Source organism: Candidatus Rokuibacteriota bacterium (assembly GCA_030647435.1).
In the GTDB taxonomy this organism is placed as follows: Bacteria; Methylomirabilota; Methylomirabilia; order Rokubacteriales; family CSP1-6; genus AR37.
In genome coordinates this window covers 1-55595 of record JAUSJX010000076.1, presented here as the reverse complement: position 1 = coordinate 55595, position 55595 = coordinate 1, and the positions used below count along the sequence as shown (strand labels likewise).

60 protein-coding genes, 2 pseudogenes and 1 riboswitch (1 of these 63 running past the window's edge) are annotated in these 55595 nt (G+C 68.7%); of the genes and pseudogenes, 30 read left to right on the top strand and 32 right to left on the bottom strand.

What is annotated here, in order from left to right; translation table 11 throughout:
- The 7 genes from Q7W02_13750 to Q7W02_13720 all read left to right on the top strand — a co-directional run.
- Window positions 1-362, top strand: partial view of a GNAT family N-acetyltransferase gene (locus Q7W02_13750; GenBank protein MDO8477232.1) — the 3' portion only. Its footprint begins 193 nt before the window's first position; 362 of the gene's 555 nt are visible here — the last part of the coding sequence; its start codon lies off the left edge, out of view; the stop codon is at window positions 360-362.
- On the top strand, window positions 359-1978 hold the full coding sequence (locus Q7W02_13745) for a hydantoinase B/oxoprolinase family protein (GenBank protein ID MDO8477231.1): 1620 nt from the start codon (window positions 359-361) through the stop codon (window positions 1976-1978). Before Q7W02_13750 ends, Q7W02_13745 begins: the two co-directional genes overlap by 4 nt.
- Window positions 1975-2187, top strand: coding sequence for a hypothetical protein (locus Q7W02_13740; GenBank protein MDO8477230.1), 213 nt, complete (start codon window positions 1975-1977; stop codon window positions 2185-2187). The genes Q7W02_13745 and Q7W02_13740 overlap by 4 nt, the downstream gene beginning before the upstream one ends.
- Window positions 2184-3575 carry an amidase gene (locus Q7W02_13735; protein MDO8477229.1) on the top strand — a complete coding sequence of 464 codons (1392 nt, stop codon included), beginning with the start codon at window positions 2184-2186 and terminating at the stop codon, window positions 3573-3575. The genes Q7W02_13740 and Q7W02_13735 overlap by 4 nt, the downstream gene beginning before the upstream one ends.
- A gap of 199 nt (window positions 3576-3774) precedes the next feature.
- The gene (locus tag Q7W02_13730) at window positions 3775-4125 is read left to right on the top strand and encodes a hypothetical protein (GenBank protein ID MDO8477228.1); all 351 of its coding nucleotides are present in this window, start codon (window positions 3775-3777) and stop codon (window positions 4123-4125) included.
- Window positions 4122-4682, top strand: a complete 561-nt coding sequence (locus tag Q7W02_13725; GenBank protein MDO8477227.1) for a glycine zipper family protein — start codon at window positions 4122-4124, stop codon at window positions 4680-4682. The genes Q7W02_13730 and Q7W02_13725 overlap by 4 nt, the downstream gene beginning before the upstream one ends.
- 238 nt (window positions 4683-4920) lie before the next feature.
- Entirely contained in the window at window positions 4921-5178 is a 258-nt protein-coding gene (locus Q7W02_13720) for a hypothetical protein (protein MDO8477226.1), read from the top strand.
- 24 nt (window positions 5179-5202) lie between these two features.
- Here the strand turns inward: Q7W02_13720 and Q7W02_13715 are convergent, their stop codons facing one another.
- Genes Q7W02_13715 through Q7W02_13700 form a run of 4 tightly spaced genes read right to left on the bottom strand, consistent with a single transcriptional unit; the run spans window position 5203 to window position 11176 of the window.
- A complete protein-coding gene (locus tag Q7W02_13715) occupies window positions 5203-7362 on the bottom strand; it encodes a xanthine dehydrogenase family protein molybdopterin-binding subunit (protein ID MDO8477225.1) in 2160 nt (719 codons plus the stop codon).
- The gene (locus Q7W02_13710) at window positions 7359-7829 is read right to left on the bottom strand and encodes a (2Fe-2S)-binding protein (protein MDO8477224.1); all 471 of its coding nucleotides are present in this window, start codon (window positions 7827-7829) and stop codon (window positions 7359-7361) included. Before Q7W02_13710 ends, Q7W02_13715 begins: the two co-directional genes overlap by 4 nt.
- Before the next feature lies 1 nt (window position 7830).
- Window positions 7831-8754, bottom strand: coding sequence for a dihydrodipicolinate synthase family protein (locus Q7W02_13705; protein MDO8477223.1), 924 nt, complete (start codon window positions 8752-8754; stop codon window positions 7831-7833).
- A 43-nt stretch (window positions 8755-8797) separates the two neighbouring features.
- Window positions 8798-11176, bottom strand: a complete 2379-nt coding sequence (locus tag Q7W02_13700; GenBank protein MDO8477222.1) for a fused MFS/spermidine synthase — start codon at window positions 11174-11176, stop codon at window positions 8798-8800.
- A 165-nt stretch (window positions 11177-11341) separates the two neighbouring features.
- Between Q7W02_13700 and Q7W02_13695 the strand changes: the two genes are divergently transcribed.
- From Q7W02_13695 to Q7W02_13685, 3 genes are read left to right on the top strand one after another with little or no spacing between them, the layout of a single operon-like run.
- On the top strand, window positions 11342-11629 hold the full coding sequence (locus Q7W02_13695; GenBank protein ID MDO8477221.1) for a hypothetical protein: 288 nt from the start codon (window positions 11342-11344) through the stop codon (window positions 11627-11629).
- A 36-nt stretch (window positions 11630-11665) separates the two neighbouring features.
- Window positions 11666-11872, top strand: a complete 207-nt coding sequence (locus tag Q7W02_13690) for a hypothetical protein (GenBank protein ID MDO8477220.1) — start codon at window positions 11666-11668, stop codon at window positions 11870-11872.
- Window positions 11869-12960 (top strand): hypothetical protein, encoded by a 1092-nt coding sequence (locus tag Q7W02_13685; GenBank protein MDO8477219.1) that lies wholly within the window; start codon window positions 11869-11871, stop codon window positions 12958-12960. The genes Q7W02_13690 and Q7W02_13685 overlap by 4 nt, the downstream gene beginning before the upstream one ends.
- A 39-nt stretch (window positions 12961-12999) precedes the next feature.
- On the opposite strand, the gene Q7W02_13680 is transcribed toward Q7W02_13685, so the two are convergent.
- Complete coding sequence (locus tag Q7W02_13680) at window positions 13000-13584, bottom strand: hypothetical protein (protein ID MDO8477218.1); 585 nt, start codon at window positions 13582-13584, stop codon at window positions 13000-13002.
- A gap of 172 nt (window positions 13585-13756) precedes the next feature.
- Window positions 13757-14632 (bottom strand): hypothetical protein, encoded by an 876-nt coding sequence (locus Q7W02_13675; protein ID MDO8477217.1) that lies wholly within the window; start codon window positions 14630-14632, stop codon window positions 13757-13759.
- Between the two features lie 244 nt (window positions 14633-14876).
- Between Q7W02_13675 and Q7W02_13670 the strand changes: the two genes are divergently transcribed.
- Complete coding sequence (locus Q7W02_13670; GenBank protein MDO8477216.1) at window positions 14877-16247, top strand: DUF3300 domain-containing protein; 1371 nt, start codon at window positions 14877-14879, stop codon at window positions 16245-16247.
- A 257-nt stretch (window positions 16248-16504) separates the two neighbouring features.
- Here the strand turns inward: Q7W02_13670 and Q7W02_13665 are convergent, their stop codons facing one another.
- From Q7W02_13665 to Q7W02_13615, 11 genes and pseudogenes are all read right to left on the bottom strand, one after another.
- Window positions 16505-18190, bottom strand: a complete 1686-nt coding sequence (locus Q7W02_13665; GenBank protein MDO8477215.1) for an amidohydrolase family protein — start codon at window positions 18188-18190, stop codon at window positions 16505-16507.
- A gap of 1 nt (window position 18191) precedes the next feature.
- Window positions 18192-20669, bottom strand: a complete 2478-nt coding sequence (locus Q7W02_13660; protein ID MDO8477214.1) for a xanthine dehydrogenase family protein molybdopterin-binding subunit — start codon at window positions 20667-20669, stop codon at window positions 18192-18194.
- A complete protein-coding gene (locus tag Q7W02_13655; GenBank protein ID MDO8477213.1) occupies window positions 20666-21169 on the bottom strand; it encodes a (2Fe-2S)-binding protein in 504 nt (167 codons plus the stop codon). The genes Q7W02_13660 and Q7W02_13655 overlap by 4 nt, the downstream gene beginning before the upstream one ends.
- Window positions 21166-22053: a xanthine dehydrogenase family protein subunit M gene (locus tag Q7W02_13650; protein ID MDO8477212.1), complete on the bottom strand. Its 888-nt coding sequence runs from the start codon at window positions 22051-22053 to the stop codon at window positions 21166-21168. The genes Q7W02_13655 and Q7W02_13650 overlap by 4 nt, the downstream gene beginning before the upstream one ends.
- 11 nt (window positions 22054-22064) lie before the next feature.
- Window positions 22065-23093 carry a DUF6282 family protein gene (locus tag Q7W02_13645; protein MDO8477211.1) on the bottom strand — a complete coding sequence of 343 codons (1029 nt, stop codon included), beginning with the start codon at window positions 23091-23093 and terminating at the stop codon, window positions 22065-22067.
- Window positions 23090-23914: an SDR family oxidoreductase gene (locus Q7W02_13640; GenBank protein MDO8477210.1), complete on the bottom strand. Its 825-nt coding sequence runs from the start codon at window positions 23912-23914 to the stop codon at window positions 23090-23092. The genes Q7W02_13645 and Q7W02_13640 overlap by 4 nt, the downstream gene beginning before the upstream one ends.
- A gap of 9 nt (window positions 23915-23923) precedes the next feature.
- Window positions 23924-24616, bottom strand: a pseudogene (locus Q7W02_13635) (hypothetical protein).
- 108 nt (window positions 24617-24724) lie between these two features.
- The gene (locus Q7W02_13630) at window positions 24725-25186 is read right to left on the bottom strand and encodes an RES family NAD+ phosphorylase (protein MDO8477209.1); all 462 of its coding nucleotides are present in this window, start codon (window positions 25184-25186) and stop codon (window positions 24725-24727) included.
- Window positions 25183-25617, bottom strand: a complete 435-nt coding sequence (locus Q7W02_13625) for a DUF2384 domain-containing protein (protein ID MDO8477208.1) — start codon at window positions 25615-25617, stop codon at window positions 25183-25185. Before Q7W02_13625 ends, Q7W02_13630 begins: the two co-directional genes overlap by 4 nt.
- Before the next feature lie 95 nt (window positions 25618-25712).
- Entirely contained in the window at window positions 25713-25991 is a 279-nt protein-coding gene (locus tag Q7W02_13620; protein MDO8477207.1) for a hypothetical protein, read from the bottom strand.
- 59 nt (window positions 25992-26050) lie between these two features.
- Entirely contained in the window at window positions 26051-26416 is a 366-nt protein-coding gene (locus tag Q7W02_13615) for a hypothetical protein (protein ID MDO8477206.1), read from the bottom strand.
- 148 nt (window positions 26417-26564) lie between these two features.
- On the opposite strand from Q7W02_13615, the gene Q7W02_13610 reads away from it, so the two are divergent.
- Window positions 26565-28298, top strand: coding sequence for a thiamine pyrophosphate-binding protein (locus tag Q7W02_13610; protein ID MDO8477205.1), 1734 nt, complete (start codon window positions 26565-26567; stop codon window positions 28296-28298).
- Here the strand turns inward: Q7W02_13610 and Q7W02_13605 are convergent.
- The 3 genes from Q7W02_13605 to Q7W02_13595 are packed head-to-tail and all read right to left on the bottom strand — an operon-like array spanning window position 28295 to window position 32282.
- The gene (locus Q7W02_13605; protein MDO8477204.1) at window positions 28295-29413 is read right to left on the bottom strand and encodes an amidohydrolase family protein; all 1119 of its coding nucleotides are present in this window, start codon (window positions 29411-29413) and stop codon (window positions 28295-28297) included. The two genes, Q7W02_13610 and Q7W02_13605, sit on opposite strands and share 4 nt — an antisense overlap.
- A gap of 11 nt (window positions 29414-29424) precedes the next feature.
- On the bottom strand, window positions 29425-30621 hold the full coding sequence (locus Q7W02_13600) for a CoA transferase (GenBank protein ID MDO8477203.1): 1197 nt from the start codon (window positions 30619-30621) through the stop codon (window positions 29425-29427).
- Between the two features lie 14 nt (window positions 30622-30635).
- Window positions 30636-32282: a thiamine pyrophosphate-binding protein gene (locus Q7W02_13595; GenBank protein ID MDO8477202.1), complete on the bottom strand. Its 1647-nt coding sequence runs from the start codon at window positions 32280-32282 to the stop codon at window positions 30636-30638.
- A gap of 282 nt (window positions 32283-32564) precedes the next feature.
- Between Q7W02_13595 and Q7W02_13590 the strand changes: the two are divergent.
- Window positions 32565-32822: pseudogene (locus Q7W02_13590) on the top strand (PilZ domain-containing protein).
- Between the two features lie 39 nt (window positions 32823-32861).
- Here the strand turns inward: Q7W02_13590 and Q7W02_13585 are convergent.
- Complete coding sequence (locus tag Q7W02_13585) at window positions 32862-33332, bottom strand: pyridoxamine 5'-phosphate oxidase family protein (GenBank protein MDO8477201.1); 471 nt, start codon at window positions 33330-33332, stop codon at window positions 32862-32864.
- 8 nt (window positions 33333-33340) lie between these two features.
- The gene (locus Q7W02_13580) at window positions 33341-33850 is read right to left on the bottom strand and encodes a GNAT family N-acetyltransferase (protein MDO8477200.1); all 510 of its coding nucleotides are present in this window, start codon (window positions 33848-33850) and stop codon (window positions 33341-33343) included.
- Window positions 33851-33922: 72 nt separating this feature from the next.
- On the opposite strand from Q7W02_13580, the gene Q7W02_13575 reads away from it, so the two are divergent.
- From Q7W02_13575 to Q7W02_13565, 3 genes are read left to right on the top strand one after another with little or no spacing between them, the layout of a single operon-like run.
- Window positions 33923-34690 carry an SDR family oxidoreductase gene (locus tag Q7W02_13575; protein ID MDO8477199.1) on the top strand — a complete coding sequence of 256 codons (768 nt, stop codon included), beginning with the start codon at window positions 33923-33925 and terminating at the stop codon, window positions 34688-34690.
- A gap of 14 nt (window positions 34691-34704) precedes the next feature.
- A complete protein-coding gene (locus Q7W02_13570; GenBank protein MDO8477198.1) occupies window positions 34705-35667 on the top strand; it encodes an NADPH:quinone reductase in 963 nt (320 codons plus the stop codon).
- Between the two features lie 10 nt (window positions 35668-35677).
- The gene (locus Q7W02_13565) at window positions 35678-36439 is read left to right on the top strand and encodes an aldo/keto reductase (GenBank protein ID MDO8477197.1); all 762 of its coding nucleotides are present in this window, start codon (window positions 35678-35680) and stop codon (window positions 36437-36439) included.
- A gap of 17 nt (window positions 36440-36456) precedes the next feature.
- Here the strand turns inward: Q7W02_13565 and Q7W02_13560 are convergent, their stop codons facing one another.
- Complete coding sequence (locus tag Q7W02_13560; protein MDO8477196.1) at window positions 36457-37806, bottom strand: hypothetical protein; 1350 nt, start codon at window positions 37804-37806, stop codon at window positions 36457-36459.
- A 30-nt stretch (window positions 37807-37836) separates the two neighbouring features.
- Entirely contained in the window at window positions 37837-38130 is a 294-nt protein-coding gene (locus tag Q7W02_13555) for a hypothetical protein (GenBank protein ID MDO8477195.1), read from the bottom strand.
- Between the two features lie 95 nt (window positions 38131-38225).
- Between Q7W02_13555 and Q7W02_13550 the strand changes: the two genes are divergently transcribed.
- From Q7W02_13550 to Q7W02_13540, 3 genes are all read left to right on the top strand, one after another.
- Complete coding sequence (locus tag Q7W02_13550; protein MDO8477194.1) at window positions 38226-39935, top strand: amidohydrolase; 1710 nt, start codon at window positions 38226-38228, stop codon at window positions 39933-39935.
- A gap of 85 nt (window positions 39936-40020) precedes the next feature.
- Complete coding sequence (locus Q7W02_13545) at window positions 40021-40308, top strand: ArsR family transcriptional regulator (protein MDO8477193.1); 288 nt, start codon at window positions 40021-40023, stop codon at window positions 40306-40308.
- 80 nt (window positions 40309-40388) lie between these two features.
- On the top strand, window positions 40389-40874 hold the full coding sequence (locus Q7W02_13540) for a hypothetical protein (GenBank protein MDO8477192.1): 486 nt from the start codon (window positions 40389-40391) through the stop codon (window positions 40872-40874).
- Between the two features lie 122 nt (window positions 40875-40996).
- Here Q7W02_13540 and Q7W02_13535 read toward each other — a convergent pair whose 3' ends face one another.
- Window positions 40997-41230 carry a DUF4926 domain-containing protein gene (locus Q7W02_13535; GenBank protein MDO8477191.1) on the bottom strand — a complete coding sequence of 78 codons (234 nt, stop codon included), beginning with the start codon at window positions 41228-41230 and terminating at the stop codon, window positions 40997-40999.
- 431 nt (window positions 41231-41661) lie between these two features.
- Between Q7W02_13535 and Q7W02_13530 the strand changes: the two genes are divergently transcribed.
- Window positions 41662-43230, top strand: a complete 1569-nt coding sequence (locus Q7W02_13530; protein MDO8477190.1) for an ATP-binding protein — start codon at window positions 41662-41664, stop codon at window positions 43228-43230.
- 91 nt (window positions 43231-43321) lie between these two features.
- Here the strand turns inward: Q7W02_13530 and Q7W02_13525 are convergent, their stop codons facing one another.
- On the bottom strand, window positions 43322-43789 hold the full coding sequence (locus Q7W02_13525; protein MDO8477189.1) for a nucleotidyltransferase domain-containing protein: 468 nt from the start codon (window positions 43787-43789) through the stop codon (window positions 43322-43324).
- A 150-nt stretch (window positions 43790-43939) separates the two neighbouring features.
- Here Q7W02_13525 and Q7W02_13520 point away from each other — a divergent pair, with 150 nt between their 5' ends.
- Window positions 43940-44230 (top strand): hypothetical protein, encoded by a 291-nt coding sequence (locus tag Q7W02_13520; GenBank protein ID MDO8477188.1) that lies wholly within the window; start codon window positions 43940-43942, stop codon window positions 44228-44230.
- A 302-nt stretch (window positions 44231-44532) separates the two neighbouring features.
- On the opposite strand, the gene Q7W02_13515 is transcribed toward Q7W02_13520, so the two are convergent.
- From Q7W02_13515 to Q7W02_13505, 3 genes are all read right to left on the bottom strand, one after another.
- On the bottom strand, window positions 44533-44868 hold the full coding sequence (locus Q7W02_13515; GenBank protein ID MDO8477187.1) for a BrnA antitoxin family protein: 336 nt from the start codon (window positions 44866-44868) through the stop codon (window positions 44533-44535).
- Entirely contained in the window at window positions 44849-45127 is a 279-nt protein-coding gene (locus Q7W02_13510) for a BrnT family toxin (GenBank protein ID MDO8477186.1), read from the bottom strand. Before Q7W02_13510 ends, Q7W02_13515 begins: the two co-directional genes overlap by 20 nt.
- Window positions 45128-45268: 141 nt before the next feature.
- Window positions 45269-45856 carry an NYN domain-containing protein gene (locus Q7W02_13505; GenBank protein ID MDO8477185.1) on the bottom strand — a complete coding sequence of 196 codons (588 nt, stop codon included), beginning with the start codon at window positions 45854-45856 and terminating at the stop codon, window positions 45269-45271.
- A gap of 221 nt (window positions 45857-46077) precedes the next feature.
- On the opposite strand from Q7W02_13505, the gene Q7W02_13500 reads away from it, so the two are divergent.
- A complete protein-coding gene (locus Q7W02_13500; GenBank protein ID MDO8477184.1) occupies window positions 46078-47571 on the top strand; it encodes a DUF2779 domain-containing protein in 1494 nt (497 codons plus the stop codon).
- Here Q7W02_13500 and Q7W02_13495 read toward each other — a convergent pair.
- On the bottom strand, window positions 47557-47793 hold the full coding sequence (locus Q7W02_13495; protein ID MDO8477183.1) for a DUF4926 domain-containing protein: 237 nt from the start codon (window positions 47791-47793) through the stop codon (window positions 47557-47559). The genes Q7W02_13500 and Q7W02_13495 overlap by 15 nt on opposite strands.
- Before the next feature lie 452 nt (window positions 47794-48245).
- Window positions 48246-48361: riboswitch (SAM-I-IV-variant riboswitch) on the top strand.
- Window positions 48362-48436: 75 nt separating this feature from the next.
- On the opposite strand from Q7W02_13495, the gene Q7W02_13490 reads away from it, so the two are divergent.
- From Q7W02_13490 to Q7W02_13475, 4 genes are all read left to right on the top strand, one after another.
- Entirely contained in the window at window positions 48437-49165 is a 729-nt protein-coding gene (locus Q7W02_13490; GenBank protein ID MDO8477182.1) for a hypothetical protein, read from the top strand.
- Window positions 49166-49310: 145 nt separating this feature from the next.
- The gene (locus tag Q7W02_13485; GenBank protein MDO8477181.1) at window positions 49311-49544 is read left to right on the top strand and encodes a type II toxin-antitoxin system RelE/ParE family toxin; all 234 of its coding nucleotides are present in this window, start codon (window positions 49311-49313) and stop codon (window positions 49542-49544) included.
- Between the two features lie 61 nt (window positions 49545-49605).
- Window positions 49606-49938, top strand: coding sequence for a HigA family addiction module antitoxin (locus tag Q7W02_13480; GenBank protein MDO8477180.1), 333 nt, complete (start codon window positions 49606-49608; stop codon window positions 49936-49938).
- A gap of 166 nt (window positions 49939-50104) precedes the next feature.
- A complete protein-coding gene (locus tag Q7W02_13475) occupies window positions 50105-50728 on the top strand; it encodes a leucine zipper domain-containing protein (protein MDO8477179.1) in 624 nt (207 codons plus the stop codon).
- A 662-nt stretch (window positions 50729-51390) separates the two neighbouring features.
- On the opposite strand, the gene Q7W02_13470 is transcribed toward Q7W02_13475, so the two are convergent.
- Window positions 51391-51726, bottom strand: a complete 336-nt coding sequence (locus Q7W02_13470) for a hypothetical protein (GenBank protein ID MDO8477178.1) — start codon at window positions 51724-51726, stop codon at window positions 51391-51393.
- Between the two features lie 267 nt (window positions 51727-51993).
- Between Q7W02_13470 and Q7W02_13465 the strand changes: the two genes are divergently transcribed.
- Both Q7W02_13465 and Q7W02_13460 read left to right on the top strand, forming a co-directional pair.
- Complete coding sequence (locus tag Q7W02_13465) at window positions 51994-52425, top strand: hypothetical protein (GenBank protein MDO8477177.1); 432 nt, start codon at window positions 51994-51996, stop codon at window positions 52423-52425.
- A 106-nt stretch (window positions 52426-52531) separates the two neighbouring features.
- Window positions 52532-52909, top strand: coding sequence for an HNH endonuclease (locus Q7W02_13460; protein ID MDO8477176.1), 378 nt, complete (start codon window positions 52532-52534; stop codon window positions 52907-52909).
- On the opposite strand, the gene Q7W02_13455 is transcribed toward Q7W02_13460, so the two are convergent.
- A complete protein-coding gene (locus Q7W02_13455) occupies window positions 52899-53225 on the bottom strand; it encodes a hypothetical protein (protein ID MDO8477175.1) in 327 nt (108 codons plus the stop codon). The two genes, Q7W02_13460 and Q7W02_13455, sit on opposite strands and share 11 nt — an antisense overlap.
- Between Q7W02_13455 and Q7W02_13450 the strand changes: the two genes are divergently transcribed.
- Both Q7W02_13450 and Q7W02_13445 read left to right on the top strand, forming a co-directional pair.
- Window positions 53224-54234, top strand: a complete 1011-nt coding sequence (locus Q7W02_13450; protein ID MDO8477174.1) for an HNH endonuclease signature motif containing protein — start codon at window positions 53224-53226, stop codon at window positions 54232-54234. The genes Q7W02_13455 and Q7W02_13450 overlap by 2 nt on opposite strands.
- A 31-nt stretch (window positions 54235-54265) precedes the next feature.
- Window positions 54266-55471, top strand: coding sequence for a Gfo/Idh/MocA family oxidoreductase (locus tag Q7W02_13445; protein MDO8477173.1), 1206 nt, complete (start codon window positions 54266-54268; stop codon window positions 55469-55471).
- Window positions 55472-55595: the final 124 nt, after the last annotated feature.

Below are 55595 nucleotides of genomic sequence, written 5' to 3'. Positions count from 1 at the left end.
GGACGGTGTTTTCCTGGCTCATCACGATGTCGGAGGGCGGATACGTCGCGGGGATGATCGACTTTCGCCTCACCGCCAGCCGCGCTGAGGTGGGATACGTGCTCGCTCAGCGCTACTGGGGCCACGGTCTCATGACGGAGGCGGCAGGCGCTGTGGTCGAGTGGGTGATCGCCCAACCGGAGATCCATCGTGTGTGGGCGACGGTGGATCTCGACAACGTTGCATCCCAGCGTGTACTCGAGAAGGTCGGCATGGTCAGGGAAGGCGTGCTCCGACGCTGGCTGGTCTTCCCGAACCTGGGCCCGGTACCGCGCGATGTCTGGAGCTTCGCCCGCATCAAGGAGACAGGGGAGCGCCCATGACGCCCCGCTTCGACGCCATCACGCTCGAGGTGCTCTGGACGCGGCTCATCTCCGTCGTCGACGAGGCGGCCAAGGCCATCGTGCGGACGTCCTTTTCCACGCTCTCCAACGAGGCCAACGACTTCGCCTGCGTCCTGACCGACGCGCGGGGCTTCGCCCTCGCGCAGAATTCCGGCAGCATCCCGTCCTTCATCGGCACGCTGCCCGCCACCGTCCGCCACTTCCTCGGCGAGTTCGGCGCCGGCGGCATGAAGCCGGGCGATGTCTTCATCACCAACGACCCCTGGCAGGGCACGGGCCACATGAGCGACGTCTGTCTCGTGAAGCCGATCTTCCACCGGGACCGGCTCGTCGCCTTCGCGGCCACCACCTCGCACATGCCCGACATCGGCGGGCGCATACGCGCCATCGAGGCGCGCGAGCTCTTCGAGGAAGGCCTGCACATCCCGCTGAGCCGGCTCCGCCGGGACGGAGCGGCCGACGCGACGATGATCCAGCTGATCCGCGCCAACGTCCGCACGCCGGACCAGACCATGGGCGACATCTGGGCGCAGGTGAGCGCCAACGAGCTGATGGACAACCGCGTTACGCGGCTGATGGACGACTACGATCTGACCTCCCTCGACGCGGTGGGCGACGAGCTGTTCTCGAGGTCCGAGCGCGCGATGCGGCGCGCGATTGCCGCTGTGCCGGACGGCACCTACCGTTTCGCGTTCGAGACCGACGGCTTCGAGAAGCCCTACCTGTTCAAGATCGCGCTCACGGTCAGGGGAGACGAGATCATCGCGGACTACACGGGCACGTCGCCCGCCCAGCCGCGCGCGATCAACTGTGTCATGGCGTACACCTATGCAATGACGGCCTACGCGGTGCGCTGCGCTCTCCTCCCCGGCCTGCCGAACAACGAGGGCATGTACCGCCCGGTCAAGGTCGAGGCGCCCGAGGGCTGTCTCCTGAACCCGAAGTTTCCCGCCGCCGTCGTCAGCCGCGCCCAGACGGGCCACTACGTGCCCGTGCTGGTCCTGGGCGCGCTCCACCAGGTCATTCCCGACAAGGTCATGGCGGGCGCGGGCTCGCCGCTCTGGGCCGTGGCGCAGTCCGGCACTCGCGACGACGGGCGCCCGTACACCAACGTCCTCTTCTTCAACGGCGGCATGGGCGCGACGGCGGTGAAAGACGGCGAGCACGTGCTCTCCTGGCCGAGCAACATCTCGAGCACGCCCGTCGAGATCGCGGAGCGCAACAGCCCGCTCTTCTTCCGCCACAAGCGCATGCGCGAGGCCTCGGGCGGGCAGGGGCGCTTCCGCGGCGGCCTCGGCCAGGACGTGCTCTTCGAGAGCCGCTCGCGGCGGCCGATCGTGCTGAGCTTCATGGCCGAGCGCACGCGCGTCCCCGCTCCGGGTCTCGCCGGGGGAGGACCCGGCGGCATCGGCGACGTCAGGATCAACGGCAAGAAGGTGGACCACCGCCGCCAGCACGTGCTTGCGCACGGAGACACCGTGCTCGTCAGCACTCCGGGCGGCGGCGGCTACGGGCCGGCGCGCGTTCGCGCCCAGGTGCTGCGAAAGCGCGACGCGGCGCTCGGCTACTCTGGGAGGGGGAAGGAGAGGAGATGAGCGAACCCGCGAAGCCCGATCCGGAGGCCGATGCGCTCTTCGAGATCGTGCGCCAGCGCTACGGCGATCGCCTGACGCGGGAGCAGCTGGACGAGCTTAGCCGGATCGTGCAGGCGCAGGTCGAGGCCGCGCGCGTGCTCCGCCTGATGCGGCTCACCAACGCCGACGAGCCCATGCAGCCTTTCGCGCCGTACCGGGCCGAGCCATGAAGGCGGAGGTGCTCTTCACGCCGCTCCGCGAGCTGGGTGCCCTCCTGAAGACGCGGAAGCTCCTGCCCGTCGAGCTCGCCGAGCTCTATCTCGATCGCCTCGAGCGCCTCGGTCCCAAGTACAACGCCGTCGTGACCGTCATGCGCGAGCACGCGCTCAGCCAGGCGCGGCGCGCCGAGGGCGAGATCGCGGCGGGCCTCTACCGCGGGCCCCTCCACGGCATCCCGTACGGCGCGAAGGATCTCCTCGCGACGGCGGGCGCGCCGACGACCTGGGGCGCCGCGCCGTACAAGGACCAGCGCTTCGACTTCAACGCGACGGTGATCCGCAAGCTCGAGGAGGCGGGCGCCGTGCTCGTGGCCAAGCTCGCCATGATCGAGCTCGCTGGCGGCATGGGCTATCGCCAGCCCACCGCGTCGTTCACGGGGCCCTGCATCAACCCATGGGACGCGAACGCGTGGACCGGCGGGTCGTCGAGCGGCTCGGGCGCCGCCGTCGCCGCCGGACTTGTTCCGTTCGCGATCGGATCGGAGACGTGGGGCTCCATCCTCTCGCCCGCCGGCTACTGCGGCCTCGTGGGCCTGCGGCCGACGTACGGGCGGGTGAGCCGCCACGGCGCCATGGCGCTCTGCTGGACTCTCGACAAGCTGGGGCCGCTCGCCCAGACGGCGGACGACTGCGGCCTGGTCCTCGATGCGATGGCCGGGCGGGATCCGAAGGATCCGACCGCGAGCGACCGGCCGTACCGCTACGACGCCGCTGATCGCAAGGGGTTCCGCTTCGGGGTCATCACGAACGTCACTGACGGCTGCGAGGACGCCGTCACCGAGAACTTCGCGCGGTCTCTGGGAGTGCTGAGGAAGATGGGCACGGTGGAGGAGATCACGCTGCCCGACCTGCCGTACGAGCAGATCACGCGGACCATTCTCCAGGTCGAAGCGGCGGCCGCCTTCGAGGACCTGATCGAATCGGGCGGGATCGCCGGGCTGACCGCGCCCGAGGACCGCCATACGCCATACGCGCGCGACGCCATCCTCGCCAAGGACTACGTCAAGGCCATGCGGCTCCGCGGCGTTATGGCGAGGGAGATCGACCGCGTGCTCGGGAGCTTCGACGCGCTGGTGGCGCCGGGGCGGACCAACGAGGCGCCGGTGCTCGGCCAGGAGTTCAGGAGCGCGATCCGCGCCACCGCGAAGGACGTCATGGGCGCCGTCGGCAACGGCGCAGGGCTGCCCGCCGTCTGCGTGCCCAACGGCTTCGGCGCGCGGGGGCTGCCCACGAGCATCCAGTTTATGGGGCGCGCTTGGGAGGAGAACACCATCCTCGCCGGGGCGCGGGCGTACCAGTCGCTGACAGACTGGCACACGCGCCACCCGAAGGTCGACTAGAGCGAGTCCGGCGGGGCCGTCGGCGTACGCCGTGATGACGGCCGACGTGCGCTCGCCTCGTCGCGCACGAGACCGGGGAATTCCGGTTTACCCGCGGCTCACCTCACCTTCGTGGACGCCTGCCATGCTTGAGTGGCGTTGAGGTGTGCTTGGCTGTATCCTGAGGGTAGTTGGCTATGGTTCTTCGCAGGAGGCGGTCATGAGAAGGCCAGCCTGGATATGGCTCCTGGTCGTAGGGTTGGTGGTTGGACTCCTGGTCCTCCATGCCGCACCGGGTTACGCTTGGCACCATCGTGGAGGGGGCGCCGTCTTTATCGAGGTCGGGCCCGCGTTCTGGTGGGGTCCGCCCTATCCGTACTACTCGTATCCGCCGTATTACTACCCGCCCGCACAGGTCATCGTCGAGGAACCCCCGATCTACGTCCAGCAGGCGCCGTTGCCCCCGGCCACGCCGGTCTACTGGTACTACTGCCCGAGCGCCCAAGGCTATTACCCACAGGTCCAAAGCTGCCCTGAGCCGTGGGTAAAGGTCTCACCGAGGGCGCCATGACAGCGAAAAGGGTCATCGTGTCGGTCAGCGCCTCGCTCCTGCTGACGGCGTGCGCGACGGTGCCTACGGGGCCGAGCGTCATGGTGCTGCCGGGCAACGGGAAGAACTTCGATCAGTTCCAGGCTGATGACGCGCTGTGCCGGCAGTGGGCGCTGCAGCAGACCGGCATCACGCCCAACCAAGCCGGGGCGGCCAGCACCGTGACAGGCGCGGTGGTCGGCACGGTGGTCGGCGCCGGGCTCGGGGCTGCCATCGGTGCCGCTTCGGGTAGCCCGGCAACCGGCGCGGCCGTGGGCGCAGGCGCTGGACTCCTCGGCGGGACGATGGTGGGCGCCGGCAATGCCTACGGCGCCGGCATCTCGGTACAGAGGCGCTACGACATCGCGTACGTGCAGTGCATGTACGCCAACGGCAATCAGGTTCCGGTCTCTAGGGGCCTGCAGCCGGGATACAGGTCATCGGCGCCTCCGCCGCCTCCGCCACCACCGCCGCCTCCGGGGGTGCCGCCACCGCCCGCCGGGCCGCCGCCGCCACCGCCGCCTGGGCCTGCGCGCTAGCAGCTGCCGCCGGCTGGTGTAATTGAGAAGTCACTAGGGGAGGTGCCCTATGATCCAGAAGATCTTCAGTCTCGCCCTTGCGGCGATGTTATCCCTCGCGCTCGCCGCCCCGGTGTCTGCGGGCAGGGCACACGGGGGTGGCTTCCAAGGTGGGCATGGGGGCTTCCATCCTGGAGGCGGCTTTCATCGCGGCTCCCGTTGGGGTGGTGCCTTCGTCGGCGGGCTGTTCCTAGGCTCGGTGCTCGCCTACCCGTACTACGCGTACCCGTACTACCGGTCCTATGGGTATCCGTACCCGGTCTACCGGGAGCCTGTCTACGTGCCCGTTCCGGCCTATCAGCCGCAGACGCAGGAGTACCTGGCCCCGCCAGTCCAGCGGGAGGTTTGCTACGTCGGCGGGTGCTACCGTCTCCAGGGGGACGGCGTGACCGTCGCATACCAATGGGTCTGGGTGCCTGCCGCGCCGCCACCGCCCCCGGGGCCGCCGAGCCAATAGCGCGCGCTCTGCACCGCTCCCGGGCTACGCGCGCCTGGCTACGTAAGGCTCGAGCGGGAGCTTGCGGATGCGCTTGCCCGTCAAGGCAAAGATCGCGTTGCACACGGCCGGCGCCACCGTCGGCACGCCCGGCTCGCCGAGCCCGCCCGGCGCCTCGCCCGAGTCCAGGATGTGCACCTCGATCTCGGGCGCCTCGTCGATCCGCAGCATCCGGTAGTCGTGGAAGTTCGACTGCTTCACGCGCCCGCGGTCGATGGTGATCTCGCCGTAGAAGACGGAGGTCAGCGCGTAGATCGCGCCGCCCTCCATCTGGGCTTTGACCTGGTCGGGGTTGACCGCGATGCCCGCGTCGATGGCGCCCACGATCTTGTGGACGCGCACCTTGCCGGTGGGTGCCACGGAAACCTCGGCAACGTGGGCCGCATAGCTGCCGTACGAGAAGGCGACGGCGATGCCGCGCGCGCGGCCGGCCGGCAGCGGCGCGCCCCAGTTGGCCTTCTGCGCCGCCAGCTCGAGCACCGCCTTGTGGCGGGGTGACTTGCCTAAGAGCGCTCGGCGGTACTCGAAGGGGTCCTTGCCCGCCGCGTGCGCCAGCTCGTCCACGAAGCCCTCGACGATGTAGATGTTTTGCGAGGAGCCGACCGAGCGCCAGAAGCCCACCGGGATGCCGAAGTCCTTGTGGACCCACTCGACAAGGACGTTCGGCACGTCGTAGGGCATGTCGCGCGCGCCCGCGAGCGCCGTCGCGTCGAGGCTGTACGCCGGCACGCGCCCCTTCTGGACCTGGAGCCCCGGGCCCACGATGCGATTCCACCACGCGACGGGCATGCCCTTGTCGTCGAGTGCGGCCTTGAAGACGTTGTAGGTCGCCGGGCGGTAGAAGCCGTGCTGGATGTCGTCCTCGCGCGTCCACATCACCTTGACGGGCTTGCCCACGGCCTTGGAGGTCTCGACCGCGTCGGTGATGAAGTCCTGCTCACCGCGCCGGCCGAAGCCGCCGCCGAGGAAGGTGGTGTTGACGATCACCTTGTTCGCCGGTAGCCCCGTCAGGCGAGCACCCGTCGCCTGAGTGCCGCCGGGATTCTGCGTCGGCGCCCAGATCTCGCAGGAATTCGGGCGCACGTGCGCCGTCGCGTTCATCGGCTCCATGCAAGCGTGCTCGAGGAAGGGCACCTCGTAGACGGCCTCGACGATCTTGGCGCCCGAGGCGAGCGCCTTGCCCGCGTCGCCGTCCCTCCGCGCTTCCTGTCCAGGCTGGGAGGACGCGGTCTTGTAGCCGCTGCTGATCCGCTCGCTGCTCAGCGTGGCGAGCGATCCCTCGTCCCACGTGACCTTGAGCGCCTTGCGGCCCTGGAGCGCCGTCCAGAAGGAATCGGCCACGACCGCGATGCCGTTCGACACCTTGATCACGTGTGAGACGCCCTTGATGCGCTTGGCCGCCGCCGCGTCGAAGTTCTTCACCTCGCCTCCGAAAACGGGGCTACGCTCGATCGACGCGGTGAGCATCCCCGGCACCTGCACGTCCGCGCCGAAGATCGCGCTGCCGTTGACCTTGAGCGGCGTATCGCGCCGCCCGACGATCTTGCCGATGTAGCGGAACTGGTCGGGCGTCTTGAGCTTGGGGTTCTGCGGCACCGGCAGCTGGGCAGCCTGATCGACGAGCTGGCCGTACTGGAGCTGCCGCCCCGTCGGCCTGTGGATGACCACGCCGGGCTCCGTCGTCACCTCTGCCACGGCCACGCCCCACTCGTTGGCCGCGGCCTGCATCAGCATCTCGCGCGCGGCGGCCCCCGCCTTGCGTAGCATCTGGAAATGATCCCGCACGCCGCGGCTGCCGCCGTAGGACTGCGACTTCGTCACCGGGTTGGCGTAGAGCGCGGGGTTGGCGGGCGCCTGCTGGACCTTGAGGCGGCCCAAGTCGGCATCGAGCTCGTCGGCCACGATCATCGGCATGGTCGTCAGCGACCCCTGGCCCATCTCGACTACGGAGTTGATGAAGGTAACGAGGCCGTTGCGGTCGATCGTGATCCACTGGCTGGGCGTGAAGAGCCCCGGCGACTGCTGCGCCGAGGCCGTGCGGCCCGCGAGCGGTACCTGGAAGCCCACGACGAGGCCCGCCCCCACAGCGAGCCCACCTTTCAGAAGGGTCCGGCGGCTGATCTTCCCCCGCGCGGTAGCTATCACGCGCCTCCCTTCTTCATCTGGGCCGCGCGGTGGATGGCGGCGCGGATGCGCGTGTAGGTCCCGCAGCGGCAGATGTTCCCGCTCATGGCGCGGTCGATATCGGCGTCCGTCGGCGAGGGCTTCTCCGCGAGGAGCGCCGCGGCGGACATGATCTGTCCCGACTGGCAGTAACCGCACTGGGGCACGTCGATCTCGATCCACGCCTTCTGCACGGGATGGTCGGTCCTGTCGGAGAGGCCTTCGATCGTGGTGATCCTCTTGCCCGTCGCCTCGAGGACGGACACGTTGCACGAGCGGACCGCCTTGCCGTCCACGTGCACGGTGCAGGCGCCGCAGTGCGCGGCCCCGCAGCCGAACTTGGTGCCGGTGAGCCCGACCTGCTCCCGGATCGCCCACAGCAGCGGCATGTCGGGCGAGGCATCGATCTGGCAGGTTTTGCCGTTGACGATCAGCGCGAACGTGGCCATGTCAGCCTTTCAACCCTGGCATGGTGAAGCCGGCGCCGTCGAGGTCAGCCGCCAGGGCCGTCTGTTGTTCCCGCGTCAACTCCACCAGCGGCGGGCGCACCGTCACCCAGGACGCGTCGCCGCCGTAATGCGCGATGGCGGCCTTGAGGGCCGGGATCATCGGATGCTTGGCGAAGATGCCGCGGATTTCGTTCAGACGCTCCTGCTGCGTGTCGGCGTCCGCCGCCCGCCACGTCGCAAAGAGCCGCGCGATCGCCCTCGGGTTGACGTTGGCTGTAGCGCTGATGCAGCCGACGCCGCCCCCGCGCATGCCCTGGAGCAGGAAGGTCTCGCTCCCAGGGAAGACGTCGAAGCCCTGCTTGGCGAAGTTGTCGAGATACGCCTGCGTGTTGTTCCAGTCGCCGGAGGAATCCTTGGCGCCCGCGATGATGCCAGGGTAGGCCTTGAGCAGCCGCTCTATGAGAGGAAGGGTGATCGCCACCTGAGAGACCGGCGGGATGTGGTACAGGTAGATCCGCAGCCGACGGTCGCTGACGCGCTCGATCACCTCCGCGAAGTTCTTGAAGAGCCCGTCGTCCGAGACGCCCTTGTAGTAGAAGGGCGGCAGCATGAGCACGCCGCCGCAGCCGAGCTTCATCGCGTGCGCCGTCAGCCGCACCGAGTCGGTCAGCGCGCAGCAGCCGGTGCCCGGCATCATCCGGCCTGCGTCCACACCCGCGCCCACCAGGCGGTCCAGCAGCTCGACCTTCTCGTCGGTGGAGAGCGAGTTGGCCTCCGAGTTGGTCCCGAAGACCGCCAATCCCACGTCCTGGGAGAGCAGCCAGCGGCACTGCCGCGCGAACCGCTCCGGATCAGGGGTGAGGTCGGCCTTGAAGGGGGTGACAACGGGGGAGAGGACACCGGTGATGCGATCTTTGCCGCTCACGGTCGGGGCTCCTTGTGTCGGGGGGTGGCTGCCGGCGCCTATCCTACATCTTGCCGGGTTGCTCGTCCAGACGCAGGCTGTCCCGGAATCGCCACGTCTCCGACCGGTCGAAGACCGCGAGCAGATTGTGGAAGTCGTCGGTCCAGACGCCGACCCGGGGGCGCGTCTCGAGCTTCGTGGCCGTCCAGTCTGGGTCACGCGCGAGCTTGCCGAGCGCCTCCGGCGTCCGGGCCAGCACGGCCCAGATGGAGGCGCTCGAGCCTTCGGCATCCGGCGATGAGTCGTCGCGGATCAGCCGGCCGCCGAGCTTGGCATCCTCGGCGAGGCTCGCCACCACCGGTGCGAGCGCGAGATACCGGTTCGAGAGATGGAGGGCGAGCAGGCCGTTGAGGTTCAGCATCTCGAAATAGAGACGGAAAGCTTCGCGCGTCAGCAGGTGCACCGGAATGGCGTCCGAGCTGAACGCGTCCACGACGATGAGGTCGTAGCGCTCTCCGGGGCGCTCCTTCCGCACCTGGGCCATGCGGATGCGGGCGTCGCCCATCTCGATGCGCACCGTCGCGCCCCGCTGGATCGCGTCGGGCACGTAGGCGAAGTAGAAGCGGTTGGTCGCGATGTCGCGCACGAGGGGATCGATCTCGTAGAACGTCATGATGTCGCCCGGCCGGGCGTAGGCGGCCATCGTGCCCGTCCCGAGTCCGATCACGGCCACGCGGAGCGCCGAGCTGCGCCGATCCAGCTCGGCCATCACGAGCCCGATGGGGCTGCCGCGGTGGTAGTAGGCGAGCGGCTCTTGGTGCCGCTCGGGATCGAGGCTCTGCCGGCCATGCGCCGTGGTGCCGTGGCGGAGCTCGGTATAGCCCGTGAGACTTTTGTCACGTGTGACGCGCAGGACTCCGAAGAAGCTTCGCGCCTGGAGGATCTGGTTGCTGTTCCGCGCGTCCACGAAGTCCCCCACGATCAGGACGGCGCAGAGGCCCAATGCCAGGGCCACCGGGCGCCGCCGCATGAAGAAGAGCGCGACGAGCGGCAGGCCGTATCCCAGGATGGTATTGGCCTGGAGCTCCGCGGGCGTGACCCATTTCTCGACCATCTCCGTGGGGATCTTGAGCAGCGTGGTGAAGAACCCTGTGTCGAGCCGGAGCGTGACGAAGTCCGCGTAGAGGACGAGAGCCGCCGCGCCCACTGCGAAAGCCAAGCCCGCGTCCCTCACGAGGGAGCGCAGGGTCCATGCCGACGCCGGCCGCGGGCCTTCCAGGAGCAGGCAGCTGAGCGCCATCACGAGCGGGTACTCCGCGAGCGAGCTGAAGACGAGAGGGGCGATCAGCGCGTTGCAGAGCCCGCCGAGCACGCCGCCCACCGAGAGCAGGAGATAGAACTGGGTCAGATACCGCGACGAGGGGCGCGTGAGCGCCAGCTTGCCGTGGCAGGCGAGGGCGACCACGAAGAGCAGCAGGAGGTGCCAGAGCACCGTGATCAGGATGCGCTGCTTGAAGCGGGAGAGCATGAGGAAGAAGACGACGAGGACGAGCGGGGTGGTCGCCGCCGCGACCAGGCGATGCAGGCGCGCCGGCAAGCGGCCGAAGGCCAGGATGAAGGTCAGGAGATAGATGGCCAGCGGTAGTACCCAGAGCAGGGGTACGGCGGCGATATCCGTCGTGATGTACGTGGTCACGCCGAGCAGGAGGCTCGACGGCACGAACGCCAGGGCGATCCAGTGCAGGCATAGGGTCCAGCTCGGCGGCGGCTCAGGCGGCGCGATATAGGGAACACCGGGGGGATCGCCGGGGGGATCACCGGGGCCCGCGCCGTCCTCCGGCCCTGCGCCCGCGGGCTTGGGGCCGCGCCGCCAGAGGGTCATCGCGCAGAGGCCGATCAGGACGGCGAGCGCGAAATAGCCGAGGGTCCAGAGGCGCGTCTGCGTCAGCCAATCATCGCCCCTGAGCTGGAGCCTCGGCTCGATGAGGGTCGGATAGCTCAGCAGGGCCAGCATGCTGCCGAGGTTGCTCGCGGCGTAGAGAAAATAAGGGTCCCCCGCGGCCGGGTGATCCGTGCTTTCGAACCACTTCTGGAGCAGCGGGGCAGTGGCGCTGACCACGAGGAAGGGCAGTCCGACCGAGACCGAGAGCAGGAGCAGCACGTCGAAAACCGGGTTGGTGCCGCCGCCGTGAAGGTACGCCGGGTTCACGGCCAGCGGCAGGACTCCAAGCGGCAGGACGAGCAGGGCCAGGTGCAGGAGCATCTGGCGGCGGATGCCGAGCCAGGCCGTGCTCGCGTGGGCGTAGGCGTAGCCGCCGAGGAGCACGGCCTGGAAGAAGACCATGCACGTGCTCCACACGGCCGGCGTGCCCCCGAGGAGCGGCAGGACCATCTTGCCCACCATCGGCTGCACCACGAACAGCAGCGTGGCGCCGGCGAACATCGTGACAGCAAAGAGCAGGAGCAGGGCGATCAGGCCGCGATCCTCATGTCGGCCCCAACCTAGCATAGGACGGTCGGTGGTAGACTACGCGTCGTGACTTCCGCCTCGACAACCCACGAGGAGATCGGTCCCGAGAGGAGATCGACCCCAAGAGGAGATGGACCAATGACCGACAAGGGTGATCTGCTGTACGACCCGACGGCCGAGCCGCGGATCCTGGCCGCGGGGCTGGCGCCGCGGCTGGCGAGCCTCGAAGGCACGCGCGCCGGCATCCTCGACAACAGCAAGGCCAACGCCGGCACGCTGATGCTGGCGGTGGTCCAGCGTCTCAAGGAGCGCTACGGCGTCCGCGACGTCGTCAAGCGCGAGAAGGGCATCGCGGGGCCGCCCTCGCCCGCCATTCTCGCCGATCTGACGACGTGCGACTTCGTTCTGGTCGGCAGCGCCGACTGAGGGTCGTGCACGTCGTGGAGTATCCACGGCGCCATCGTGCTGGAGCAGCACGGCATCCCGACCGTCGTCATGGGCACCAAGGAGTTCGAGACGCTGGCCACGCTCGAGGCACGGAACCGGGGTCTCGCCGACCTGCCTCTTGCCCTCATCCCGCATCCCTTGGGCGGCATCCGTGAGGAGGAGGTCGTGCGCAAGGCGGACCTCGTCATCGATATCGTCGTTCGCGCGGTGACCAAGGCGTGACCGCGCCGGGCCCCGCGGCCAAGACCTTTCGCCTGGACGGCTCCTACACGGCCATCAACCGCCTCTACCAGGAGCGCGGCTGGACCGACGGGCTTCCGATCGTTCCGCCCACGGACGACCTCGTGCGCGAGTCCTTGCGGTTCACGGACCGCGAGCCGCGCGACGTCGTTGCCGTCCTGCCGCCGCGGCAGGGCGAGGCCACGGTCGAGCGGATCGCGGTCAACGCCGTCATGGCGGGCTGCAGGCCCGAGTACCTGCCGGTCGTCATCACCGCCATCGAAGCCCTCGCGGATCCGGCCTTCAACCTCGACTCGATCCAGGCCACGACGCATCCCGTGGCGCCGCTCATCATCGTCAACGGCCCCATCGCGCGCGAGCTCGAGATCAACGCGGGCTACAACGCGTTCGGCCAGGGCTTCCGCGCCAACATGACCATCGGCCGCGCCGTGCGGCTCTTGCTCATGAACGTGGGCGGCGGGCTGCCGGGGACCGGTGATCGGTCCACCCAAGGCAGCCCGGCCAAGATCGCTTACTGCGTGGCGGAGAACGAAGCGGCGAATCCGTGGGAGCCGCTCCACGTGGAGCACGGCTTCCCGGCCGACGTGAGCACCGTCACCGCGATCGGCTGCGAGGGCCCGCACAACATCCAGGACCACTACAGCTACACGGGTCTGGGGGTCCTCAAGATCATCGCCGGCGCGATGGGCCAGGCTGGCAGTAACAACCTCCTCGCCTTTGGCCACCCGCTGCTATCGCTCGGGCCCGAGCACGCCGCCACCATCGCGGGCGACGGCTACACCAAGCGACAGGTCAAGGAGTTCATCTTCGAGCACGCGCGCTTTCCGCTCGGCCGGCTCGGCGAGGAGTACCGGCGCCTGCACGTTGACGACCGGCACGCGGTGGATTCGCCCGATACCCTCCTGCCGATCGTCAGATCGCCCGAGGACATCTCGGTGATCGTCGTCGGCGGGGCCGGGAAGCACTCCTGCTGGCAGCCGACCTTCGGCGATCAGACCGCGCCGGTGCGGCGCCCCATCGCGCGCAGGGACGGGACGCCCTTGCGGAGCATCACCGACCTCAAGCGCTAGCGACGGGGGCTGCGCCGTCAGCTCATGCGGACCGGTGCGTTACCGCCGGTCGTCGTATCGCCCATTGCGGTGCTCGTCCCGATACGCACGCACACGGTCGCCGTGACGCTCGTCACGGAAGTCGTCCCGGTGGGAGGGCGGCCGGTCGCCGCGATGGTCGTCCCGGTACGCCGTATGATGCTCACCGCGATGGTCATCCCGGTAGACCGCGGGATGCTCCGGACGCCGTTCCTCCCAGCGCCGGCCCCACGTCGATCCCCACCGCGGCGCCGTCTCGCGCCGCCAGTGCGACCATTCCCGCGGCGGCACGCGATAGTACTGCACCGGTACCGCGAGGATCGGCCGCGGCACGTACTCGGGCCGCACCTCCGACCAAGGTCCCTCGTACCCGGGGCCCGCGAACCACACGCCGCCGCGGAAGGCGAAGAACTGCCCGGCGTACAAGAAGAGGTTCGCCCCGACGGCCGGAGCGTAAGAGACGGGGGTTTCCGGCACTTGCACGAACTGCGGGGGAGATCCCAGATGGATTCCGAGGTCCACGCTCACCCCGGCGTGCCCGGCGCTTGCAGAGCCGACGAGCGCTACGACAGCCATCACGCTGCCCACGAACATCTGCCGAAGCATCAGCGTATCCTCCCTGCCACCTTCGGGCCTACTGCATGCGGGGCGCAGAGGCCGCACGATCTGCGGCCCTGGCTCGCCTTCCGCCAGTACGACGCGTTCTGCATCCGGTCTGTTTACGGCATCGCCGGGCGGAGCGTCTTATCGTGCTCCGCCGGGCGAGTGGCGGCGTGGTCTACCTACGCGCGCGCGCCTGCATGCTGCGGGCGGCCGTGGGCATCCCGGAAGACCGGGCGTACTGCTGAGGCGCCTGGACCGCGCTCTGACGCTGGGCGAAGCTCGGCGTCTGGCTGGTGCCCTGATGCTGGCCGTAGCCCGGCGTCGAACCCGGCGCGGCGCTGGAGCCTGGCGTCTGGCCATAGCCCTGATGCTGGGGGTAATTCAGGCGCGGGCCGCCGGCCTGACGCTGTCCGTAGTACTGGCCCTGCGCGGTGGGGCGATTCGAGAAGCGGTTGCGGTAGTCCTGGTGCAGGTCGCGCCGGTCGCCGGCGAGATTCCGGCGATCCTGGACGAGCTCGCGCCGGTCGCGGTAACGGTCCTGCACGTCGTGGCGCAGCTCCTGCCGGTCGCTGCGAAGCTCCCGCTCGTCGCGGCCCAGCTCCCGGCGATCCTGGGAGAGCGCGCGCTGGTCCTTGTTCAGCTCGGCGCGGTCGACGGCGACAGCCCTCCAGTCGCCGGCCCTCATGTCCTGGCGGAGCCTGTTGCGGTCCTGGGCGATCTCGCGCTCGTCCCGGCCGATCTGCCACTGGTCCCGGCGGATCTCCTGCTTGTCGCCGGCGATCTCCCGGCGGTCCTGCTGGATCTCGCGATTGTCACGGCCGAGATTGCGCTCATCCTGCCGGACTTCCCGGACATCACGCGCAACCTCCCCACGGTCCTGGCGGATCTCTCGGTTGTCCTGACGGATGTTCTGCGGGTTCGTCGAAACCACGGGCGTGTCCTGCGTGGAGAGCTTCGGCTGATCCTGATTGATGTTCTGGGCGCCCACGACAGGTGCCCACAGCGCGACCGTCACGATCGCGCCTCCCACGAGCCACGTGAATCGATGCATGGCGTTATCCTCCTCTGCCCTCTAAGGGGCGTTTACCTGCTTGCCCCCTACGACGCCGGCCCGGGTGTATCCGTTTACATACGCCAAGCCCCGGACTTTCTCGGCCCGCCCCGCTCCCATGTAAATGGATGACCGCGCAACCTCGTCTACCCGACAGGGACGGATCGGCATCAGCCGTCCGCGTTGGTGGGGTGCGAAGGGGAGCATGGAAGGCAGGGGCCGAGCGGGCCCCAGGAGGCATGCGATGAGAATCTTGAAGAAAATCGTGGCGGCCGTGGTCGCCGTCGTTCTAACGATCCCCGCGACACTCCTCGCCCAGGAGCTGCCACCGCGCATCTTGTTCTCGACCGAGGAGCTCGAACAGATCGCCGCGCCGGTCGCGCTCTATCCGGACCCGCTGCTGGCGCAGGTGTTGATGGCCGCCACCTACCCCGTCGAGGTCGTGCAGGCGGCCCGGTTCGTTCAGGCCAATCCCACTCTTAGGGATAGCCGGCTGGACGAGGCGCTCACGTACCAGAACTGGGACGACAGCGTGAAGGCGCTCGCTCAGTTCCCGCAGATCCTCGACATGATGGACGACAAGCTCGACTGGACCCAGCAGCTCGGCGACGCCTTCCTGGCTCAGGAGCAGGGTCTGATGGACGCCGTGCAGGTGCTCCGCGCCAGGGCGCAGGCGCAAGGCACGCTCACCAGCTCACCGCAGCAGGTCGTGAGGGTGCAGGCCCCCTACATCTACATCGAGCCGGCCAGCCCGCAGGTGATCTACGTGCCGGTCTACAACCCTCTCATCGTCTACGGGCCGTGGCCCTATCCTGCCCATCGGCCGTACTACTACTACCCGATCGGATTGCCCGTGGGGAGAGGCTTCTACTCCTTTGGCGGCGGCATCTTCGTCGGGTTCGGGCTCTGGGGAACTTGCGACTGGCACCGCCACGTCGTCTTCGTCGATGTTGCCCGGTATCGCCGCTTCACCGAAGTCGTGAACGTCGAAGGACGACGGGGCGAGATCGAGCGGGGGAGGATCGGGCCGCGCGAGGGTGATCGGCTGGCGTGGCAGCACGACGTCCGTCATCGGGAGAGCGTGGAGGTCCGGCATACGGCGGCGCAACAGCCCGTGACGACTCCGAGGCCGGCGGTTATCCAGTCCCGTGAGCCCTTCCGGAGTCGTGTAGAGCAGCCGCGGGCGGCACAACCGCGGGTGGAGCAGCCACGAGTGGAACAGCCGCGGGCGGCACAACCGCGGGCGGAGCAGCCGCGGGTGGAGCAACCGCGAGCTGACCAGCCGCGAGCGGAGCAGGGACGGCCGCAGCCAGGGCGCGGCGGACAGGAAGCGATCCGGCCGAGCGTCCAGCCGGCGCCACGGCCCGAGTCCAGCCGGCCGAATCCGGGAGACTCGCCGCGCGCGCAGGCGCGCGTCCAGGCGAGCCCCGCCCCTGCGCAGGGCCAGCGACGGGAACCCGGCGAGCGCGGTCATGAGGACCGGGAGAGTGTCGCGCCGCCCAGTCCCGCCGTGCGGAGTGCGCCCGTGGCGACCGTCACGACTGGAAGCGTCCATGAAGCGAGCAGCGCAAGCGCCTTGAACGGCGGCGTCCAGGGCGGCGGGGCGCGGCGATGAGCCGGGGCAGGCTGCTGAAAAAGGCCCATCTGCGCCATTTAGCAAAGACTGTTGGGGCGCCCTCGGCCGCAGGCTCGTGGCTGTTCGAGCTGAGGGGCGGAGCCCCGAGGCGAGGGCTGAGACAGTCGTACGCCTCGCCTGCGGAATCAACCCAGCCCTCGTCTCGCGACGGCACAGGCCGTCGCTCAACTCGAAGGGCGGGGCGCCGCCTCGCATCTGGACCTTTTTGAGCAGCCTGCGAGTTTTTCAGCCGCCTGCTAGGAGGAAAACTCGCGCAGGACTCGGCCCGGGCGGCCGCAGTCGGCGATCACGCCCCGCGGGTCCACCGCGCGGACGCCGTTGACCCACACGCCGTGGAGCCCCACGGCCGGCGTGTCGAGGCGTGACGCGCCGGTGGGCAGGTCGTTGACGCGGCGCTTCGGGCCCCGCGCCACCGTGGACGGATCGAACAGCATCAGGTCGGCCCACGCGCCGGGCGCGATGCGGCCGCGGTCCTTGATGCGATACGCGTCCGCCACCGTGCTCGTCACGGCGCGCACCGCCTGCGGGAGCGTCATGTCGCCGCGCTCGCGCACCCAGTGGCCGAAGAGGTGAAGGCCGAAGCCAGCGTCGCAGAGGAAGGAGAGGTGCGCGCCCGCATCGGACAGCGCGATGGCCGCGCAGGGGTGGCGCAGCAGCTCGGAGACCTTCTTCTCGTCCGTGTTGAAGAGCCGGCAGTCAAACATCGTGTCGAGGTCGTCGTCGAGCCCCAGGTCGAGGAAGACGTCCCAGGGCTCCCGCTTTCGGTCCCGCGCCAGCTCGCCGATCGTCTTGCCCTCCAGCGACCGCAGCGAAGGCTTCTTCACCTCCATCACCGTCAGGTAGTCCCAGTTCTTGTTGCTGATCCGGTTCGGCACGCCGGGCTGCCCCATCTCGTGGATCAGCGCGCGGCGGAAGCCCGGATCGGCCAGGATCTGGCGGTAGCGCGCCTGGTCGGGCGCCGTCATCGCGGGCCGCCAGGCCATCAGTGCCTCGAGCGGGTAGGGGTGGCGCAGCGTGAACTCCATGCCGAGCGGGAAGCAGCCCACCTGCGCCCAGAGCTCGCGGCCGCGGGTGCGCGCCTGCTCGATCTCGCCCAGCTCCTTGAAGACGCGCGTGGGATCGCCCGGGTCCACGAACATGGCCGCGATCATGACGGGCCGGCCGTTGGCGCCCGCGATCTTCTCGAGCCAGGGGATGGTGGAGGTCATGCCCTTGGTCAGCATGAAGACGCCGCGCTTGGCCTCGCCGAGCGCGCCCGTGAGCGCCAGCATCTCCTTCTCGTCCGCCAGCCGGGAGGGCATCGGGATGCCGCCTTCACCGTTGTGCTGCTCGAGCGTGGAGGTCGCGAAGCCGATGGCGCCCGCCTTGACCGCCTCGAGCACGATGCGCCGCATCTCCGCGATCTCGGCGTCCGTCGCCGCGCGCTTGGCCGCGTCCTCGCCCAGCACATACGTCCGCACCGACGAATGCCCGACGAAGGACGCCACGTTCGGGACGATTCCGCGCCGCTCGATCGAGCCGAGGTACTCCGGATAGCTTTCGAAATCCCACTGGATCCCCGCGCGCATCGCGTCCAGCGACATGCCCTCGACGTGCGTCAGGTTGCGCATGATCACGTCGCGGTGCTGCGGCCGGCAGGGCGCGATGGTGAACCCGCAGTTGCCGATCACCACCGTGGTCACGCCCAGCGCCGTGGACGGCGTCGCGAAGGGATCCCAGGTCAGCTGGGCGTCGTAGTGCGTGTGGATGTCCACGATGCCCGGGGCCAGCACCAGTCCCTGCGCGTCAACCGTTTGCCTGGCCGGCCCCAGGTTGCCGCCGACACCGACGATCCTGCCGCCCGTGACCGCGACGCCTCCGGCGCGCTCCGGGGCGCCCAGACCGTCGATGATACGCGCATTGTCAATGACAAGATCGTGCACGTTATGAAGCCTCCGTGTCGTGTGGGTCGGTGGTGTGCGGCTGTGCGGACCCGAGCGTAGTCCCGGCCTCCCGCGAAATCAAGCGGCGCCCGGGCCTCATCCACCGCCACACGCGCTCGGGGGTGATGGGCAGCGACCGGATCGTCACGCCGAACGGAGTCAGCGCGTCCTCCACGGCGTTGGCCACCGCCGCCGGTCCTGGAATGGCGCCGCCCTCCCCGACGCCCTTGGCGCCGAGCGGCGTGAACGGTGACGGATGCTCGAGCCGCTCCACCTCGATCATGGGCACGTCGGTGGCCGTCGGTTTCAGGTAGTCGAGGAAGGTGGACGTGAGGAGCTGCCCCTGCGCGTCGTAGCGGAATTCCTCCAGGAGCGCGGCGCCGATGCCGTGCACGGTCGAGCCGTGCACCATGCCCTCCACGATGAGCGGATTGAGCTCGCGGCCGCAGTCGTGAGCAACGAGGTACTTCAGGATCTTGACCACCCCGGTGCGCGGGTGCACCTCGACCAGGCAGCAGTGCGCCGCGTTCGAGAAGACGAGCTGGGAGCGCACGCGCCGCTGGGCGTCGACGGGCGCCGCGAGGGGATTCTGGTACGCGTGGCGCGCCTCGATCCCGGGCTCTTCGCCCGGCGGGAGGCCGAGCACGTCGGCGTACGCGGTCCGCGCGAGCTCGGCGAAGCTGACGCGCCGGTCCGGCGCGCCCCGCACGACGACGGCGCCGTCGCGCAGCTCCAAGTCGGCCGGGTCGATCTCCAGCCGATGCGCGGCCAGCCGGCGGAGCTTGTCCGCCACCCGCCGGGCTGCGCCCACGATCGCGCCGACATCCGTGACGGAGAACTTGTTCGAGTAGTTGCCCGAGAGGTAGAGCCAGGGTGTCGTCGCCGAGTCGAACCCCCGGGCGACCACGACGGTCTCCGGGGTGAGCCCAAGCTCGTCGCCCACGATCTGCGCGATCACGGTCTCGTATCCCTGACCGCTGGACGGGTCACCGATGGCCACGCGGACGTGCCCGTCCGGTTCCATCCGGACCATCGCGGCCTCGGCGGATCCCGACACGGTCCGCCGTCCGGTGAGGAGCTCGTACGAGGCGAGATTCGTCCCCGCGGGCTCGATCGACGTGGCGATCCCGATGCCGAGGAGTCGCCCCTCGCGGCGCGCGCGGGCCTGCTCGGCGCGCCAGCCCGCGTAGTCGAAGCTTTCCAGCGCGCGGCGGAGCGTCGCCGGGTAGTCGCCGCTGTCGTACTGGGCGCCCGGCGGCGTCGTGTAGGGCATCTCGTCCGCCGTGACGTAGTTGCGCAGGCGGAGCTCCGCTGGATCCAAGCCGAGCCGGCGGGCGAGGAGTGCCATCGAGCGCTCGATCGCGAAGCACATGAAGGGCTTACCGATCCCGCGGTTGGCCCCGCTCGGGCACTTGGTGGTCAGCACCGACCAGGCCTCGTAGCGAATGGCGGGGATGCGGTAGCCGTTGGCGATGTTCCCCAGCTTGATGAGGTTGTGCTGGCTCGGGGTGACGAGGTTTTTCCCCTCGTCGGCGACGTCGCGAACGCTCAACGCGAGCAGCGTGCCGTCCGCCCGGTACGCCAGCTCGACGTCCATCACTCCGTTACAGGCATGCATGAGGGCGGTGAGGTTCTCGATCCGGTCCTCGATCCACTTGACGGGGCGGCCCGCCGCCCGCGCCAGGAGCGCGCAGATCAGGAGATATGCCGGCCGCCGCTTGTTGCCGAAGCCGCCGCCGATGTCGGGGCAGCTCAACCGGATGCGAGACAGGGGGACGGCCAGCGAGGCCGCGAGGATCGAGATGGTCAGCCCGGGCCGCTGGTCGTTCGTCCAGAACTCGAAGCTGTCCGTCCCCGCGTCGTAGGCGGCGATGGCGCCGAACGTCTCGAGCGGTGTCGAGGCGTAGCGCTGGATCGTGAATCGCTCGCGGAGGACGCCGTGGGCCCGCGCCATCGCGCCGTCGACGTCGCCATACGTGAGCGTGTCGTGCCAGACGACATTCGAGCCGAGCTCCGGATAGAGGAGAGTCGCGCCGGGCCGCAGAGCTTCCTCGGGATCCACCACGGCCAGGAGCGGGTCGTACTCGACGCGGATCAGCTCGAGCGCGTCCTCGGCCGTCGCCCGATCGACGGCCGCCACCGCCGCCACGGGCTCGCCGACATACCGCGCGCGGTCCACCGCCAGGCAGTAGTCCGACACGACGGCGGTCGTTGGGATAAGCGGCCGGATCGGTCCGGAAAGGCGCGCGGCGTCCGCGCCCGTCAGCACGGCGGCCACACCCGGGCGCGCGGCGGCCGCGCGCGTGTCGATGGACACGATCCGGGCGTGGGCATGCGGGCTTCTCAAGATCGCGGCGTGGAGCTGCCCCGGCTGGCCGAGGTCGTCGATGAAACGGCCGCGGCCCGCGACGAGGCGGACGTCTTCCTTGAGCGGCAGGGCGGTGCCGACCCAGCGCGCGGCTCCGGTGGGCTCGCTCACGCGGTTTCTCCGGCGCCGCCGCGGAGGGCCGCCGCGGCCTGGGTGACGGCGCGCACGATATTGACGTAGCCCGTGCACATGCAGAGCTGGCCGGCCAGGGCTAGGCGGATCTCGTCGGGCGACGGCGCGGGATTGGACGCCAAGAGCTCGGTGGCAGTGACGATCATGCCGGGCGTGCAGAACCCGCACTGCATCGCGTGCGTGGCGCAGAAGGCCTGCTGGAGCGGGCTCAGCCCCTCGGGCGGGGTCAAGCCCTCGATCGTTGTCACGGTGGCGCCGTCCAGCTGGACCGCAAAGACCAGGCAGCTCCGTGCGCTCTCCCCGTCGACGAACACCGTGCAGGCGCCGCACACGCCGTGCTCGCAGCCCACGTGCGTGCCGGTGAGCCCGAGGTCTTCACGCAGGAAATCGGCGAGGGACCGGCGTGCCGAGATCTCGCGCTCGACCCCGCGGCCGTTGACGGTGAGCCGGATCGACAGGCGCTCGGCCGGCGCGATCATGCAGGGCGCGCGCCGTCGAGCCGCGTGAGCGCCTGGCTCACGGCGTCTTCGGTCAATACCGCCGCGAGATGGCGGCGATACTCCGCCGAGGCGTGGACGTCATCCGGCGGATCGCACGCCTCGGCAGCGGCCGCTGCCGCCCTCGCTAATGCGGCGCTCGGGTCGAGGCCTTGGCTCGTGAGAATCTCCTCCGCTGCGGCGAACCGCACGGGCCGGTCGCCCACTCCGAAACCCACGAGCCACGCGGACTCGCAGCGTCCCGACGGCCCGGCCGCCCGGCCCACGAGAGCCACCACGCCGGCCAAGGCAAAGTCGCCCGCCCGGCGCACGACTTCGGCGAAGCCCCAGCCAGGGCCCTGCGGCGGGACGCGGATCTCCAGCAGGATCTCGTCCGGCGCCAGCGCGGTCGTCATCAGGCCGAGAAAGAACTCCGAGGCCTGGATCGTCCGCGAGCCGCGAGCGCCGTGGAGGCGGAGCTCCGCGCCGAGCGCGACCAGCGCGGCCGGCAGCTCCGCGGCGGGATCGGCGTGCGCGAGGCTGCCGCCGAGCGTGCCGCGATGCCTGATGGCCGCGTGGCCTACATGGCGCGCGGCCTCGGCGAGGAGCGGTGCCCGCTCGATCACGGCGGCGGAGTCCGCGAGCGCGGCGTGGCGTACGAGGGCGCCGATGCTGAGACCGCCGTCGGCGCTGAGCGTGATGTGATCGAGCCCCGGCACGCCGTTGAGATCGATCAGCACCGCCGGGCGCACGAGGCGCAGGTTGAGCATCGGCACCAGGCTCTGCCCGCCCGCCAGGATCTTGACGTCATGGTCGGCGGAGGCGAGGAGCTCCACCGCGTCGGCGAGGTTCTGGGGACGCGCGTACCGGAACGGGGCCGGCTTCACTCCCGCCGCCGCTAGCCCATCAGGAGCGCGCCCGGCACCTCGCGCCCCATCCTCTGGATCTGCTCCCGGCTGATACCCTCGGCCTGAAGCCCCGCCACGAACATCTGGAGACCATCCGCGGGCGTCGGGTTACCCGCCTGGCCGAGGTCCGTGCCGAGCACGAAGTGCTCTGCGCCCACGCTCTTGATGCACGCCGCGGTCACCGCGAGCGGCACGCGCGGCGAGTGGCGCATGAACTCGAGCACGCTCTCCGGCCCCACCAGGATGCCCAGCGCGCACAGCTCCATCTTCGCCCCCATGGCCGCCGCCTTCTTCATGTGCGCGGGCGTCATCCCGACGACGTCGAACTGCGCATGGGTGACGACGATGCGGTCGCACCCCTCCTCGCGCGCGGCCGCGATCAACGCCAGCGCCTGCTCGGCCGAGGCGTGCCCCGTGTGGACCACGAGCCGCTGGGCGGCGCAGACCTTCAGCACCTCTCGCGCCGCCGGCAGCACCGCGCCGCGCTCGTTCACTATGCTGATGCCCGCCGGCGCCGTGCCCGCGCGGCGCACGTGGTTGTCGGCGTCGAAGGTCGGGAACCACACGACGCGGCCGTAGCCGCCCTGCATCCGCCACATCCACTCCACGGCCTGCGGGTTGAGCCCGCCGACGGCGCCGTTCAGCGTGACGCCGCCGAAGATCTTCACTCCGGGCACGTGCTTGCGCGCGAGCCACGCGCGATCGGCGGTGAGGGTGACGTGGCTCTTGAACACCACCGCTTCCATTTGCCGCGCGGCGGCCAGCGCGGCCAGCTCGTCATCGTCCACGGAGCGGCCGAAGACGTCGGGCGCCGCGTGCGTGTGAAAGTCGATCAGGCCGCGGATGGGGCTCACGGGCGGTGGAGGGGGAGAGTACCCGCGGACTCCCGTGTTCGCGGCGGGCTCGCGCGCCGGGCCTTCGGCGCGCCGTCCACGCGCGGCGGGCGCCGTCGGGCGTCCATGCCCGCGTGGAGCCGCGGCCGCGACGCAGCCGCACATGACCGCGCACGCCGCGCTCACAGCGTCAGCCCCCCGTCCAGGTAGAGTGTCTGGCCGGTCATGTAGTCGGCCGCCGCCGAAGCCAGGTAGACGGCGAGGAGGCCGACCTCGCGGAGCCGTCCCTCTCGCTGGAGCGGCACGGTCTGCTGGGCGCGGCGGACCGCCTCGGCGTAGCCCGCCTCGCCTGCGGTCACCGCGTCGGGGAAGAGCCCGGGCGCGATCGAATTCACCTGGACGCCGTAGGGCGCCCACTCGAGCGCCAGCGCCCGGGTGAACCCGACGAGCGCCGTCTTCGCGGCGGCATAGATCGTCAGGTTGACGCCGCCGCGGGCGGAGGCGAACGAGCCGATGTTGATGATCTTGCCGGAGCGCCTGGCCAGCATGTGCGGGCCCGCGGCCCGACTGCAGAGCACGGCCTCAGTCAGGTTGAGATCGAGGATGAGGCGGTATTCGTCATCGGTCAGCGGGCCGGGGGTCAGCGGACCGGGCGCCTTCGCTGCTTGATCCGATAGGGGGCCCGGCAGGGGCACCAGCGGCTTCCGGATGGAGTCGCCGAGGTTGTTGACGAGCACGTCGAGGGCGCCGAACTCCTTGAGGATGCGGCTCATCGCGCGCTCCACCTCGTCCGACTTGGTCACGTCCGCGACGAGGGGCACCACGCGCCGGCCCGTCGCCTTGGCGATGTCGGCCGCGAGGCTCGTCACGTGCTTGTCGGTCAGGCTGTTAATGATGACGTCCGCGCCGGCCTCGGCGAGGGCCTGGGCGATGCCCTTGCCGATGCCGCGGCCCGCGCCCGTCACGAACGCCACCTTGCCGGTCAGATCGTATTCAGGGATGGCCATCTGTCCGTCCTAAGACCAGACGTCGATTGGAATCGGCAGCCCGTCGAGGTCGGCGTCGGGCAGCGGCCCGTCGGCCCGCCCGCCCATTCGGTCCAGGAACCAGTAGATCTGGCGCAGGTGCTGGGCGGCGTGCCACGTCGTGCGCTCCATGAAATCGTGGGCCGACTGCGGGCCGTAGTACGTGCTGACGCTGCCGTCGCACCAGCCCGGCCGCGCGCAGTACGCGGCGAGCCGCCGCCGCACCGTCTCGCCGTAGCGGGCGACGGCGTCGCCGTCCACCATCTCTGCCGGCGCCTGTTCGTCGAACACGTGCTCGGACAGGTGCCCCTCCTCGCGCGTATCGACGAAGGCCGCGCTCAGGCGGAAGACGTGGAAGCCCAGCTGGCGCACCGACCGGTCGCGCCCCGGCGCCTTCATGCCGAGGTGCTCGCGCGGGACCTGGCGGATCGCGCGCTGGGTCGCCGCCAGCACGGTGTCGAGCCGCCGCGCCAGCTCGGCCGGCGCCAGCTGTAGGCACTCCGCGTAGCGCGCCCCCACCAGCTCGGCGAGCGCCTTCGGGTTCCAGCCGTGGACCACGCGGTCGCCGACGATCGTCGCCGGCACGCGGGCGACGCCGAACGGCTCGAGGTCACGCCGCCGCTCGGGCTCGGCTTCGACGTCGAACCCCTCGAACGTCACTCCCCATGACGAAAGCAACTCTTTCGTCTTGGCGCAGGAGCTTCAGCCCTGCCGGTAGTAGACGCGCGGAGTATCCATGGGCCCTCCCATTCGCGGAACGAGCCGGCCATTCGCGGAACGAGCCGGATGGTATCACGGCTTCCAGAGCCGCGGATCGAAGGAGAACGGCTCCGGCTGGCCGATGCGGATGCGTTTGAAGTGTGGATGCAGCGGGTTCAGCAGATAGTTCAACTCGTGGGGAACGATCGCGGATGGCACTGCCAGCACTGCGGTCTTACGCGCCGCGGCCCAGCGGCTACCCAGATCGGCGAGAGCCTGCGGCCGCGGAAGGTTTCGCCACTCCCGTGGGAGACCCGAGGTTCGGATGAGGGTGATCTCCTCCGGGTCCGGAATGTCCGCCGGGATGCCGACGCAGTCTTTCGCGAGGTCGTCGTCGTCCAGGTGCACCAGCAGCTCCAGGACCGCAAGCGAAAGCGTGGAGGACGTGTACACGACAGGAGTTCCACGATGGTTCCACCTGCCGCCGTACATTCTGGCTCCCTCGCCGTCAAAGGCCGCGGTGCGGGGCTGGGCGAGACGCCAGACCCGGATCAGCTGTACACGCCGTGCTCGATCCGGCCCAGGACGGTCACGACTTCCTCGGCGCCGAGATCGGTGTCCAGCAGATCGAGTGGGGCGATGCCGCCCAGCGCGCGGTTCGGCTTCTGGAGCCATCGCCCGGCCTTGTCTTGCGCTCCCAACACATCCTCGGCGACGGCCGCCACGCGTGCCAGACGCAGCAGCCGGTCCGACTCGTCCGCTCGGAGGCGCCGCTCCTTCTTCCGCCGGGCCAAGGTGCGGGCAGGCAGGCCGACCACCCGCGCCAGCGTGAGCAGGGGAATGTCGTACCGCGTGCCGACGGCGGCGAGTGAGGCGAATGGAAGGCCGGAGCGCGCCCGATGGATGACGGCGGTGTAGTCGGCCAGCCGCTCCTTCAGGACACTCCTTCCCCCGAGCGTCTCCGCGATCGTCGTGGCTGTGACCATAACGCCTCCTGCAATCTGGCAGTGATGATACTGCCATATGGCATGAGCGTCAAGGGCGGCGCTTCGGCACGCGTCTCCGCAGCCGATCTGCTCCCCTAGGCTCTACACGCGGCCGTCAGTGTCGCGATGAGGCGATCGACCGCGTGGATCGCGTCTTGGCCGAGCGTCCCGTGTTTCCGGAGATCTTCGAGCAGCGCGAGGAGCGACTCGACGTCCTCGACCCGCTGAAAGGTCCAGGCTTCGACGTCGCCGGTCCGCTTGGCGCCCGAGGCGGCCGCGCGCGCGCCGGTGGACACGGCAGCGTCGGCGGTGGTGGCAAGCAGGCTGCGGGCGACGTCCGCATTGCCCGCGGAAATGCCCGGAACGGTGATCATGTTCTTCTGCCGAGGACGACGAGCTCGTATTCCGTCATGGGGTCGTCATTCTAGCATCGTCATCCGAGGGGCACGATAGCGTAGAAGCGCGGCTCTGCGCCAATCACGCGGGTGATGTGCCCCTGGCCGGTCAGGTCTTCGGCCAGGACGACGTCGCCAGGGCCGATCCGCGCTACCGTGCCGTCGCCCACCTCGATCTCGGCGGCCCCCGACAGCGAGATCGAGTACTGCCGGCGCGGCGCGCAATGCCAGTCGAGCACGTACCCCGGCGGCGCGAGGCGGAACGCGATGCCCGCCGTGGGCTGCGTCGGAGTTGTTTCCCCGTGAGCGCCTTCGGTGTCGAGGAAGGGCTTCATCGGCAGCGTCTCTTCGGCGATGTGCGACTGTCCGTCGGCCCCGCTGTACACGCGCCAGATCTTTGCCATGGCACCCCCCGGCGCAGAGGATACCTCATCGGCACGGCTCTGCGGATTACAAGGCCGCCGGCCGGTTTGCGCCCCCCGCGAAGATCGACTATGGTGGCGTCTCCTTGGGGCATGCGACCGTGAACCCTACTCGAGCGTGAGGGCGACCATGCGGAAGACGATCACCGGCACCGGCGGCATGCTGCTGCTCCAGACCCTGAAGGACGCGGGGGTCGAGTACCTCTTCACGAACCCCGGCTCCGCGGAGACCGGCATCTTCGCCGCGCTCGCCGAAGACGGCGCCCAGCGGCTGGTGGTCGGCAAGCACGAGGGGCTGGTGGCGGCGATGGCGGACGGCTACCACCGCTTCAGCGGGAAGGTCGGCGTCATCATCGCCCACGTGATGGGCGGATCGTACCAGCTGGCCGGTCAGCTCTTCAACGCGCAGGTCGCCGGCTCGTCGTTGCTGGTCATCGCCGGGGACTGGGCGTCCGAGCTCCAGGACTATCGCGGGCTGGCGCCGTTTCCTGGCTTGAGCCAGGCCGAGTCGATGCGCCCACTGACCAAGGAGGCGCGCTGCGCGTACCAGGTGCACGCGAACCCGGCGGCCATCACGGTCGCCACCGCGCGCGCCCTGCGCGAAGCCACGACGCCGCCGACGGGCCCGGTGTACCTCTCCATCAGCGCGGAGCTCCTGAATCGCGATGGGCTGGAAGCCCAGATCGGGGAAGCCGCGCAGTACCAGATCGACCGGCCGGGGCCGGCGCGTCCGCAGACGATCGAGGCGATCGCCCGGCGGCTCGGCGCGGCGCGCTGCCCGGTGCTGATGTTCGGCGACGACGTCTGGCGCGAGGGCGCTGGGGCCGAAGCCGTGCGCCTGGCCGAGGCGCTCGAAACCCCCGTGTTCAGCAGCCGGCAGATCTTCGTCAACTTCCCCTCGCGCCATCCGCTCTACTGCGGCATGTACCCGGTGTCGGCGGAGTTTAAAAAGACCACGGGGCTCGAGCCGGACCTGATTTTCCTGGTCGGCTGCCAGGGCGTGCACGGCCCCGTCACGGAACCCAACGTGATGCAGATCGGGCCGAACCCGGTGCTGATGGGCCGCCACTATCCGCTCGACGTCGCGGCCCAGTGCGAGCTGCGAGAGACGTTGTCGAGCCTCACGGCGGCGCTGACGCGCCTCTATCCCGCCGATCGGGCGGCGGCCTGGAAGCGCGAGCGGGTGCAGGTGCGCGCCTACGCCAAGCGGCTGATCCAGCGTGAGGAAGACCTGGTGCGTGAGCACGAGCACGACACGACGGTGCATCCGAGCCTGCTCGAAGCGCAGCTCGCAAACCTTTTGCCGCGCAATACCGTCATGGTCCAGGAGAGCTCGACCGCACGGACGACGCTCATGTCCTTCGGGCACGACGCGATGGCCTGGACACGCAGCGGGGGCGGCTCACTCGGCTTCGGCGTGGGCGCCGCCATCGGCGCCAAGCTCGCCGTCGGGCGCGAGCGGCCCGTCGTGCTTCACCTAGGCGATGGCGCGCTCACGTACAGCGCCGCCGGCTTCTGGACGATGGCCCGCTACAACACCGCCGTGCTGACCATCGTCTCGAACAACGAGAGCTACCAGATCGTGCGGCACAACTGGGCGAAGGACATGCCGGACAGCAAGATGATCCTGGAAGGCAAGTATCCGGGGCTCTATCTGAGCGCGCCCGCGACCGACTACGTCGGGCTGGCCCGCTCCCAGGGCGTGGACGGCGAGGCTGTCACGAGCCCAAAGGAGCTGGAGCCGGCGCTGCGGCGAGGCTTGGACCGGGTTACCCGCGAGAACCGGCCGTACTTGGTCGAAGTGTCGGTGGCGCGCGAGGGCATCGGCGCCGACTCGACCTGGTATCAGGACTGGCAGCTCTAGAGCCTGTAGAACCCCTTCGCGCCGCCCGCGAGAATCTGGCGCTTCGTCTCCGCAGACAGCTCCGGCCGGTCGGCGATCAGCTTCGGGGCGCCGGGGAAGAAGCCGTCGGGATGCGGGTAGTCGGTCGCCCACAGGATCTTGTGCGGGCCGATGTAGTCCGCGAGGACGGAGAGACTGCCCTCGACCGGCTCGAACGAGATCCAGCAGTTGCGCCGGAACAGCTCGGTCGGGCGCATGGACAATCCTGAGTCGTTGAAGCCCTTGTCGTCGAAGTGGCGATCCATGCGGTCGAGCCAGGGCGCGATCCACCCGCCGCCTGATTCCAGAAAGGCGATGCGCACCTTCGGGTGACGGTCGCAGACACCCTCCCAGATCACGCTCATCGCGGCCAGCATCATCTCCAGCGTGTGCGAGATGATGTGCCGGGCCCCGCGCGTCTCGAAGCGGTCGACGCCCACCTGCGGCATCCCGCCGCTGGCGCCCTCGTGCAGGCCGATCGCGATGTCGAGCTCCTCGACCGCGTTCCAGAAGCGCTCGTAGTCCGGATGGTGCAGCATGCGGCCGTTGTACGGATTGGGGCGGACGAAGGCGGCCCGCATGCCGAGCTCCTTCCGCGCGTTGCGCATCTCCGCGATGGCCAGGTCAATCGACTGCATGGGCAGCATGGCCACGCCGAAGAGGCGGTCGGGGTAGGGGCGGCAGTAATCGGCGAGCCAGCGGTTGTACGCCCGGCACACGGCCGCGGCGAGCCCGGGGTCCTGGATCGCGCCGGCGAAGAGGCCGACGCTCGGATACAGGAAAGCCGCGTCGATGCCGTCGAGATCCATGTCCGGGATCCGCGCGTGGGGGTCGAAGCCGCCCTTGCGGCCGTCCGTGTATTTCATGGTGGATTCGTCGCCGGCGACGCCGTCGCGGGAGCCGATGGCCCCGACGACGCCGAAGCCCTTCGTGCTGCCCAGCACCTGGCCCTCGATGAGCAGGCGCTCCTTGCCGTCGGTGTCCGCGATGAGCCGAGGTGCTAAGCCGCGGTACGCCGGGTCGATGTACTTGTCCCAGATGTCCAGCGGCTCGAGCACGTGTCCATCGGCGTCGATCACGTTGTACGCGCGTGCCATGGAGAGCCTCCTTAGATGACGCCGTCGCGGCGGAGGGCGTCGAGCTCCGCGCTGCCGTAGCCGAGCAGCTCGCCGTAGATCTCCGTGTTGTGCTCGCCGAGGAGCGGCGCGCGCGTCACGTCGGTGGGCGAGTCGGACAGGCGCACCGGGTTCGCGGGCATCGGGTAGGCGCCGCGGCTCGGGTGCTCCAGCTCGACGATCATGCCGCGCTGGCGCAGGTGCGGGTCCGCCAGGATCTCGGTCGAGTCGAGGACGGCCCCGCACGGGACGCCCCGGGGAGCGAGGATCTCCAGCACCTCGTGCTTCGTGCGCTTCTCCGTCCACGCCTCGATCATCGGGTCGATCTCGTCGATGAACTGGACGCGGTCGCGCCGGTCGGCGTAGCGCGGATCGTCGCCCAGCTCGGGGCGGCCGAGGATCGTGGTCAGCGTTTTCCACATCTCCACGGTGGCGACGTGGATGAAGACGTAGTCGTTCGGTCCGAAGGGGTGGCAGCGGTAGAGGTTCGAGGGGGCCGCGTTCAGCGAGCTATTGCCCTGCCGCGGCACCGGTTTGCCCGTCGCGTAGCTGTCGCGCAGGTGGATGCGCAGGAGGTTCACCACCGAATCCTGCTGGGCGACTTCGATCTGCTGCCCCACGCCTGTCGCCTGCCGCTGGATGATCGCCGCCAGGATGCCGATCACCGTGTGCAGGCCGGCGCCCGTGTCGGCCAGGCCGCCGATCGCCTTCGTGGGGGGCCCATCGGGCGAGCCCGTCATGCTCATGGCGCCCGCCATTGCTTGCGCGATCCACTCGAAGCTCTTGTACTCCGAGTACGGCCCGCCGCTGCCGAAGCCCTTCACCGAGGCTGCAATGACGCGCGGGTTGAGCTTGCGGAGGGCGTCGTAGCCCAGGCCGAGCCGGTCCATGGCGCCCGGGCCCAGGTTTTCCACGACGACGTCCGCGCGCTTCACCATCTCCTTGAACATCGCGCAGCCGCGCGGCGCCTTGAGGTTGAGCGTCACGCCCTTCTTGCAGGAGTTCAGCAGGAGGAAGAACCACGCGTCCTCACCGCGCTTGTCGGAGAGCGCGGTGCGGCCCGGCTCGCCCGCCGGCGCCTCGATCTTGATGACGTCGGCCCCGAGCCACGCGAGCATCTGGGTGCAGCTCGGTCCCGCCTCGTACTGGGTCAGGTCGAGAACGCGGATCCCGTCGAGGGCTTTCGCCATCGCGCCGGATCTCCTTACGTCGTGTACGCGGAGAAGCGCACCGTCTGCGCCCGCGCCTGGTCGTCGGTGACGACGTTGACGACGGCCGGCTTGCCCGAGGCCCACGCGCGCTCGAGCGCCGGCCGGATCTCGTGCGGCTTCTCCACGAACTCGCCGTGGGCGCCCAGGTCCTGCGCGATCTTGTCGTAGCGGGTGTGGCCGAGATTCCGCCCCGGCTTGGGCAGCGGGCGCGTCCACGGCGTGTTGGCCGTCCACCCGCCGTTGTTGCTGATGACGACCACGATGGGGATCTTGTGGCGGACCGCCGTGTCGATCTCCATCGCGTTGATGCCATACGAGCCGTCGCCGTGGAGGACGACCACCTGGGCGTCCGGCTTGGCCACCTTCGCGCCGACTGCGAAGGGCAGGCCGACACCCATGCACCCGAACGCACCCGAGTTGAGCCGGTGGCCGGGCACGAAGGTCGGGATCGCCTGCCGGCCGTAGTTGAGGATCTCCTGGCCGTCCACGATGAGGATCGCGTCGCGCCGGAGGAAGTCGCGCACCTCCTTGCAGAGGCGGAGCGGATGGATGGGCGCCGTGTCCGCGGACATGGCCTTGTCCATCTCCGCCGACTTTTCGGCGTCGAGCGTCCGGAGCTTGCCCGTCCAGGCCGCATAGCGGCGCGGGTCGATCTTGCCCTCGGCTTCCGCTCGGAGCTGCTCGAGCACCGCACGCGCGTCGCCCGCGATCGGCACGTCCACGGCGCGGTTGTGGCCGAGCTGGCTCGGATTCACGTCCACGTGGATGACCTTGAGGTCGGCGGCGAAGCGCGGCGGGCGCCCGAACTGGATGACCCAGTTGAAGCGCGTGCCCACCGCGAGCACCACATCCGCCTCGGTGAAGGCCTTGCTCCGCGCGTTGAGAAACGCCAGCGCGTGGTCTTCGGGGATCAGCCCGCGCGAGATCGGCGTCGTGTAGAAGGGGATGCCCGCGGTCTCGACGAAAGCCTGGAGCGCGGCCGCCCCGTCGGACCACCAGACGCCGCTGCCGGCGATGATCACCGGGCGCTCGGCCTTCGCGAGGAGCGCGATCGCCTCGCGGATCGCTCCAGGATCGCCCAACGTGCGCGGCGCCGGGCGCCACGCGGACGGATAGACGATGCTCTCTTCCTCCACCTTTTCGCCCAGCACGTCGCCCGGCAGATCCAGATAGACCGGGCCGGGGCGCCCCGTCGTCGCCTGTCGGAACGCCGTCGCGACCACGTCGGGGATGCGCCTGGCGTCGTAGATCCGCTCCGCCCATTTTGTGACAGGGCGGAAGACCGCGACCTGGTCGATCTCCTGGAAAGCCTCCATTCCGAGAAAGACCCGGGGGCTCGACCCGCCGATCGCCACGAGCGGCGCGGCGTCGGTGAAAGCGTTGGCGACGCCCGTCAATAAATTAGTCGCGCCCGGGCCCGAGCAGCCCATGCAGACGCCGGGCCTCCGCGTCACCCGTGTCCAGGCGTGCGCCGCGAGCGCCGCCGCCTGTTCGTGCCGCGTGTCGATCGCCCGGATGCCGAGCGCGATGCAGGCCGCCTCGGTCTCGAGCATGGGCCCGCCCATCAGGTAGAAGAGGGTGTCGGTGCCCTGCGACCGGAGCGACTGCGCCAGTACTTCCGAGCCCGTGATCGTTCCCATGGTCCGTCCTTTCCGGTTCTAGAGAGGAATCCGCGGCCGGGAGAGAATGTAGCACCTCGCGGGCCGCTCCGCCCGGGCTTGGCCCGACTCTCCCAAAATCGTTGCGAATATGACGACGGGGGCCACACGGGCCGTAGAAGGCCAGCACGACTGCGCGGCAATTACCTGACTTCGAAGGACACCGTTTTCGCCCGGAGAGCGGCACGTCCTTTGCTGTAGAGATGCCCGGAGGAAACTCTCATGGTGACCGTACCACGATAGCAAGAGTTCCGTCGACGCCCACGGAGCCTGGTCTCCTGCCCCGTGACCGTCGAAGCGGGCAACCGCATTCTTCAAGGCGAGACGCTGAACCTGGGTCCATCCGGCGCCAAGCTTCGGCTCGACGAGCGCCTGCAAGAGGGCACCGCCGCGACGCTCCACTTCACGCCGGCCGAAGGGCGCCCCATGGATGTCGAAGCGATCGTGTGGCGAAGCGACGACGACGGGCCGGTCTTCTTCTTCGTCAAGGCAACCCCGGCGGACCTCCAGCCCTCGCAGTAACTCCCCGCTGTCCAGCCCGCTGCATCGGGAACAGCCCGCTCAGTGGGCGCCGCCGAGCTTGCGGTGATCCCAGGAGACGATGCGCGTGGGACGGAAGCGCAGGCCCACGCGCTTGACCCCGCGCTTCTCGGCGCCCGCCCGGACCAGCTCGGGAGGTGCGCCGGCCGGAGCATGCCCGTAGCGGTAGGCCAGCGCCACGCCGATGTCGAGGATGGCCTCGCGGTCGCGGACGATCTCCACGTCGCAGTCGAGCATGGCGCCGCGCAGCTCTTCGTATTTCTTCCCCGCCTCCACCTGCACGGTTGCTTGGGGCAGCCGCTCCAGGTTCTTCACCTTCTGGGAGGCGCCGTAGGTCCAGCAGGTGATCACATCGCCCTGGCGGACGTACCAGAGCGGCATCAGGTGCGGCCGGCCATTGGGCCCGATGGTGGCGCAGGTCAGCGTGAGCTCCTGGTCGAGAAAGGCGTGGAGCTCCTCGGGTGACATGGCGATCTCGGCACGGCGTGACATGGCTCTCCTTAGGTGGGTTTCTCGTACGTGACAGAGGCGCGGAGCCGGTCTTCCGGGATGGCGTAGTACTCGCGCAGGAGCGCCCCGGAGTCCGCCGAGAGGGAGTAGCCCGCCTTCTCCAGCGCGCCCCGGGCCTTGTAGTTCCGCGCGTAGGTCCCCACGATGATCCGGCGGACACCAAGCGCCACGCCTTCCCGCCCCGCCTCGCGCTCCAGATGCTCGGCCAGGCGGAGGCCGATGCCGTGGTGCTGGTGCTCGGGCAGGATGTAGGCGTGGCGCAGGAGCGCCGCGTCGCGCGCATACTCGAGCCCCATCACGGCGACCAGGACGCCGTCCAGGAATCCGCCGTACCACGCGAGGCGCCGGGCTTCGTCATCCCACTGGGCGGGCGTCATCTCCGGGTCGTGGAGCTCGTCGGGCGGGAGGAAGTCCCGGTACCAGCGCGCGGCGGTGTTGATCACGTCCACCGCGGCGCTCCGGTCGGCGACTGTCAGCTGGCGGATCGTCACCTGGGCCACGGGACCAAGTATCCTCCGGGCAGGCCTCGCAGGAAAGTGAAGAACGACAGCGCGCTGCCGAGACCGGCAGGCATGGGCGAAGACGTATACTCGACGGGCATGACCAAGGTAGCGCTGGTGACCGGAGCCTCGCGCGGGATCGGGCGAAGCATCGCCCTAGCCCTGGCCGCGGCCGGGTATGCCGTCGTTGTCAACTTCGCGTCTCGGCGGGGGGACGCCGATGCCACGACGGCCGCCATCGCCGCCGGGGGCGGGACGGCGGTCGCCTTGCAGGCGGACGTCAGCGACGCCGCGGCTGTGGCGGGGATGTTCGACGCGATCGACGAGCGATTCGGCCGCCTCGACGCCCTGGTGAACAACGCCGGGATCGGCCGGCGGGTCGATCGCCTGACCGACATCGACGACGAGACTTGGCGGCGCACGCTGGCCGTGAACCTGGACGGCGCGTTCTTCTGCATGCGCGCCGCCATTCCGCGGCTCCAGGCGGCCGGTGGAGGACGGATCGTGAATATCTCTTCGGGCGCGGCGCACACGGGCGGGGCCATCGGCGCGCACTACGCGGCCAGCAAGGCGGGATTGCTCGCGCTCACGGCCAAGGCGGCCCGCGAGCTGGCCCGCGAGGGCATCGCGGTCAACGCGGTGCTGCCGTCGGTCATCGAAACCGAGATGCTGGACGCGGTCGCCCCCGATGCCGCGGCGCGCGCGCGCGCGATGGCCCAGTTCCCCATCGGGCGCTTCGGCAGGCCGGAGGAAGTCGCCCGTGTCGTGCGGTTCCTGGTTGCCGAGGCGCCCGACTACCTGACTGGCGAGTTCATCAGCCTGCGAGGCGGGCGGCTTTGAAAGGAGTCATGCCCATGAAGGCGATCCGCGTCTCCGAGTACGGCGGCCCATCCGTCCTGAAGGTGGAGGAGGTGTCGACGCCCCAGCCGGGGCCGAACCAGGTCCTCGTGCGCAACCACGCTGTCGGCGTGAACCCCGTGGACACCTACCTGCGCGCGAACACCGACAACCGCGGGCCCAAGCTGCCCTACACGCCGGGCGCGGATGCGGCGGGGGTTGTGGAGGCGGTCGGCCCCGGGGTGACGGCCGTGAAGGCCGGCGATCGCGTCTACGTGGGCGGTACGGTGAGCGGCGCCTACGCCGAGCTCTGCCTCTGCGACCAGGGCCAGGTGCATCCCTTGCCCGCCAACGCCAGCTTCGCGCAGGGGGCGGCGATGAACGTCCCCTACGCCACGGCCTACCACGCGCTCTTCCATCGCGCGCACGCCGAGGCGGGCGAGACCGTTCTCGTCCACGGCGCCAGCGGCGGCGTGGGCATCGGCGCCGTGCAGCTTGCGCGGGCGCGCGGCCTCACCGTGATCGGCACCGCGGGCACCGAGCGGGGCCGGCGCATGGTGCTCGAGCAGGGCGCCCACCACGTGCTCGACCACGGCGCCCCGGGCTACCTCGACGAGTGCGTGTGGCTCACCGGCGGGCAGGGGCCGGCCATCATCATGGAGATGCTGGCCAACGCAAATCTCCAGAAGGACCTCGGCGTCATCGCCATGCGCGGGCGCATCGTCGTCATCGGCAACCGGGGCACGGTCGAGATCAACGCCCGCCTGGCCATGAACAAGGACGCGGCCATCCTGGGCATGGCGCTCTACCACGCCAGCCCGCCCCAGCTTGCCGGCATCCACGCCGCCCTCGTGGAGGGGCTGCGCAACGGCACGCTCCACCCGGTCATCGCCCAGGAGCTGCCGCTCGCCCAGGCCGCGCGCAGCCACGAGGCGGTGATGGAGTCGGGCCACCACGGCAAGATCGTGCTGGTCCCGTAGGGTGGCGGTCATGGGCGCGACGACTCGGCTCGGCCGATCGGGGCTGACCGTTTCCACTCTCTGCTTCGGGACCGGCTACATGAGCGGTCCGGTCGCGGCGGGCGCCCGCCTGCTGACGCGGGCCTACGAGCTCGGCGTCACCTTCTGGGACACCTCGGACGACTACGGCACCCACCCGCACGTGGCCCGCGCGCTCCGCGACGTGGGCCGAGACGAGATCGTCGTCACCACCAAGACCTACGCGAGCACGGCCGCGGGCGCGCGCCGCAGTCTTACCAAGGCCCTGCGCGAGCTTCGGGTGGAGGCGGTCGACATCTTCCTCCTCCATGCGGTGGACTCGGCCGGGGAGCTCGAGGCCAAGCTGCCCGCCCTCGAGACCCTCGCCCGGACGAAGGCCGAAGGCCTGGTGCGGGCCGTCGGCGTCTCGAGCCACAGCCGCGAGGTGCTGACGCGACTCCTCGATCTTCGAGCGGTGGACGTCGCGCTGGTGGTCGTCAACCAGACGGGGAGATGGATGAAGGACGCCACCCCGAAGGAGATGGCTGAAGCCGTCAAGCGCCTTCACCGGAGCGGCCGCGGCGTCTACGGCATGAAGGCTCTCGGCAGCGGCCAGGTCACGGGCCAGGCCGAGGTGGCCGCGGCCCTGCGCTACGCTTTCCGCTTTCCCTACGTCCACGCCACCTGCGTCGGCATGACCTCCGTGTCGGAGCTCGAGGCCAATGTCGGCATCTGGCGTCGCGCGCGGGCGAGGCGCCGGCGGTCGAGCAGGTAGCCCTCGAGCCGGCCGGATCACTCCTCGACGGGCATCGTGACGGGCTCACCCGCGCCATAGAAGTAGGCGCCCCGCCCGGCGGCACCGCCCACGACCGCGATGTCGAAGCAGTCCGGAGTCTCGACGACGGGGATCGGCAGATCCGGGTGGTCGTGGAGAAAACCCAGCTCGGGGTGGGCCGCGGCCATGGCCTTGGCTTCCTTGTTGAGCATCGCGGTGCGGAAGGGCAGGCGCGCCAGCCGATAGAGCGCCTCCTGGATCTGCCGCCGCCCCCAGCCGGCCCGGGCGAAGATCTGGGCGTGCTCGGGGCAGATGAAGAGCATGTTGTGCTCCTTCTCCTCCGTCTTGTAGCGCGGGTCGGCGCGACGGCCGATGAGCCAGAGCGCGGTGCCCACCTGGGCCACGTTGGTGGCCGCGGTGGCGAACACCTCGGTGAGGCCCTCGGGCGTGGTGCTGCTGAAATCGTGGAGCTCGCACATCCCGTAGGCAAAGTGGACGGTGACGGCGGTCGCCTCGCGGGCGAGGCCGCGCGCGGCCACGTGGTAGGGCTCCCATGGACTCTGGGCCTCGTTCTCGGCGCAGCAGAGGCTGTACTTCAGCGGCGAGCCGATGGTGTCCATGTCGGAGACGCCCACGTACGTGTGCCCCACGTTCATCATGACGAGGCGCAGCGCGCGCCCGAGGACCGTGTTGGAGGCCGACGGGGCGCCGGGGCCGAGGGCGCACATCCCCGAGTTGAGGCCGGCCTCCCGGCCGCGCGGGCCGTTGACGAGCACGAGCGGGGCATGGGGTCCTGTCGACATGGCCTTGTTGCGGAGATACATCTTGGGCTCGGCGAGACAGCGCACGGCGGCGATCAGGAGCGGCAGGTGCGCGGGACGGCAGCCCGCCATGACCGCGTTCGCCGCCAGCTTCTCCACGGTGGCCAGGCCGAAGCCGGGCTCGAGCGTGGCGATCACGTCGCCGGCGCCGCGCCGTGTGCCCTTTAGCATGGCCTCGAGCGCGGCCCTGGTCGGCGCCACCAGGGGGAAGCCGTCGGACCATCCACGCTTGAGGAAGTCCTGGTTCATCCGTTCCCACGCCTCGAGCAGGTCCGTGCCCTCGTAGGCGAGGGTCTCCTCGGCCGGCGGCGCCTCGGAGCGCTCGGGCGTTTCCACATCACGGGTGAGGCCCGCCACCACCTGGTCGAAGGCGTCGTCCACCATCCGGTGGATGTCCTCAGGCCGCTGATTGGTGAACGGCAGCGGCACCACCGCCAGCGGCAGACCCGGCAGGCCGAAGCTTGCCGCGCTTCGGTCGGCGTCGTGGACGAAGGTCTTGGCCGTGAAGAGCACGGTCGGGATCCCTCGCCGCTCCATCTCCACCATGTCGTGGGCACCCCACGACGTGCAGGACCCTCAGTCCGCTGTGGTGCCCACCACGGCCTGCACCTCGGAGGCCATCCGGTCGGCATCGTCGGCCGTGGCGTGGCGCATGATGAACCCGACTGAGCCCGTGTAGCGGCGGAAGCGCATTCCCGGGAAGCGCTCGCTGAGGCGCTGTTCCGCGCGGTCGAGCGCGGCATCGCCGCCTGACTTCATGTTCCAGTACAGCCCCACGGTGGCGTTGGAGAGATCGCGCTGACGAGCAGCCGGCTTGACCGACTGCTCGACGCAGGTAGCGACGGGGTTGACGATGTCGAGTCGAGCCATGTGCATCCTCCAGGAAGGCCGGGGTTGGTGCTGACGGTGCCCGGATGATAGCCGAGCCGCAATCCGGGGACAATGTATACTCGCGGGCCGTCGCCATGTCTGCCCCCGCCGACCTCGTCCTCGTCAATGCCAAGATCATCACAGTGGACCCGCACTTCAGTCTCGCCCGGGCCGTCGCCGCGCGCGGCGGGCGCATTGCCATGGTGGGGGAGGACGCTCACGTGCGCGCGCTGGTCGGGCCGGAGACGCGCGTGGTGGACGTGGGCGGCAGGGCCGTGATGCCGGGGCTCGTGGATGGGCATGCCCACATGGACAGGGAAGGGCTCAAGGCACTGCTCCCGTCGCTCGAGGGCTGCTCGTCCATCGACGATGTCCTGCAGCGCATCGAGGCCCTGGTGCGCGAGAGCGAGCCGGGCCGCTGGATCGTGACCATGCCGCTGGGCGACCCGCCGCAGTACTGGGACGTGCCGCAGAACCTCCGCGAGCAACGCTTCCCCGACCGCCGGGATCTCGATCGCGTCTCGCCGCGGAACCCGGTGTATATCCGTGCCATCTGGGGCTACTGGCGCCACACGCTGCCGCTGGTGTCGGTCGCCAACAGCCGGGCGCTCGAGGCCGCCGGCATCACGCGCGAGACGCAGCCGCCCTGCGCGGCCGTCGAGATCGACAGGGATCCCGCTACAGGCGAGCCCACCGGCATCTTCATCGAGCGCACCTACGTGCCCATCGTCGAGCTGGTCCTGATGCCCGAGGCGACGCGCTTCACCCACGCCGACAGAGTGCGCGGGCTCGCCGGATCGCAGCGAGTCTACAACGCCGCCGGGACGACCACGGTCTTCGAGGGGCACGGCGTGGGAGCAGAGGTGCTGCGGGTCTACCGCGAGGTGTGGGAGCGGGGCGGCCTCACGGTGCGGAGCCACTTGGTGACGAGCCCATGGTGGAGCCCGCCTGGTGGGACCTCGTTCGATGCCATCCTCGGCTCCTGGGGAGCCGGGCTCGCCGGCCGGGGCCTGGGCGACGAGTGGCTGCGCGTCGCGGGCCTCCACGCCGAGGCTGATCCGCCGCCGGAAGACGCGATCCGTGCCAGGGCCATGCCCTACACGGGCTGGGCGGGCTTCGGCTACGGCGCAGGGCTGCCGCGGGCGCAGGTCAAAGCGATGCTCCTCGCGGCGGCGCGTCACGGCATCAGGGTGGTGAGCGCCGGGACTGGGCTCCTCGACCTCTATGAGGAGGTGGACCGCGAGACGCCTATCCGGGATCTCCGGTGGGTGATCGCGCATGTGAGCCTGGTGAGGCCGGACGAGATACGCCGCATGAGAGACCTCGGCGTGGTGGTGACGACCCACACCAACCGCTATATTTATAAAGAGGGCGCCCTCCTGCGCTCCCGCGCGGCTCCAGGCGAGGACATGGTGGTGCCGCTTCGGAGCCTCGTGGAGGCGGGTGTCCATACGGCACTGGCCACGGATAACGTGCCCCCCTCGCTGTGGCATCCCGTGTGGCACGCCGTCGCCCGCGTGGACCGCACCACGGGCGACGTGGTGGGCCCGGCCCAGCGGCTTTCGCGCGAGTCCGCCCTGCGCGCGGCCACGATCGAGGGCGCCTGGCTCACTTTCCAGGAGCGCGAGCAGGGTTCCATCGAGCCGGGTAAGCGCGCTGATTTCGTGGTGCTGTCCGAGGATCCCCTCACGGTGCCCGAGGAGCGCCTACCGGGCATCGTGGCCGACCTCACCGTCGCGGGTGGCCGCGTCGTCTACGAGCGTGCCGGCGACAGTCTTCATGCTTCCAATGCTCTCCGAACTTGACATACGACCACTAAAGGTGGTCATATGACCGCTAATTATGGTCGTGTCAAGCTCGAGTCCATTTGGAGGAGGAACGCGCACCCGGGTGCTCCTCGCTCTTTCGCTGCTCGACGAGAGCTACCCCCGCGAGCTCTCGCGCGTGCTGGACGCCCCCCTATCCGGTGTTCAGAAGGCGTTGCAGAGCCTCGAGCTGGATGGCATCGTGGCCGGGCGCTCCGTGGGGCGGACCCGCGTGTTCCAGCTGGATCCTCGGTATTTCGCTCGGGATGCCCTCAAGCAGTTTCTGCTCCGGCTCACGGAGCCCGAAGTTGGACTTCAAAGGCAGGTCGCGGCGCTGCGCCGCCGGCCTCGGCGAACGGGCAAGCCGTTGTGAGGCTGTCTCGGCGCTCCAGCCTCGGCGCCGTGGCAGCAGCGGTAGCGGGTGTGCTGCGCACCCACAGGATTCGGGCCGTCTTGACGGGCGGAGCGTGCGCGGCCCTCTACAGCGAGGGGGCCTACCATTCGAGGGACCTGGACTTCATCGTGGTCGAGAGCGCCACCCGCAAAGAGATGGACACCGCCATGGAGTCGATCGGGTTCACTCGAAGACGCGATCGCTATGTCCATCCGCGCGCCCGGTTCTACGTCGAGTTCCCGCGGGGCCCGCTTGCGATTGGCGGCGAGTACCGCATCCGCCCTGTAACGCGTTCCACGTCGCACGGGCGGGTGCTGATGCTGTCTGCCACGGACTCATGCCGGGACCGTCTCGCTGCTTTCTATCACTGGGGTGATCGGCAGAGCCTGACGGTTGCTGCGTGGATCGCGGCCCGGAACCGTGTGAATCTCGCCACGCTTCAACGGTGGAGCACCGCGGAGGGTCTCGCCGAGGGATTTGAGCAGTTCGTCGCCGAGACGAGCAGGATTCGCCGCCGGATGACGCCCCGCCGCACACGTGGCTGAACGACTACAGTCGATGCCTCCCAGTTTTGCGGAATCGGCCAAGCCGAATCTGGAAGACATCCTTCGGCGCGAGCAGCGCGAGGAGCTGCCGCGTTACAGAGTCCGGGCAAGGCCGAGTCGGGTCAAGCCGAGCGACGGCGCGATCTGGTAGATACCAAATCGTCATCTGATACAGGGCGCACGTCCCGGCCGTTCAGCGTCAACAGCGCCGCGCTTCGCCCGGCCGCGGTCACAAACTCGACCTCGAGCCCATCTGGCTCGTAGATTTCCACCACCGAGCCGAGATCGCCCTTGCGCAACCCGTGCTCAGCTAGGTCGCGATCGAGAACGATAGTGTCGAGAACCTGGTACCTCATCTGCCGCCCTCCGGATAGGCCGTCAGGAACCTGGGGAACTCCTCACCTGTACGCACGACCCAGACGCTCACCACTTCCGCCGAGCTCCCCGATGGCCCAGCCAGTGTAGCCCGGATCGCGTATTTCTGCCCGTACCGGCGGGAAGGGCTCTTCGCCCGCGCTGAAGCAGAGCGAGATCAGCCAGCGCTCACGTAGCCATAGACCTTGCGGTTCGCCGGTCTGCCTGCCTTTACCGGGCCGATTGCTTCCGTCTCCATGCTCTCCTTTGGGTCACAGGTTGCCGCTGGGATGGGGCGCCGACGCTGCGGCACCCTTCGCCCTTTCGCGCCGGCGCGCGCGCGAGGGCCCGGCGGGGGTAGCCGATGGCACAGAGGCGAGAAGGGCCGCTTGGGGACTTGATCATCGGCGCCGAAACCGGCTAAATGGGGCCCATGGGCGAAACGCGCGTCGATCTCCTGCACCTCCTCGAAGACCTCCGCGACGCCTATCCGGGCGCCGCCGAGGAGACGATCCTGACGGAGATGGTCGCCAATGCCATCGACTCAGGCGCGGCGGTTCTGACGTTCACCGCCGACCCGGCTCAGAGCGCGCTCACCATTCTGGACGATGGGGGCGGCATGCGCCGCCGCGACCTCGCCAGGTACCATGACGTGGCGGCCACCACCAAGGTGCGCGGTGAGGGTATCGGGTTCGCCGGGGTGGGGATCAAGATCGGGCTGCTGGTCTCCGAGGAGGTGTTGACGGAGACGCGGCGCGCCCGTTACCACGCGGCCACGACCTGGCACCTCTCCTCGCGTCACCGGGCGCCGTGGAAGTGGATCCCGCCGCCCGGCCTGGTCGCCGACCACGGCACGGCCGTGCGCCTCCGGCTCAAGAACCCGCTCTCGCCGCTTCTCGACCCCGGCTTCATCGAGGCGGCGCTCCGACGGCACTTCCAGCCGCTGCTCGATCCGGACCTGTCGGAGATCCTGGCCGAGCACTACCCTCGCGGCGTGCGCTTCGCCGTCAACGGGCGGCCGCTCGCGCCCGAGGCGTGGCAGGCGCCGGAGCGGGCGTCCATCGCCGTGCGCCTGCCGCGGAAGCGGAAGCCCGCAGCGTCGGGCTATCTGGTACGCGACCGGCTGCCGCTTCGAGAAGAGCGCCGCGGCCTCGCCATCAGCACATTCGGGAAGGTGATCAAGCGCGGCTGGGAGTGGCTCGGTCTCGCGCCGTCCTCGCCGGACCGGGTCGGCGGGCTGATCGAGGTGCCCGCGCTGGCCCAGGCGCTCACGCTCAACAAGGCCGACTTCATCCGGACGGGCCCGCGCGGCGCCGTCTACCTTGCCTACCGCAAGGCGATCCAGGAAAGCGTGGCGCGCCAGCTCGCCGAATGGGGCGACCTCCGCGAGGCGGGCGCCGAAGCGCGCCGGCGCGCGGCGCGGCCCGTGGAGCGCGACCTCGAGGCGGTGCTCGTGGACCTCGCCGAGGAATTCCCGCTCCTGGCCGCGCTCGTCGAACGCCGAGCGGGAGGCCAGCGCGCACTGCCGACAGGCCGGGGACCCGGCGTGCCCGAGTCCGTGGCCGGTCCGGCCCCTCTCGCCGTTGCGCCGGCCGAGGCCGCGCCGGATGCGGTGGCAGACGCCGGACCGATCAAGGAGCCCACGACACCCGCGCCCGGCGTGGCGGAGCCCGCCGCGCCCCTGTCATCCGAGGTGGCGCTGCCCTCGGCGGGCGGCACGCGCAAGCCGGCGCGCTACGGGCTCAGCATCCAGTTCGAGCCGCGGCCAGACGATCCGGAGCTGGCGCGCCTGATCGAGACGACGGTCTGGATCAACGAGGCTCATCCGGCCTACCGCCGCGCGACGGCGTCGCGATCCGAGGGCTACCATGTCGCCCTCGCCACGGCCATGGCGCTGGCCCCGCTGGCGGTGGAGCCGGCGAAAGAGCACGCCTTCCTCACGACCTTCCTTGCCGCCTGGGGCGCGGCTCTCGAGCGGCGCGTAGCCCGGCGGCGGAAGTAGCCGGGCGGCACCACCGCGGCGGCCTACTACCCTCGGGGCAGCGTGGAGCTGTCCAGGACCTCCAGAGAGTGAACTGGCTTGCGCCGCCTGCCTAGGGCTTGGCCGGCAGCCGGTTCTGCATCGCTCCCAACCACGCCTCGAGGGTGGCCAAGTGCCCCGGCGCCCTCTTGAAGATCGCCTCGGCGAGGCCCTCGTTGTACGTGTGGGACGTGAGGTTTCGGTCATCGGCGCGGCCGGAGGGGATCCAACGGATGCCCTCGCGGTGAACGCGGTCGCGAAACGCAACATCCGTTTCGGCCAGGTCCACCACGTCGACGCGATTGGGGATGGTGCTCTCCTCGAGCGCCTCCCGCAGGGAAGCGAGCAGGGCGCGAGGCAGTAGTTCCGCCGACTCGATGGCTACGTCGATGTCGCTTGTGGGGCGCTGCGCCCCGCGGGCCCAGGATCCGAAGAGATACACATCGGCGGGCGTGTGGCCGAGGACCCGGCGGACGATTCCCTTGACGCGCTCGAGGAGCGCGGGGTCCGCAACGGTAGCAGGCGATCTCCGATGAGCCATGCGGCTATGGTAGCCGGGGCGAGCCCTTTCACCGGGGCATCTCTTCCACGAGGCAATTGCGGCCCGCTGCGCGCCTGTCCCATGCTCCTCCCATGCCACCCCGCGCTGCCTGCGCTGGCTGGGCCGCTTCGAAGCATCGCGGATCGGCTGGTGGACTTGTCACCGCTGGTGCGCAATCACGTCGATCCCGCGGACTTCGGAGGCAGCTTCACCCTCAAGAGCGTCCTGCCGGCCATGGTGCCCGAGCTCCGCTATGACAACCTGGCGATCGGCGACGGCGCGACGGCCAGCCTCGAGCTCGAGCGGCTGATTTCCCAGGGGGGTGAGTTGACGCCGGAGGCCAAGGCCCAGCTCCGGAGCGATCTTCTCCGCTACTGCCACCAGGACACGTGGGGGCTCGTGAAGCTCTTGGAGCGTCTCCGATATCTAGGGCGGAGCTGACGCGGTCGTAGGCTCACGGGCCCACGTACTCGCGAACGTCTACCTCAACGCCTGCGCGTGACACCTCTTCAGCGGTGCGCAACAGGTGCGCCGTCGTGGCTTCACCGACGTACTCCTCACCGCAATTGGCGCAGATTCGGCGGGGACCCCCTTGATCACCAAGACCGTGGAGTTGCGTTTCACCGTGACCGTCGCAGTGCCCGGGCGAGTCTCGCCGCGCTTACAAACCACGCATTCCATGGCCGCCGCCTTTGCCGCAAGCCCGGCTACCGCCGAGCATCATGGTGGGGATGGGTTTCTCCTTATCCAGCCACTCGACGTCGCCCTCTCGGGCGCTTCCGGCTTCGCGTGTCCTGATTCCCCCGCGCGGGCCCATAGGGCGCGAGCGCTTCCCGGACGACCTGCCGTACGGCGTCGAGGGTGGAACGCCGCTGGATGTGCTCGAGGAGCGCGTCGTTGATCAATGTCTGATAGTTGCCGCCGCCGGCCTTGTGTACCAAGTCGCGAAAGTGCTCGAGCACGGCGTTGTCAAGCCGGATCGAAATCTTCGTCTTGCCGGGCTCGGGCTTGATCACCGGGCCGCGCTTCCCGCGCGAGAAATCTAGGTCGCGATACCTCTCAGCTACGAGCCTTTTCATAGAGCCCCCTCTGACGCTTGTTCGCCCTCCACGCGGAGAGCATTCGGACGATGTCTGGCTCCCGGTACGCGTATACAACCACCAGCAGGTTCGCCTGGTCGCTCAAACCCAGCGTCGCGAACCGCTGCTCTCCCACGGCGTCGGGATCCTCACGGGTCAGAGCGAAGGAGTCTTCCAAGACCGTGACGGCCTCCGCGAAGCCAATCCCGTGAGCGCGGAGGTTCGCATCCGCCTTCCGCGGATCCCACTCAAACCGCACCCGGATAATGTATAGACAATTGTCCTCCCGCGCAAGGAGATCGAGGGTCAGGTTTTGCTTTCCTACACTGTTCGCGGGACTTCGCCGCGGCGATCGACCATCTGCCGAGGCCGGATGTCGGATTGCAAGACCTGACCACGGCTACCGGTAGTCCCGGCTGTCGAGGCAGGCATCATAGGTGGCCCAGTCGATCCTTATCCAATCGGTCTTGTCGATACCGCGCCGACTGCGGCTAGTAGAGCTGGAGGGGAAGGCACAAGCAATCTTGAGCCAGCGGCGCCGCTCCGCGGAAATGATCCTGACTTCCTCGGCGACCTCGGAAAGATCTTGATTCTGGCTGAAGAGCACTGCCACGTCGTACCCGTCCCGATGAGCGAGACGGATGACGTCGAGCGCGATCCTGACGTCCACGCCCTTCTCCTCGCCTGCCATGAACGTGAGCACCATCCCATTCGGGAGACGTACCGTCTTGGTGCGGTATCGGAGAGGCCGGGAGTAGACGTGGACGCCAGGGCGTCCCATCACAGCGAGCTTGGCGGACCAGAACCGGTGCCAGCGCGGGTCGTCGGTTCTGGCCGGGATGCCCGTGTAGAAGCGCACCTGGGCCAGCTGCCATCCCTGTAGCCGGCACAGACGGTCTGCTAGGGCGAGCACATCATAGTTCGGATGGGTGTGGCCAAAGGCCGCGCGTGCTGAGTGGAAGAGGTTCTGGCCATCGATGAAAGCCACAGCGCGCCTTATCGCAGGCTCAGCGGGCATCGGCGGGACGGACGGTCGGAAAGAAATAACCCCGCCCGAGGCCTTTCGGCATGTCGAGCGGGGAGGAAGTACCAACAGTGTCTAGCAGACCTGCCCTGCGCGTCAAGAGCCGAATCGTTGCCGACATACCTCCCCTTAGCATTCGAACCGTGTCAGGCCAATGCCTCGAATTGGATACATCCCCGCCGCGCGTGCCCTATGCTCCTGCCATGCCGCCCGGCGCCATACGTCTCTCCAAGTCCCGCGTGATGGCGGGCCTCCAGTGCCACAAGCGGCTCTGGTGGACCGTGCACGAGCCCACCGCGCCGGAGCTGCAGCCGGACGAGGCCCTGCAGGCCGTGTTCGACGAAGGTACCCAGGTGGGCGAGGTGGCGCGCACCTATGTGCCCGGCGGCACGCTGATCGATCTGCCGTACAACGCCTACGCCGAGCGCATTGCGGCCACCACAGCGGCCCTCCAGCAAAGAACGCCGGTCATCTACGAGGCTTCGTTCCGCGCCAGCCAGGTCTTCGTCTCGGTGGACATCCTGGAGAGCCGATCGGAGGGCGCCAGCGTCATCGAAGTGAAGTCTACGACCAGCGTGAAGGTGCAGCACCTGCCGGATGTGGCGGTGCAGGCGCACGTGCTCGGTCACCGCGGGGTGGAGGCCTCGCGGCTGGAGATCATGCACCTCAATCGGGCCTGCGCGTATCCGGACCTGAGCAATCTCTTCACCCGCGCGGACGTGACAGCGCAGGCCCACGACGCGCTCGAGGCGATGCCCGGCGCGATCCAGCACCAGCTGATGATGCTGGCCGGCCCGCTCCCCAACGTGGCGATCGGCGAGCACTGCAAGAAACCCTACGAGTGTCCCTTCATGGCCCGCTGCTGGCCGGCGCTCCCGCCCCATCACGTCAGCACGCTCTACTCTGCCGGCCGCCGGGCTCTGCTGCTCGAGGAGCAGGGCTATGCGACGATTCACGACCTGCCCGAGGACATCCAGCTCAGAGCCATCCAGGACAGGCAGCGTCGCGCTGTCCAAGCGGGGCAATTGATCGTCGAACCGGGATTGGCCGCGGCGCTCCGAGCCTTCCAGCCGCCCCTGGCCTTTCTGGACTTCGAGACCGTCGGCCTGCCCATTCCAGTCTGGAACGGGTGCCATCCCTGGGACCAGGTGCCCGTCCAGTTCAGCTGCCACGCGGAAGACGGCAGCGGCCGCGTCACCCACCACGAGTGGCTGGCCGGGGGGCCCGGCGATCCGCGCCCGGCGCTGGCCGAGCGGCTGATCCGCGCCTGTGAGCCCGGGCGCAGTGTGGTGGCCTACAACGCGGGGTTCGAGCGCGGATGTCTCGTGAGGATGGCCGACGCGCTGCCCGCGCTGGCTGGGCCGCTTCGAAGCATCGCGGACCGGCTGGTGGATCTACTCCCAGTGGTGCGCAATCACGTCTATCACCCGGACTTCGGCGGCAGCTTCGGCCTCAAGAGCGTCCTGCCGGCCATGGTGCCCGAGCTCCGCTACGACACCTTGCCGATCGGCGACGGCGAGACGGCTAGTTTCGAGCTCGAGCGGCTGCTGTTCCAGGAGGCCGAGCTGACGCCGGAAGCCAAGGACCAACTGCGGAGCGATCTCCTCCGCTACTGCCACCAGGACACGTGGGGTTTGGTGAAGCTCTTGGAGCGTCTCCGACATCTAGCCCGAAGTTGATGCCTTCGGCCTGACAGATACCAAATCGTCATCTGATACAGGGCGCACGTCCCGGCCGGTCAGCGTCAACAGCGCTGCGCTTCGCCCGGACGCGGTCACAAACTCGACCTCGAGCCCGTCTGGCTCGTAGACTTCGACCACCGAGCCGAGGTCGCCCTTGCGCAACCCATGCTCGGCGAGGTCACGATCGAGAACGATGGTATCGAGAACCTGGTACCTCATCTGTCGCCCTCCGGATAGGCCGTCAGGAATCTGGGGAACTCCTCGCCTGTACGCACGACCCAGACGCCTACCACTTCCGCCGAGCTCCCCGATGGCCCAACCAGTCTAGTCCGGATCGCGTATTTCTGGCCGTACCGAGTTTGCTCCCGGCGCGTGGCATCTTGAGAGAGGTGCTGGCTCCGGAGGTCCGCCTCGAGCTGGCGCCAGCCCTCCGAAGAGTATCCGAGCGTCAGAAAGAATGCCGCCTTGAACCGGCCGACCGGATGATTGCGCGAGAGCAAGTACCCGTGAAGTTTCGCCGGGTCGATGACAGCACGATCCTCGTTCGGGATCTGCAAGCGCCAGAGCCTCGCACCTGAGTAGCACTCGGCCGGTGTCACGCCAATGCCGTGGATTGGATACATCGGTTGAAGGATCTTGAGTGAATCGGCGACTTCGAGTACTCTGGCAGCACATAGCATCAAGAGCAGGCGTCGAGTACGGCGCCTCCCCAACCCGAAGCCGTAGCCGGGTGGGTGCCCGCGAGAGCGGGCGATGCGGCCCGAAGAGGGCAAGGACGGCGCGAGCCCCGCGCCTGCGGGGCTTCGGTGTGTCTAGCCCCACCGCATCAGAGGCCGCGTGCTCCCGCCAAAGGAGGAACACCATGGCCACCGCATTGACCACTCCCGCTGCGCAGCTGCCGCTCTTCGACGGTTTCCCGTACCTCGTCACGCGGGTGGTACCGACGCTGTATCACATCACGCTCCTGCCAGGCGGCTCGGGCGAGCTCGAACTTTCGCTGCTCGCCAGGGCCCAGTGGCGCGCCAACCGACTCGACGTGTGCCTGGTGATCGGACCCGAGAGGGCCCTGTACATCAGCGCCGACGGCATCGATCGGCTGGACCCGAAGCCACCCCGGGGCGGCGTCCGCATCACTGGCCGGCTCAAGCCCTCGGCGACATGGCCTGATACGGCGGATCTCCGGGCGCGGCAGCGCGGCCTCGACGCGTCCGTCGTGAAGATCGGCTACGCGCTCGGCGACCTGACCAAGGGTGGCCGCGAGGCTAATGCCGATGATGTGGCCCGACTAGCGGGTGCCGGTCCTGAAGGCGCGCCCCGCGGTCTCGAGCGGTGCCCGGTGTGCAGCGAGTGGCGAGGGAACTGCCTCGACCCATCCCCTCAGTTCTTCGCCAAACTGATGACCGTCCACTGCCGCTGCGCCAATGACAACCGCTGCGCGGCCTGCGGCCAGCCCCTGTACGAGCACAAGCTCAACACCAACTACTACAACCCACGCGATCGCCAGATCTGGCACGTGCCGGCCTTTTGCGGCCTGAGTCACCAATGCATGGTTCGACCCGGGCCCGCAAATGTATCCGCGCAGCGACATTGACAAGGCGCGGGAGCGCAGGGAAACTTGGGCAGCAGTAGACGCTGGTGCCTCACGTCCGACGGGCTAACCGGAGCGTCGCGCGCGCTGCCCTCTGGCTCCCAGTAGTTACGCTTGACGTAACGCATACTTCTCGCTACCATTCGAAATGATCCTGGGGTATCGGGACAAACGAACCAGAGCCTTCGCCGCCGGTAAGCGAGTCAAGGCGTTCTCCGCGATTGAGCGGTCCGCGCAACTCAAGCTCGACCGTCTCGAGGCGGCCGCGGCACTCGAGGACCTTGCTGGCTTGCCGGGCAACCGTTTTGAAGCGCTGAGCGGCGACCGGGAGGGCCCGTACAGCATTCGCATTAACGACCAGTGGCGGATCTGTTTCGAGTAGCCAGACGGTTCGGCCGGGCCGGTCAATGTCGAAATCGTAGACTATCACTAGGGAGAAACACATGGCACGCATCGCAATTCCCCCTGGCGAGCATCTCGCCGAAGAACTGAAGGCGCTCCACATGAGCGCTGCCGAGCTCGCGCGCCAGCTGAAGGTACCGACTAATCGCGTTACCGGAATCCTGAATGGCCAGCGCGCCATCACCGGCGATACCGCGCTACGCCTCGGTCATTTCTTCCGCACGAGCCCCGAATTCTGGCTCAACCTTCAAAGCCTCTACGACCTGCGTCTCGCCGAGGGAAAGGTGGGGGAGACGCTCAAGGCACTGCGTACACTTCAGCATTGGAAGGGCAGGCAACACCGCCGGTCCCCCCATGCGGCCGCACGCGGTTGAGAGCGGGTCAAAGGCCGCACGGAAACGGGCGCATGCAGCGGGCCAAGTGTCAGTACCTCCCGGTCACCGAGATGCCAAGACCTGCCGGTCGGTATGATCGCGGAAAAGTCTGGGGCGAGGGAGAGGCGATGGCAAAAAAGGGGCGGCGAAGAAGTGGCGGCGAGACATGGTGGCCGCGGTTCATGCGGGCAGCGGCCTGCGGCAAGTTGCGCGCCGATGGGGGGTGAGTCTGGCCACGGTGCAGTTGTGGGTAGGGCGTGCTCGGGGGCAGGAGCTCGATCGCTTGGACTGGCAGGATCGATCTTCTCAGCCGCACGGGACACGACGGACGCCGAGGAGCGTCGAGGATCTCGTGCTCGAGGTGCGACAACAACTGAAAGACGTCAGCGACCTGGGGGAATTTGGTGCCGCCGCCATTCACGCCGAGCTGATGAGTTGGGCGCAGCCGGCGGTGCCCTCGCTGCGTACCATCGGCCGCATTCTGGACCGGCGTGGGGCATTGGATGGACGTCGACGTGTACGCCGCCCGCCCCGGCCGTTGGGCTGGTACCTGCCGGCCGTCGCGCGTGGCCAAGCCGAGGTCGACAGCTTCGACATCATCGAAGGACTCGCCATTCGGCGAGGGCCCCACGTTGAGATTCTCAACGCCATCTCTCTGCATGGGGGCCTCGTGCAGTCCTGGCCGATGCCCATCGTAAGTGCCCGGGCGGCAGTCGATGCGGTACTGGAGCACTGGCGCGCGGTCGGCTTGCCCGCGTACGCGCAATTCGACAACCTCACGATCTCTTAGGGTGCCCATCAGCATCAGGACTCGATCGGCCGCGTGATGCGGATGTGCCTGAGCCTCGGGGTCGTTCCCGTGTTTGCGCCGCCCCGCGGACTCGGCTTTCAGGCGGCAATCGAAGCCTTCAATGGCCGCTGGCAGACTAAGGTGTGGATCCGGTTCGAGCACGAGAGCCTGGTGGCCCTTCAAGAGCGCTCCGCTCGATACGTGGCCGCCGCGCGACAGCGGTCCGCCCCCCGGATTGAAGCGGCTCCCGCGCGCCGCCCCATGCCGCTCACCTGGCAGCTCGACTTGCAGACCCACCCTCGCGGCGTGCTGATCTACGTTCGCCGCACTACCGAGCGAGGGGCGGTCAACGTCCTTGGTCATACTTTCGACGTGGACCCCATGTGGTCGTCTCGCCTGGTGCGCTGTGAATTCGATCTGGACGCCCAACGGCTGCGTTGTTATGCCCTTCGTCGCCGCGCGCCGCACGATCAACCTCTGCTTGCAGAGCTGCCCTATGCCGTCCCACGCCGTGGGTTCCACGACCGACCGGGACGTCCTGGCACTCGTCACTGATTGACGATTCCGGTGACCGGGAGGTACTGACACTTGGCCAGTAGGTGTTACCGAACGGCTAGGGTGATCGGCGGAACGTCAGACGGTTAGGATCAAAGGGCAGCCCGCTACTCGCAGCTGACAAACTCCGCGTCGATTTCATCTGTGAACGTCTTGCCGCCCCGCTGATACACATGATGGAAGACACCCTCGACCGCGGCACGCTGCCCCTCGGCACATCTCGGTGAGCCGAACTTGAATACGACGACTGTGCCGCGCCTGGTGTCGAGGACAAAGAAATAGTACGGATTGCCGCGATGCGAGACGGTCGATTTGAGGGCTGTCACGGCGCCCTCAACACGCACGCGCTGCTGGTCGTAGGCGACTGGATCGAACGGAAGCACCGGCGCCGGGACGAGAAGCCAGCGCGCGAGCCGTAGGACCGAGACGACGATTGCGGCCACGCCGATCAACCATCTAAACGACTGCCACATGGTCACAAGAGGGGCAAGCCGAGTGCCAGGAGCCACCCTCCACAAATCAGCTACTTGGGTGGCGGCATCAGGAGAAGCTGTCAGCCAGCAGACGATGACTGACAGCACCGGTGCCCGAGAGTGGCAGAAACCCGGCCAAGGTAGTCAGTTTCAGCATCTTTCATAGCTCTAAGAAGTGGGAATACGGCGGGTCGGTCCACAAAATGGAACAAGCTCGACTCTGCTAGAATCCCGCCCGTGCGCGCTTATGTTGCCGTCACGGACCGGGACTGGTACCGTTTCCTGCGGGACCGCCCCGACCTGGACGAGGTGAACTTCTGGCAGCCCGGCGGCGACCGGCTGTTCAGAACGCTGAAGCCTGGCGAGCCCTTCCTCTTCAAGCTCCATTATCCCGAGAACAAAATCGTTGGCGGGGGAATGTTCGCGCACTCGTCAATCTTGGACTCCCGGTTAGCCTGGGATGCCTTCGGCGAGAAAAATGGCGCTCGTTCCTACGATGAGATGCGTCGTCGGATTGAGAAGTATCGCAAGGGCCAACAACCCCGAACGAACGGTATGAGATCGGATGTATCCTCCTTGAGGCCCCCTTCTTTTTTACGGACAGAGATTGGATTCTGCCTCCCGGAGATTTCAAAGCTCGACCGTCCAGGGAAAGGGCTACGGCCTTGACTCGCCAGAGGGACGGGTCTTATGGCAGGCAGTCATGAGTCGTCTGCCAGCTTCAGGTCAACGTGTTGCCGAGCCGGCCCAACCGGTCGAGTGGACGGAGGCCTGGGTGAGACGGCGGCTCGGACAAGGCACGTTCCAGGTGATGATTACCGATACCTACCAACGCCGGTGCGCTGTGACCCGGGGAAAGGTCCTACCAGTGCTGGAGGCCGCGCACATTCAGCCGGTTGCAAGAGGCGCTACCCACCGGATAGATAACGGGTTGCTCTTGCGATCAGACATCCACACTCTATTTGATCGCGGTTATGTGACCGTGACACCGGACCATCATTTTCGTGTGAGTCGAAAACTGAAAGCAGAGTTTCATAACGGCGAGCACTACTTCCAGCTGGATCGTGTCGACGTGTGGGTTCCCAAGGATCCGCGCGATCAGCCGAGTCGGGAGGTCTTGGAGTGGCACGCGGATATCATCTTCAATGGCTGAGGCAGATCTCGATATCCGGATCCGCGCGCGGGCTTTTCAGTTCCTCAGGGAGCAAACGGGGCTCCATGGGGACGAGGTGCTGTTGCGCGAGGTTCTTGCCAAAGGCTTCGAGTTCGAAGGGCAGCGCGTGCCGCTGATCGCGGCGCAGGGCATCTTCAAGCCTGCGGACGTGCCAGAGATGCCGCTCAGCGTCACGACCGTGCCAGTTGTCGAGGGCGAGGGCCGCCCGTACGACGACGGGGTGGAAGGGAGGGTCGTATCCCGCCCGCCGGATCTCACGGCGCGGGGTCGAGGGAGCAGCCTTCGTCCGTCCCATGCGCCAGCGTATTTCTTGGGGGTCGAGCGGCGTGCGCTACTGGTGGGTTAACCAGAATCAAACCTATCGTCACGAGGTGCGCGGGGGTTATCTGTGGTCACCCAAGAGAAATGCTAACGGCCGCCGTAATCCGTTCTACGACTTTATGCGCGAAGTTGCGCCCGGCGATGTAGTGCTCTCTTTCGCGGATACATGGATCAAGGCGATAGGCTTTGTCGCCTCGCGCGCCTATGAGGCACCAAAGCCGCTTGAATTCGGCGAGGTGGGTGCCTATTGGGGAACCATCGGTTGGCGAGTCGATGTGCGATTCACCGAGTTGCAGTTGCCGATCCGCCCCGCCGATCACATGGGCGTGCTGACACCCCTTTTGCCCACGCGCTATTCGCCTTTACGACCCACCGGGGGTGGACTGCAAAACATTTACCTGACCCTATTGCCGGATACACTCGCGTCCTCGCTGATCGATCTGATTGAGATTGAGGCTCGAAACCTTATAGGAGGGTATCGCGTTGGCGAGGAACTGCCGATCCAGCCGGCGATTGGCTTGATCCAGTGGGAAGAGCACGAAATGAGTCGGCTACGCGAAGATCTCGGGATACCCGAAACCGAGCGGCAGGCAGTTGTGCTGGCGCGTCGTGGCCAAGGCTTATTCAAGCAGCGCGTAATGCAGATAGAAAGCGCGTGTCGGATCACCGGCGTCAACCGCGAAGAACACTTGAGGGCCAGTCACTGCAAGCCCTGGCGCGACGCTACCAACGCAGAGCGGCTGGACGGCGAGAATGGACTGCTCTTGACCCCGAATGCAGACCACCTCTTTGACCGTGGGTTCATCGGGTTCGAAGACAATGGCGATGTTCTGATCTCACCAGTTGCGCACGCGGACTCGCTGGCCCGCATGGGCCTCAATACCTCACGCATATTCAATGTTGGAAGCTTTTCCCAAGGCCAGCGCCGATACCTAGAGTTTCACCGAGAGAGCGTCTTGTTACGCTCGCGCTTCCTAGATTGACAAGGTGCGGGAGCCCGGCGAGACTCGGGCGGTGAAGGCCGGCGGCTCGACGCTCAGGGTTGGCTTCATCGGGGCCGGTTTCTCGGCGCGGCTGCACGCCGAGGCCTATCATCAGGTCCGCGGCGTGGACGTGGCGCTCACGCGGGTCGCGGCAGCCCGGCCGGAACGGGCCGCGCGGTTCGCCGCGGAGTTCGGCGTCAGCACGGTGGCGGCCAGCGCCGAGGAGGTGCTTGCCGCGACCGACGTGGACGTGGTCGACCTCTGCGTCCCGACGTCGCTCCACGCGCCGCTGGCCGTCGCGGCGGCCCGGGCCGGCAAGCACGTGATCATCGAGAAGCCGCTCACGGGCTGCTTCGCCCCGCCCGCGACCCCGCGGGCCGAGATGCTCCGCCGCGCCTTGGCATCCTGCGACGAGATCATCGCCGCCTGCCAGGAGGCCGGGGTCCGGCTCTGCTACGCGGAGAACTGGGTCTACGCCCCGCCCATCCAGCGGGCGCGGCGCCTGCTCACCGCTGCGGGTGGTCCCATTCTTCGCATTGTCGGCGAGGAAAGCCATGGCGGGACGCACGCGCCCATCAACAAGCGCTGGGAGACGGGCGGCGGCGGCTCGCTCATCGGCAAGGGATGCCACCCGCTCGGCGCCGCGCTCTACCTGAAGGTCGACGAAGGGCGCCGGCTCCGCGGCCGGCCCGTGCGCCCGCGCGCCGTCATGGCCGAGACCGCCCAGCTCACCGAGACGGCGGCCTTCACGGCGGCCGGGCGGCCCTTCCTCAACACTGTCGTCGGCGCGGACGTGGAGGACTGGGGGACGCTGCTCCTCACGTTCGACGACGGCACCGTGGCGCAGATCACTGGGGGCGACACCGTGCTGGGCGGCATCCGGAACCAACTTGGCATCTACGCGGCGCGTGCCGTCGTCTTGTGCAATATCAATCCGAACGACTCGGTCCAGGCCTATGCGCCCGACGCGGCCGTGTTCGGCGACGAGTATCTCGTCGAGAAGCTCGAGACCAAGGCGGGCTGGAGCGCGCCCCAGCCCGACGAGGACTGGATGACCGGCTATCCGCAGGAGATCCAGGACTTCGTGGAGGCCATCGTACACGACCGCGAGCCGCTCTCCGGCGCCGCGCTGGCCCGCGACGTGATCGCGGTCATCTACGGCGCCTATCTCTCCGCCGCGGAGGGACGGCGCGTGGACCTCACGCCGTACCTGGCGCCCTTGACCCCCGCACGCTGATGGACACGGTCTTCGACGCCTTCATGGCCACCGCGAAGGCCGCGCCCGACCACGCCTTCCTCTGCGCGCCGCCCTCGCCCGGCCGGGCCTATCATCCAAACGGCGTCGAGTACACCTACGCGCA

Bases quoted from the DNA above. Each gene is read 5' to 3' on its own strand.
- Q7W02_13745 (MDO8477231.1), top strand. From the start codon at position 359: ATGACGCCCCGCTTCGACGCCATCACGCTCGAGGTGCTCTGGACGCGG.
- Q7W02_13740 (MDO8477230.1), top strand. From the start codon at position 1,975: ATGAGCGAACCCGCGAAGCCCGATCCGGAGGCCGATGCGCTCTTCGAG.
- Q7W02_13735 (MDO8477229.1), top strand. From the start codon at position 2,184: ATGAAGGCGGAGGTGCTCTTCACGCCGCTCCGCGAGCTGGGTGCCCTC.
- Q7W02_13730 (MDO8477228.1), top strand. From the start codon at position 3,775: ATGAGAAGGCCAGCCTGGATATGGCTCCTGGTCGTAGGGTTGGTGGTT.
- Q7W02_13725 (MDO8477227.1), top strand. From the start codon at position 4,122: ATGACAGCGAAAAGGGTCATCGTGTCGGTCAGCGCCTCGCTCCTGCTG.
- Q7W02_13710 (MDO8477224.1), bottom strand. From the start codon at position 7,829: ATGGCCACGTTCGCGCTGATCGTCAACGGCAAAACCTGCCAGATCGAT.
- Q7W02_13700 (MDO8477222.1), bottom strand. From the start codon at position 11,176: ATGTTCGCCGGCGCCACGCTGCTGTTCGTGGTGCAGCCGATGGTGGGC.
- Q7W02_13695 (MDO8477221.1), top strand. From the start codon at position 11,342: ATGACCGACAAGGGTGATCTGCTGTACGACCCGACGGCCGAGCCGCGG.
- Q7W02_13680 (MDO8477218.1), bottom strand. From the start codon at position 13,584: ATGCTTCGGCAGATGTTCGTGGGCAGCGTGATGGCTGTCGTAGCGCTC.
- Q7W02_13675 (MDO8477217.1), bottom strand. From the start codon at position 14,632: ATGCATCGATTCACGTGGCTCGTGGGAGGCGCGATCGTGACGGTCGCG.
- Q7W02_13670 (MDO8477216.1), top strand. From the start codon at position 14,877: ATGAGAATCTTGAAGAAAATCGTGGCGGCCGTGGTCGCCGTCGTTCTA.
- Q7W02_13655 (MDO8477213.1), bottom strand. From the start codon at position 21,169: ATGATCGCGCCGGCCGAGCGCCTGTCGATCCGGCTCACCGTCAACGGC.
- Q7W02_13640 (MDO8477210.1), bottom strand. From the start codon at position 23,914: ATGGCCATCCCTGAATACGATCTGACCGGCAAGGTGGCGTTCGTGACG.
- Q7W02_13625 (MDO8477208.1), bottom strand. From the start codon at position 25,617: ATGGTCACAGCCACGACGATCGCGGAGACGCTCGGGGGAAGGAGTGTC.
- Q7W02_13620 (MDO8477207.1), bottom strand. From the start codon at position 25,991: ATGATCACCGTTCCGGGCATTTCCGCGGGCAATGCGGACGTCGCCCGC.
- Q7W02_13615 (MDO8477206.1), bottom strand. From the start codon at position 26,416: ATGGCAAAGATCTGGCGCGTGTACAGCGGGGCCGACGGACAGTCGCAC.
- Q7W02_13610 (MDO8477205.1), top strand. From the start codon at position 26,565: ATGCGGAAGACGATCACCGGCACCGGCGGCATGCTGCTGCTCCAGACC.
- Q7W02_13605 (MDO8477204.1), bottom strand. From the start codon at position 29,413: ATGGCACGCGCGTACAACGTGATCGACGCCGATGGACACGTGCTCGAG.
- Q7W02_13600 (MDO8477203.1), bottom strand. From the start codon at position 30,621: ATGGCGAAAGCCCTCGACGGGATCCGCGTTCTCGACCTGACCCAGTAC.
- Q7W02_13595 (MDO8477202.1), bottom strand. From the start codon at position 32,282: ATGGGAACGATCACGGGCTCGGAAGTACTGGCGCAGTCGCTCCGGTCG.
- Q7W02_13585 (MDO8477201.1), bottom strand. From the start codon at position 33,332: ATGTCACGCCGTGCCGAGATCGCCATGTCACCCGAGGAGCTCCACGCC.
- Q7W02_13575 (MDO8477199.1), top strand. From the start codon at position 33,923: ATGGGCGAAGACGTATACTCGACGGGCATGACCAAGGTAGCGCTGGTG.
- Q7W02_13570 (MDO8477198.1), top strand. From the start codon at position 34,705: ATGAAGGCGATCCGCGTCTCCGAGTACGGCGGCCCATCCGTCCTGAAG.
- Q7W02_13565 (MDO8477197.1), top strand. From the start codon at position 35,678: ATGGGCGCGACGACTCGGCTCGGCCGATCGGGGCTGACCGTTTCCACT.
- Q7W02_13560 (MDO8477196.1), bottom strand. From the start codon at position 37,806: ATGGTGGAGATGGAGCGGCGAGGGATCCCGACCGTGCTCTTCACGGCC.
- Q7W02_13555 (MDO8477195.1), bottom strand. From the start codon at position 38,130: ATGGCTCGACTCGACATCGTCAACCCCGTCGCTACCTGCGTCGAGCAG.
- Q7W02_13550 (MDO8477194.1), top strand. From the start codon at position 38,226: ATGTCTGCCCCCGCCGACCTCGTCCTCGTCAATGCCAAGATCATCACA.
- Q7W02_13535 (MDO8477191.1), bottom strand. From the start codon at position 41,230: ATGAGGTACCAGGTTCTCGACACTATCGTTCTCGATCGCGACCTAGCT.
- Q7W02_13530 (MDO8477190.1), top strand. From the start codon at position 41,662: ATGGGCGAAACGCGCGTCGATCTCCTGCACCTCCTCGAAGACCTCCGC.
- Q7W02_13525 (MDO8477189.1), bottom strand. From the start codon at position 43,789: ATGGCTCATCGGAGATCGCCTGCTACCGTTGCGGACCCCGCGCTCCTC.
- Q7W02_13515 (MDO8477187.1), bottom strand. From the start codon at position 44,868: ATGAAAAGGCTCGTAGCTGAGAGGTATCGCGACCTAGATTTCTCGCGC.
- Q7W02_13495 (MDO8477183.1), bottom strand. From the start codon at position 47,793: ATGAGGTACCAGGTTCTCGATACCATCGTTCTCGATCGTGACCTCGCC.
- Q7W02_13490 (MDO8477182.1), top strand. From the start codon at position 48,437: ATGGCCACCGCATTGACCACTCCCGCTGCGCAGCTGCCGCTCTTCGAC.
- Q7W02_13485 (MDO8477181.1), top strand. From the start codon at position 49,311: ATGATCCTGGGGTATCGGGACAAACGAACCAGAGCCTTCGCCGCCGGT.
- Q7W02_13480 (MDO8477180.1), top strand. From the start codon at position 49,606: ATGGCACGCATCGCAATTCCCCCTGGCGAGCATCTCGCCGAAGAACTG.
- Q7W02_13475 (MDO8477179.1), top strand. From the start codon at position 50,105: ATGGTGGCCGCGGTTCATGCGGGCAGCGGCCTGCGGCAAGTTGCGCGC.
- Q7W02_13450 (MDO8477174.1), top strand. From the start codon at position 53,224: ATGCGCCAGCGTATTTCTTGGGGGTCGAGCGGCGTGCGCTACTGGTGG.
- Q7W02_13455 (MDO8477175.1), bottom strand. From the start codon at position 53,225: ATGGGACGGACGAAGGCTGCTCCCTCGACCCCGCGCCGTGAGATCCGG.